Annotated in this window: 41 protein-coding genes and 1 tRNA gene (2 of these 42 only partly in view); 9 read left to right on the top strand and 33 right to left on the bottom strand. The window is 56.8% G+C overall.

The features are described from left to right. The 6 genes from wecC to trxA all read right to left on the bottom strand — a co-directional run. On the bottom strand, nt 1-228 hold the beginning of the coding sequence (gene wecC, locus ACMGGP_RS18600; RefSeq protein WP_010257361.1) for a UDP-N-acetyl-D-mannosamine dehydrogenase. It extends 1,032 nt beyond the left edge of the window; only the first 228 of its 1,260 coding nucleotides appear in the window; the start codon lies at nt 226-228; the stop codon falls past the left edge of the window. Next, entirely contained in the window at nt 225-1,373 is a 1,149-nt protein-coding gene (gene wecB / locus ACMGGP_RS18595) for a non-hydrolyzing UDP-N-acetylglucosamine 2-epimerase (RefSeq protein ID WP_022624854.1), read from the bottom strand. Before wecB ends, wecC begins: the two co-directional genes overlap by 4 nt. After that, nucleotides 1,366-2,415 (bottom strand): ECA polysaccharide chain length modulation protein, encoded by a 1,050-nt coding sequence (gene wzzE, locus ACMGGP_RS18590; RefSeq protein WP_010257365.1) that lies wholly within the window; start codon nt 2,413-2,415, stop codon nt 1,366-1,368. The genes wecB and wzzE overlap by 8 nt, the downstream gene beginning before the upstream one ends. Nucleotides 2,416-2,442: 27 nt before the next feature. After that, complete coding sequence (wecA, locus tag ACMGGP_RS18585; protein WP_022624853.1) at nt 2,443-3,528, bottom strand: UDP-N-acetylglucosamine--undecaprenyl-phosphate N-acetylglucosaminephosphotransferase; 1,086 nt, start codon at nt 3,526-3,528, stop codon at nt 2,443-2,445. A 280-nt stretch (nt 3,529-3,808) separates the two neighbouring features. Continuing rightward, complete coding sequence (gene rho, locus ACMGGP_RS18580; protein WP_010257369.1) at nt 3,809-5,068, bottom strand: transcription termination factor Rho; 1,260 nt, start codon at nt 5,066-5,068, stop codon at nt 3,809-3,811. A gap of 352 nt (nt 5,069-5,420) precedes the next feature. After that, nucleotides 5,421-5,753 carry a thioredoxin TrxA gene (gene trxA, locus ACMGGP_RS18575; RefSeq protein ID WP_003851963.1) on the bottom strand — a complete coding sequence of 111 codons (333 nt, stop codon included), beginning with the start codon at nt 5,751-5,753 and terminating at the stop codon, nt 5,421-5,423. Nucleotides 5,754-5,870: 117 nt separating this feature from the next. Between trxA and rhlB the strand changes: the two genes are divergently transcribed. Together rhlB and gppA are read left to right on the top strand one after the other, a co-directional pair. Continuing rightward, nucleotides 5,871-7,163, top strand: a complete 1,293-nt coding sequence (rhlB, locus tag ACMGGP_RS18570) for an ATP-dependent RNA helicase RhlB (protein ID WP_010257379.1) — start codon at nt 5,871-5,873, stop codon at nt 7,161-7,163. Between the two features lie 7 nt (nt 7,164-7,170). Next, nucleotides 7,171-8,655: a guanosine-5'-triphosphate,3'-diphosphate diphosphatase gene (gene gppA / locus ACMGGP_RS18565; protein WP_010671664.1), complete on the top strand. Its 1,485-nt coding sequence runs from the start codon at nt 7,171-7,173 to the stop codon at nt 8,653-8,655. Between the two features lie 43 nt (nt 8,656-8,698). Here gppA and rep read toward each other — a convergent pair whose 3' ends face one another. Beyond that, nucleotides 8,699-10,720: a DNA helicase Rep gene (gene rep, locus ACMGGP_RS18560; RefSeq protein ID WP_010257384.1), complete on the bottom strand. Its 2,022-nt coding sequence runs from the start codon at nt 10,718-10,720 to the stop codon at nt 8,699-8,701. 75 nt (nt 10,721-10,795) lie between these two features. On the opposite strand from rep, the gene ppiC reads away from it, so the two are divergent. Continuing rightward, nucleotides 10,796-11,077, top strand: coding sequence for a peptidylprolyl isomerase PpiC (ppiC, locus tag ACMGGP_RS18555; protein ID WP_010257386.1), 282 nt, complete (start codon nt 10,796-10,798; stop codon nt 11,075-11,077). On the opposite strand, the gene ACMGGP_RS18550 is transcribed toward ppiC, so the two are convergent. Further along, nucleotides 11,078-13,138 (bottom strand): AsmA family protein, encoded by a 2,061-nt coding sequence (locus ACMGGP_RS18550; protein ID WP_498798698.1) that lies wholly within the window; start codon nt 13,136-13,138, stop codon nt 11,078-11,080. It abuts the gene before it with no gap. A 284-nt stretch (nt 13,139-13,422) separates the two neighbouring features. Here ACMGGP_RS18550 and kdgK point away from each other — a divergent pair, with 284 nt between their 5' ends. After that, nucleotides 13,423-14,355, top strand: a complete 933-nt coding sequence (gene kdgK / locus ACMGGP_RS18545; RefSeq protein WP_111534717.1) for a 2-dehydro-3-deoxygluconokinase — start codon at nt 13,423-13,425, stop codon at nt 14,353-14,355. A gap of 523 nt (nt 14,356-14,878) precedes the next feature. Next, entirely contained in the window at nt 14,879-15,751 is an 873-nt protein-coding gene (locus ACMGGP_RS18540; RefSeq protein WP_064690468.1) for an alpha/beta hydrolase, read from the top strand. A 2-nt stretch (nt 15,752-15,753) separates the two neighbouring features. On the opposite strand, the gene ACMGGP_RS18535 is transcribed toward ACMGGP_RS18540, so the two are convergent. From ACMGGP_RS18535 to bcsR, 8 genes are all read right to left on the bottom strand, one after another. Continuing rightward, complete coding sequence (locus tag ACMGGP_RS18535) at nt 15,754-17,244, bottom strand: M16 family metallopeptidase (RefSeq protein WP_010257399.1); 1,491 nt, start codon at nt 17,242-17,244, stop codon at nt 15,754-15,756. A 246-nt stretch (nt 17,245-17,490) separates the two neighbouring features. Beyond that, a complete protein-coding gene (locus ACMGGP_RS18530) occupies nt 17,491-18,780 on the bottom strand; it encodes a dicarboxylate/amino acid:cation symporter (RefSeq protein ID WP_010257403.1) in 1,290 nt (429 codons plus the stop codon). Nucleotides 18,781-19,005: 225 nt separating this feature from the next. Then, nucleotides 19,006-21,012 (bottom strand): biofilm formation regulator HmsP, encoded by a 2,007-nt coding sequence (gene hmsP / locus ACMGGP_RS18525; RefSeq protein ID WP_074399317.1) that lies wholly within the window; start codon nt 21,010-21,012, stop codon nt 19,006-19,008. A 116-nt stretch (nt 21,013-21,128) separates the two neighbouring features. Next, nucleotides 21,129-24,596, bottom strand: coding sequence for a cellulose synthase complex outer membrane protein BcsC (gene bcsC, locus ACMGGP_RS18520; protein WP_498798697.1), 3,468 nt, complete (start codon nt 24,594-24,596; stop codon nt 21,129-21,131). After that, a complete protein-coding gene (bcsB, locus tag ACMGGP_RS18515) occupies nt 24,589-26,877 on the bottom strand; it encodes a cellulose biosynthesis cyclic di-GMP-binding regulatory protein BcsB (RefSeq protein ID WP_425013909.1) in 2,289 nt (762 codons plus the stop codon). Before bcsB (ACMGGP_RS18515) ends, bcsC begins: the two co-directional genes overlap by 8 nt. 4 nt (nt 26,878-26,881) lie before the next feature. Continuing rightward, complete coding sequence (gene bcsA, locus ACMGGP_RS18510; protein WP_320504221.1) at nt 26,882-29,485, bottom strand: UDP-forming cellulose synthase catalytic subunit; 2,604 nt, start codon at nt 29,483-29,485, stop codon at nt 26,882-26,884. After that, nucleotides 29,482-30,213, bottom strand: coding sequence for a cellulose biosynthesis protein BcsQ (gene bcsQ / locus ACMGGP_RS18505; protein WP_010257415.1), 732 nt, complete (start codon nt 30,211-30,213; stop codon nt 29,482-29,484). The genes bcsA (ACMGGP_RS18510) and bcsQ (ACMGGP_RS18505) overlap by 4 nt, the downstream gene beginning before the upstream one ends. Beyond that, nucleotides 30,213-30,410: a cellulose biosynthesis protein BcsR gene (gene bcsR / locus ACMGGP_RS18500; protein ID WP_010257416.1), complete on the bottom strand. Its 198-nt coding sequence runs from the start codon at nt 30,408-30,410 to the stop codon at nt 30,213-30,215. Before bcsR ends, bcsQ (ACMGGP_RS18505) begins: the two co-directional genes overlap by 1 nt. Before the next feature lie 206 nt (nt 30,411-30,616). Here bcsR and bcsE point away from each other — a divergent pair, with 206 nt between their 5' ends. Genes bcsE through bcsG form a run of 3 tightly spaced genes read left to right on the top strand, consistent with a single transcriptional unit; the run spans nt 30,617 to nt 34,001 of the window. Beyond that, nucleotides 30,617-32,152, top strand: a complete 1,536-nt coding sequence (gene bcsE / locus ACMGGP_RS18495; RefSeq protein WP_031590330.1) for a cellulose biosynthesis protein BcsE — start codon at nt 30,617-30,619, stop codon at nt 32,150-32,152. Then, nucleotides 32,152-32,340 (top strand): cellulose biosynthesis protein BcsF, encoded by a 189-nt coding sequence (bcsF, locus tag ACMGGP_RS18490; protein ID WP_010671654.1) that lies wholly within the window; start codon nt 32,152-32,154, stop codon nt 32,338-32,340. Before bcsE ends, bcsF begins: the two co-directional genes overlap by 1 nt. Then, nucleotides 32,340-34,001: a cellulose biosynthesis protein BcsG gene (gene bcsG, locus ACMGGP_RS18485; protein WP_498798696.1), complete on the top strand. Its 1,662-nt coding sequence runs from the start codon at nt 32,340-32,342 to the stop codon at nt 33,999-34,001. The genes bcsF and bcsG overlap by 1 nt, the downstream gene beginning before the upstream one ends. 133 nt (nt 34,002-34,134) lie before the next feature. Here bcsG and ACMGGP_RS18480 read toward each other — a convergent pair whose 3' ends face one another. The 16 genes from ACMGGP_RS18480 to ACMGGP_RS18405 all read right to left on the bottom strand — a co-directional run bounded on the left by ACMGGP_RS18480 (nt 34,135) and on the right by ACMGGP_RS18405 (nt 56,853). Continuing rightward, the gene (locus tag ACMGGP_RS18480; protein WP_031590334.1) at nt 34,135-35,142 is read right to left on the bottom strand and encodes a family 8 glycosyl hydrolase; all 1,008 of its coding nucleotides are present in this window, start codon (nt 35,140-35,142) and stop codon (nt 34,135-34,137) included. An 8-nt stretch (nt 35,143-35,150) separates the two neighbouring features. After that, nucleotides 35,151-35,594 carry a cellulose biosynthesis protein BcsD gene (gene bcsD, locus ACMGGP_RS18475; RefSeq protein WP_022624841.1) on the bottom strand — a complete coding sequence of 148 codons (444 nt, stop codon included), beginning with the start codon at nt 35,592-35,594 and terminating at the stop codon, nt 35,151-35,153. After that, nucleotides 35,594-39,409 carry a cellulose biosynthesis protein BcsC gene (locus tag ACMGGP_RS18470; RefSeq protein WP_498798695.1) on the bottom strand — a complete coding sequence of 1,272 codons (3,816 nt, stop codon included), beginning with the start codon at nt 39,407-39,409 and terminating at the stop codon, nt 35,594-35,596. The genes bcsD and ACMGGP_RS18470 overlap by 1 nt, the downstream gene beginning before the upstream one ends. 11 nt (nt 39,410-39,420) lie before the next feature. Then, complete coding sequence (gene bcsB, locus ACMGGP_RS18465; protein WP_498798694.1) at nt 39,421-42,435, bottom strand: cellulose biosynthesis cyclic di-GMP-binding regulatory protein BcsB; 3,015 nt, start codon at nt 42,433-42,435, stop codon at nt 39,421-39,423. Then, complete coding sequence (bcsA, locus tag ACMGGP_RS18460) at nt 42,432-44,543, bottom strand: UDP-forming cellulose synthase catalytic subunit (RefSeq protein ID WP_010671648.1); 2,112 nt, start codon at nt 44,541-44,543, stop codon at nt 42,432-42,434. Before bcsA (ACMGGP_RS18460) ends, bcsB (ACMGGP_RS18465) begins: the two co-directional genes overlap by 4 nt. Before the next feature lie 49 nt (nt 44,544-44,592). Further along, nucleotides 44,593-45,396 (bottom strand): cellulose biosynthesis protein BcsQ, encoded by an 804-nt coding sequence (gene bcsQ, locus ACMGGP_RS18455; protein ID WP_033780835.1) that lies wholly within the window; start codon nt 45,394-45,396, stop codon nt 44,593-44,595. Further along, a complete protein-coding gene (bcsO, locus tag ACMGGP_RS18450) occupies nt 45,387-45,977 on the bottom strand; it encodes a cellulose biosynthesis protein BcsO (RefSeq protein WP_045140905.1) in 591 nt (196 codons plus the stop codon). The genes bcsQ (ACMGGP_RS18455) and bcsO overlap by 10 nt, the downstream gene beginning before the upstream one ends. Nucleotides 45,978-46,737: 760 nt before the next feature. Continuing rightward, nucleotides 46,738-47,760, bottom strand: coding sequence for a dipeptide ABC transporter ATP-binding subunit DppF (gene dppF, locus ACMGGP_RS18445; RefSeq protein ID WP_010671644.1), 1,023 nt, complete (start codon nt 47,758-47,760; stop codon nt 46,738-46,740). Further along, complete coding sequence (dppD, locus tag ACMGGP_RS18440; RefSeq protein WP_010257423.1) at nt 47,750-48,736, bottom strand: dipeptide ABC transporter ATP-binding protein; 987 nt, start codon at nt 48,734-48,736, stop codon at nt 47,750-47,752. Before dppD ends, dppF begins: the two co-directional genes overlap by 11 nt. 12 nt (nt 48,737-48,748) lie before the next feature. Continuing rightward, entirely contained in the window at nt 48,749-49,651 is a 903-nt protein-coding gene (gene dppC, locus ACMGGP_RS18435) for a dipeptide ABC transporter permease DppC (RefSeq protein ID WP_010671643.1), read from the bottom strand. 9 nt (nt 49,652-49,660) lie between these two features. Continuing rightward, entirely contained in the window at nt 49,661-50,680 is a 1,020-nt protein-coding gene (dppB, locus tag ACMGGP_RS18430; RefSeq protein ID WP_022624833.1) for a dipeptide ABC transporter permease DppB, read from the bottom strand. A 171-nt stretch (nt 50,681-50,851) separates the two neighbouring features. After that, nucleotides 50,852-52,462: a dipeptide ABC transporter periplasmic-binding protein DppA gene (gene dppA / locus ACMGGP_RS18425; protein ID WP_031590340.1), complete on the bottom strand. Its 1,611-nt coding sequence runs from the start codon at nt 52,460-52,462 to the stop codon at nt 50,852-50,854. Nucleotides 52,463-53,685: 1,223 nt separating this feature from the next. Then, nucleotides 53,686-53,762, bottom strand: a tRNA-Pro gene (locus tag ACMGGP_RS18420). 125 nt (nt 53,763-53,887) lie between these two features. After that, nucleotides 53,888-55,579 (bottom strand): kdo(2)-lipid A phosphoethanolamine 7''-transferase, encoded by a 1,692-nt coding sequence (gene eptB, locus ACMGGP_RS18415; RefSeq protein WP_010257429.1) that lies wholly within the window; start codon nt 55,577-55,579, stop codon nt 53,888-53,890. A gap of 321 nt (nt 55,580-55,900) precedes the next feature. Continuing rightward, the gene (locus ACMGGP_RS18410) at nt 55,901-56,329 is read right to left on the bottom strand and encodes an organic hydroperoxide resistance protein (protein WP_010257431.1); all 429 of its coding nucleotides are present in this window, start codon (nt 56,327-56,329) and stop codon (nt 55,901-55,903) included. 95 nt (nt 56,330-56,424) lie between these two features. Continuing rightward, a complete protein-coding gene (locus ACMGGP_RS18405; RefSeq protein WP_250489460.1) occupies nt 56,425-56,853 on the bottom strand; it encodes a MarR family winged helix-turn-helix transcriptional regulator in 429 nt (142 codons plus the stop codon). A gap of 98 nt (nt 56,854-56,951) precedes the next feature. Between ACMGGP_RS18405 and ACMGGP_RS18400 the strand changes: the two genes are divergently transcribed. Beyond that, the gene (locus tag ACMGGP_RS18400) at nt 56,952-57,545 is read left to right on the top strand and encodes an HD domain-containing protein (protein WP_498798693.1); all 594 of its coding nucleotides are present in this window, start codon (nt 56,952-56,954) and stop codon (nt 57,543-57,545) included. Between the two features lie 41 nt (nt 57,546-57,586). Here ACMGGP_RS18400 and ACMGGP_RS18395 read toward each other — a convergent pair whose 3' ends face one another. Next, nucleotides 57,587-57,671, bottom strand: the final stretch of a protein-coding gene (locus tag ACMGGP_RS18395; RefSeq protein ID WP_010257438.1) for an HTH-type transcriptional regulator. The gene runs 212 nt beyond the window's last position; the window shows 85 of its 297 coding nt (coding positions 213-297); its start codon lies off the right edge, out of view; the stop codon is at nt 57,587-57,589.

Raw genomic sequence — 57,671 nt, 5'->3', positions numbered from 1 at the left:
GGCGGCTTCCGGCTGCGTGGTGGCGCGCAGATCGCCACGCGTAACGGCCGCATGCACCACCTGATCTAAATCGGGCTCCACAATATGGATCGCGCCACGATTGATGGTTTCAACGGCACGCGCGTTGATATCCACGCCCACCACTTTTTTTCCCTTTGAGGCAAAAACGGCTGCCGTCGGCAGCCCAATGTATCCCAGTCCAATCACGGAGATGGTTTCAAAACTCATAATTCGGCTCGGTTATCTTTTAAGGCTTGTAAAATACGACCACAGGCTTTGCCATCGCCATACGGATTATGGGCGTGGCTCATCGCCTGCCAGGCAGCGTCGTCAGTCAGCAAGCTGCTGACCTCCGCCACGATTCGGGCGATATCGGTCCCCACCAGTTTGACGGTGCCGGCGTCGACCGCTTCAGGCCGCTCGGTGGTGTCACGCATCACCAGCACCGGTTTACCCAGCGAAGGCGCTTCCTCCTGAATGCCACCGGAGTCAGTGAGGATGAGCCAGGCGCGGTTCATCAGCCAGACAAAAGGCAGATACTCCTGCGGTTCAATCAGAATGATATTCTCAATGCCGCTGAGAATCCGGTTTACCGGCTCGCTGACATTGGGATTAAGGTGCACCGGATAGACAATCTGCGCCTCGGGATGCTGGCGGGCAATCTGCGCCAGCGCGCTGCAGATACGTTCAAAGCCGCCACCAAAGCTTTCGCGACGATGTCCGGTGACCAGCACCAGTTTCTTATCCGGGTCGAGAAACGGATAGCGCGCCGCCAGTTGTGCATTCAGATTGCTGTCATCCAGCACCCTGTCGCGAACCCACAGCAGCGCATCAATGACCGTATTGCCGGTCACGATAATGCGCGCATCGGGCAGATTTTCCTGCAACAGATTCTGACGCGATCGGGAGGTGGGGGTGAAATGCAGATGGGCAAGATGACCGGTAAGTTTACGGTTACCCTCTTCCGGCCATGGCGAGGCGAGATCGCCGGTACGCAGACCGGCCTCCACATGCCCGACCGGAATCTGATGATAAAATGCCGCCAGGCTCGCCGCCAGTGTGGTGGTGGTGTCACCATGCACCAGCACGATGTCCGGTTTGAAGTCGAGCAGGACAGTTTTCATGCCCTCTAAAATGCGGCAGGTGATCTCGGTCAGCCCCTGCTCGGGACGCATAATATTGAGATCATAGTCCGGCTGCAGCTTGAACAGGCGCAGCACCTGATCGAGCATTTCGCGATGCTGTGCGGTGACGCACAGTCGCGATTCGAAAGCGGGATCCTGCGCCAGCGCCTGAACCAGCGGTGCCATTTTGATCGCTTCGGGACGAGTACCAAATACCGTCAGAACTTTCACACTGTTTCTCTCACTCATGCGTGTCTGACATCAGACGCGGACGACGTGCCAGCGCCACTCCCGCGCCTGTTAATGCCCCAATGGCACCCCACATAATCATCATGAACAGACGTCGCGGACTGTCACGTGATACCGGCTCTTCCGGCGTACGCAGATAACGGTAGGTCTGGAACTGGCTGTTCAGTTTTGGCCCGGTCTGCAGCGTGGTCAGCATTGCTCTGTTCTGATCATAGCTGATATCAAACTCCGGACCGGTAGCGCGCAGCGTATCCAGCTGTCCCTGTAAAACCGGCTGGCCCAGCAGAAACAGGTCGCTGTCTGCCAGATTTTCACCCGCTTCACGCGTCTGTTTCTCATTGATGCCCTGCTGGCTGGCGATCTTCAGCGCCTGCTCCAGCCGATGCTGCTGGCGCTGAAACACCGCATTAGCCACATCTTCCTGACGTTTCACCTGCGCCTGCAACTGGTCGGTACGTGCCCGCCAGGCACCTTTTAGCTCATCATTCAGATGACGCGCGGCGCGCTCACTGGCATAGGCGATGTACTGACGCAGCAGATTATTGGCGTCGCCAGCGGTTTCCGCTTTGAGTTTGACGTTATCGGGCAGGTTATGTGCCGCGTCAGCGGGCGTGAACAGGATATTGCCGATCATATCGTCGAGCAGCGCGGCATCATTATGCGCATTGCCGGTTTTACGACTCTTGTAATAATCCGTTTGCTGCCAGAACTCACGACGCGTATCCCAGGAGGCGAGTTGCATGGTGAACTCCTGATAAACCTGATCCATCACCGTAGGTGAAGGTGCGGCCAGGGTTAAGGCGTTGTTGCGCACATCCAGATTGGTCAGAAATTGCTGCTGTGCATAGTAAGAACCCAGCATGTTCACCGTCGGACGATCGGTGATCGCCGTGGTGCTCCAGACCTGTTTCAGCAGCAGCGTGGCCAGCCAGGCGACCAGAGCAAACAGCAGCGCCAGCCCGATAATCCAGCGCTTGCCACGCCATAAACGGCAGCAAAAGCTGCGAATATCCAGTTCGTTGTCCACAACGTCAGAAGGCATGGCAGAGGTATCCTTTATCAGCTCTTTTCAGGGTAATTTGTTTTTTGCTTCGCGATGATGGCTCAGACGGCGCTTAATGCGGCGGACACGTCGCGCCACGCGCCACGCATGTTTGAGGCAGTAGCCGTAAACCATAAACGCGCCCAGGAATAGCAGCAGCATCACCCACTCCGGGATAAATGCCAGATATTCGCCCAGCACACCGATACCGGCGAGAATAGCCGCCGCAACGGTAATCAGTACAAAGGCCTGACGGGAGGTAAAGCCGGCACGCATAATCAGATGGTGGATGTGCTGACGGTCAGCCGAGAACGGACTCATGCCTTTACGCAGGCGACGATACATAATCGCCACCATATCCATCAGAGGAATGGCAATAAGCCACAGTGCAGTAACGGGCGTGATGGGATGGCTCAGACCCTGCGTCGTTTCCAGCAGAATCCAGATAATGGTGAACCCGATCATGGTGCTGCCGGCATCGCCCATAAAGACTTTGAAGCGACGGCCAAGGAAGCCGAGGTTAAGCAGGATATAGGGCAGCGTGGCGGCAATCATCGCAAAACACCACATCGCGAGGCTGGTCTGGCCGTCGAAGTAGAGGATGATCCCCATGGCGGCGAAGGTGACCGAGGAGAGTCCGCCCAGCAGACCGTCGATCCCATCCACCATATTAAAGGCGTTAATCGCGGCCCAGACGGCAAACAGCGTCAGCACATAGCCGAAGGGCCCCACGATAAGCTCGAACGGGCCGACGATAAAGCCCAGGCTAAGCAGATAGAGTTTTGCGCCAAACATCATCACCAGTGCGACAATCGCCTGCACCACCGCGCGGATCTTGACGCTGATATCGAAACGGTCATCCAGTGCGCCAACCAGCACCAGAACACCGGCGCAGCCCAGATAGAGCAGCGCGTGAGGCAGATAGTAGTTGGTAATGGCAAACGTGAAGCAGATACCTGCGAACACAGAAATGCCGCCCACCAACGGAATCGCGCCATGATGGCGTTTACGTGAGTTAGGCTTATCAACTAAACCAATTTTTTTAGCTGCTTTTCGAGCAAAAAAGAGGAAAGCCAGGGAAAAGAGAAAAATTAAACCAAGCTCAGTACTCATAGTGAGTAAATTCACGTTAAACGCTCTCAGCTAACATCCCGCACAACAATACGCGAAAAAACGCGCCTATCGCTGTGTCGGATTCCGAATTCTGCATAAAGAGACAGACGAACGGTCAAAAGTTCGCCATCGCTACCACAGTCATTATAAATGCTCCTGCCAGTGTTCAATCCTATAGCTCACAAATGAAAAACGCCACGTTGAGACGTGGCGTGAGGTCGATTTTCTGCGCATCTGGACTAAAAAAGCCGAATCTGTGGTTCGGCCAGGCAGTATCGGATTAAGAACGCTTCATCATATCGAAGAATTCATCATTAGTTTTGGTCATCGCCAGCTTGTTGATGAGGAATTCCATTGCGTCGATTTCGCCCATCGGGTGAATAATCTTACGCAGGATCCACATCTTCTGCAGCTCTTCCTGAGAGGTGAGCAGCTCTTCTTTACGCGTACCAGAGCGGTTGTAATCAATCGCCGGGAAGACGCGTTTTTCAGCGATTTTACGGGCGAGATGCAGTTCCATGTTACCGGTACCTTTAAACTCTTCGTAAATCACTTCATCCATCTTCGAACCGGTATCAACCAGCGCGGTCGCGATGATGGTCAGGCTACCGCCCTCTTCCACGTTACGTGCAGCACCAAAGAAACGCTTTGGACGATGCAGGGCGTTGGCATCCACACCACCGGTCAGGACTTTACCTGAAGCAGGAACCACGGTGTTGTAAGCACGTGCCAGACGTGTAATGGAGTCGAGCAGGATGATGACATCTTTTTTGTGCTCAACCAGACGCTTGGCCTTCTCGATCACCATTTCAGCAACCTGAACGTGGCGTGAAGCTGGCTCATCGAAGGTTGAGGCGATAACTTCGCCTTTCACCAGACGCTGCATCTCGGTGACTTCTTCCGGGCGCTCATCGATCAGCAGTACCATCAGGGTACAGTCCGGATAGTTGTGCGCCAGGCTCTGCGCGATGTTCTGCAGCAGCATGGTTTTACCGGCTTTCGGTGGTGCAACAATCAGACCACGCTGGCCACGACCAATTGGCGATGCCAGATCCAGTACGCGAGCGGTTAAATCTTCCGTTGAGCCATTACCCCGCTCCATACGCAGACGTTTATTTGCGTGCAGCGGCGTGAGGTTTTCGAACAGAATCTTATTACGCGCATTTTCCGGCTTGTCGTAGTTAACTTCGTTAACTTTCAGCAGCGCAAAATAACGTTCACCCTCTTTCGGTGGACGGATTTTGCCAGAGATGGTGTCACCAGTGCGGAGGTTGAAGCGGCGGATTTGACTAGGGGAGACGTAGATATCATCAGGGCCGGCGAGGTAGGAGCTGTCTCCGGAACGGAGGAATCCAAATCCATCCTGAAGGATCTCCAGCACGCCATCACCGAAGATGTCTTCGCCGCTTTTCGCGTGCTGCTTCAGGATTGAAAAGATAATGTCCTGCTTGCGCATACGAGCCTGGTTTTCCAGTCCCATATTTTCGCCGAGAGTAACCAGCTCAGCAACCGGCGTATTCTTTAATTCGGTAAGATTCATAGTGATGGGTTCTTAAACTCGGGGTAATACTCGGAATGTTTGTCGTGAATGGTATGGCAACTAATCCATGCCGTTAATGGCTCTTTTCGGCTCTTCCTGACGATCATCGTATGGAATGGCGATCGGTATGCAGGGAGATGTCCGAATGTGATGCCAGAGTTGGAGCTAACCGTAAGATTGCTGAACCGTTCTATCTTTATAAGGTACAGGGCGACAGGGTTCAACAAGGGAAAACTTTTAGATGCTAACTACAAGGTAAGTTCGTAATGCAGTGCTGGTAAATTAGCACGCCTGAAAGCGAACGTCCAGCAGCAGGAGATAAATTCACCACTGCCGGACATTCAGCCCTGAATTACGCCAGATTGGCGTTCAGGAACTCTTTCAGCTGGCCTTTAGACAGCGCGCCCACTTTGGTCGCGGCGACTTCGCCATTTTTAAACAGCAGCAGCGTCGGGATACCACGAATGCCATACTTCGGTGCCGTGCCTGGGTTATCATCAATATTCAGCTTAGCGATGGTCAGCTTGCCATCATACTCTTCTGCAACTTCATCAAGGATTGGCGCGATCATTTTGCAAGGACCGCACCATTCAGCCCAGAAATCTACCAGTGTAACGCCGTCGGCTTTCAGCACGTCGGTGTCGAAACTGTCATCAGTCAGATGAACGATTTTATCGCTGCTCATGTTTTACTCCACAAGATTATGCCTGGCGAATTGGCGTAAAATATACCAATGTTGGTTGACTTTATTTCATCGGATACGCTTTCGTAAAGCGATAGTAAGCTGATATTCTACCACACTATGAGCAAAACACACTTAACTGAACAGAAGTTTTCCGACTTCGCCCTGCACCCAAAAGTGGTGGAAGCCCTTGATACTAAAGGCTTTCAATACTGCACGCCGATTCAGGCGTTAGCTCTGCCTTTTACGCTTTCAGGGCGTGATGTTGCAGGCCAGGCGCAAACCGGTACCGGCAAAACGATGGCGTTTCTGACGTCAACGTTTCATCATCTTCTCTCTCATCCTGCGGCGGAAGGTCGTCAGGTTAACCAGCCACGGGCATTAATTCTTGCGCCGACGCGTGAACTTGCTGTGCAGATTCATGCAGATGCAGAACCCCTTACCGCCTCAACCGGCCTGAAACTGGGTCTCGCCTATGGCGGAGACGGTTATGACAAACAGCTTAAAGTGCTGGAGCATGGCGTTGATATTCTGGTGGCTACCACCGGTCGCCTGATCGACTACGCGAAACAGAATCACGTCAACCTCGGTGCTATTCAGGTCATGGTGCTGGACGAAGCCGATCGTATGTTCGATCTGGGCTTTATTAAAGATATTCGCTGGCTGTTCCGTCGCATGCCGCCGGCGACTCAGCGTCTGAGCATGCTGTTCTCGGCGACCCTCTCTTACCGCGTCCGTGAACTGGCGTTTGAGCACATGAACAGTGCTGAATATGTGGAAGTGGAACCGGAACAGAAAACCGGCCATCGCATTCAGGAAGAGCTTTTCTATCCGTCTAACGAAGAGAAAATGCGCCTGTTGCAGACCCTGCTGGAAGAAGAGTGGCCCGATCGCGCCATTATTTTCGCCAACACCAAGCACCGCTGTGAAGATATCTGGGGCCACCTGGCTGCCGATGGACATCGTGTCGGCCTGCTGACCGGCGACGTTGCTCAGAAGAAGCGCCTGCGCATTCTGGATGACTTCACCAAAGGTGATGTGGATATTCTGGTCGCCACTGACGTGGCTGCTCGCGGTCTGCACATCCCGGCTGTTACCCACGTCTTTAACTACGATCTGCCAGACGACTGTGAAGATTACGTTCACCGTATTGGCCGTACCGGTCGTGCAGGCGCCAGCGGTCATTCAATCAGCCTGGCCTGTGAAGAGTACGCGCTGAATCTGCCTTCGATTGAAGAGTACATCGGCCACAGCATCCCGGTCAGCAAGTACAGCAGCGAAGCGTTGTTAACGGATTTACCGCCGCCTAAGCGTCTGCAACGCAGCCGTTCCGGCAATGGCCCACGTCGCGGAGGGAATAACGCCAATCGTCGCGGTGCTCCACGCAACAACAACCGTAAACGTTCAGGTTAAGGCCACCATGCTAAGCGCATCGTCACTTTATGCAGCGATTGATTTAGGGTCTAACAGCTTTCATATGTTGGTGGTGCGCGAGGTCTCTGGCAGTATCCAGACCGTTGCAAAAATTAAGCGCAAGGTTCGCCTTGCTGCCGGTCTGGATAAAAATAACCTGTTGTCAGCCGACGCGATGTCGCGGGGCTGGCAATGCCTCAGACTGTTCTCTGAACAACTGCAGGATATTCCCCCCGATCAGATTCGCGTGGTGGCGACCGCCACGCTGCGTCTGGCTGCCAATGCGCAGACCTTCCTCGACACCGCCCAACAGATCCTTGGCTGTACCATCAACGTCATCAGCGGTGAAGAAGAGGCGCGCCTGATTTATCAGGGCGTGGCCCACACCACCGGCGGTTCCGACCAGCGTTTAGTGGTCGATATCGGCGGCGGCAGCACCGAGCTGGCTACCGGCGACGGATCGCACGCGTCGGTGCTGTTCAGTCTGTCGATGGGCTGTGTGACGTGGCTGGAGCGCTTCTTCAGCGATCGTCATCTGGCAAAAGAGAACTTTGACCAGGCCGAGCTGGCGGCGCGTGAAATGATCCAGCCTATTGCAGCGCAACTGCGTGAGCAGGGCTGGCAGGCCTGCGTTGGTGCCTCTGGCACGGTTCAGGCGCTGCAGGAGATCATGGTGGCGCAGGGCATGGATGAGCGCATCACGCTGAATAAGCTGCAGCAGCTGAAGCAGCGCGCCATTCAGTGCGGCAAACTGGAAGAGCTGGAAATCGAAGGACTGACGCTGGAGCGGGCGCTGGTGTTCCCCAGCGGCCTGTCGATTCTGATCGCCATCTTCCAGGAGCTCAGTATCGATAGCATGACGCTGGCGGGCGGCGCACTGCGTGAAGGACTGGTCTACGGCATGCTGCATCTGCCCATCGACCGGGATATCCGAACCCGCACGCTGCATAACGTCCAGCGCCGTTTCAGCATTGATGTCGAGCAGGCGGATCGCGTGCGTCAGCTGGCGGAGAGCTTTTTCCGTCAGGTTTCCACGTTGTGGAAGCTTGATCAGCGCTGTCGTGAGTTGCTGCTCAGCGCCTGCGCGATCCACGAAATCGGCCTGAGCGTTGACTTCCGTCATGCGCCGCAGCATGCGGCGTATCTGGTGCGTCACCTCGATCTTCCTGGTTTCACACCGGCGCAGAAGAAGCTGCTGGCCTGTTTACTGCAAAACCAGAGCGGCAGCATCGATCTGGCTTTGCTGACTCAGCAGAACGCCCTGCCGCCGCGGCTGGCGGAACGGATGTGCCGTCTGCTGCGGCTGGCGATTATTTTCTCCACCCGCCGTCGCGATGACACCCTGCCTGCGGTGCGGCTACAGGCAGACGATGATGCCCTGCATCTGACCCTGCCCGCGGGCTGGCTGGAGGCCCATCCGTTGCGCAGTGAGCTGCTGGAGCAGGAAAGCCATTATCAGTCTTACGTCCACTGGTTATTAACCCTGTCGTAATTGCCGTCGCGTGAGGCGAATCTCCTTCGCCTCCTGCACTGGTTTAACTCTTTTTCGCCTTATCCAGCATCGCTCTCAGACCGGCCACCCGGCTCTGACCAGTTTTCATCCGCTCCTCCGCACTGACCACTTTGCGCTCGGTCTCCCATTGCAGATCGTCCTGCGGCAGTTCCAGCAGAAAACGGCTCGGCTCCGGCCGGATTAATTCACCATATTGCCGGCGTTCGCGACACAGGGTAAAGGTCAGCTCTTTCTGCGCCCGTGTGATCCCCACGTAGGCCAGGCGACGCTCCTCTTCGATATTATTCTCATCGATGCTGCTCTGATGCGGTAACAGCCCCTCCTCCATGCCCACCAGGAACACATAGGGGAACTCCAGCCCTTTGGAGGCGTGCAGCGTCATCAGTTGCACCTGATCCAGCTCTTCATCGCTTTCACCGCGCTCCATCATGTCGCGCAGGGTAAAGCGCGTCACCACCTGCGCCAGCGTCATCGGCTCATCGATATCGCTGCCCTCCAGCATTTCGGTCATCCACTGAAACAGCGTGTTGACGTTCTTCATCCGCATCTCTGCGGCTTTCGGGCTGCCGGAGGTTTCGAACAGCCAGCTTTCGTAGTCGATGCCGCGAATCAAATCACGCACCGCGTTCACCGGCTCACGTTCGGTCAGCTGGATAATCTCATTCAGCCAGTGGGTAAACCGCTGCAGATGCTCCAGACCGCGGCCACTCAGCGTCTGCCCCAGACCGACATCAAAACTGGCGTTAAACAGGCTCTTGCTGCGCAGGTTGGCCCACTCACCGAGCTTCTGCAGCGTAGCCGGGCCAATCTCACGGCGCGGCGTATTGACGATGCGCAGAAACGCGCTGTCATCCTCAGGATTGGTCAGCACGCGCAGATAGGCGAGCAGATCTTTGATCTCGGGCCGTGAGAAGAACGAAGTACCGCCAGAGATGCGATAAGGGATGCGGTTCTGCATCAGAAACTTTTCAAAGGTCCGGGACTGATGGTTACCACGATAAAGAATCGCGTAATCTTTGTACTGCGTCCGGTTGATAAAGTGATGCGCGATGAGCTCGCCAGTGACCCGCTCCGCTTCATGCTCTTCGCTGTTGGCAGTGAGCACCTTCAGCTCGCTGCCCTGCCCCAGCTCCGAAAAGAGCCGCTTCTCAAAGACGTGCGGGTTATTGGCAATCAGGATATTTGCCGCTTTCAGTATGCGCTGCGAAGAGCGGTAGTTCTGCTCCAGCTTCACCACCTCCAGCGCCGGGAAATCCTGATTCAGCAGCACCAGATTCTGCGGGCGTGCGCCGCGCCAGGAGTAGATAGACTGATCATCATCGCCCACCACCGTGAAGCGCGCCCGCGCCCCCACCAGCAGCTTAACCAGTTCATACTGGCTGGTGTTGGTATCCTGATACTCATCCACCAGCAGATAGCGGATACGCTGCTGCCAGCGTTCACGCACCTCCTGATTACGCTGCAGCAGCAGCGTCGGCAGCAGAATCAAATCGTCGAAATCGAGCACGTTGCACGACTTAAGATGCTGGCTGTAGAGGGCGTAGCAGTGAGCAAAAATATTATCCTGCTGCGATCGCGCCAGCGCGGCGGCGCCCTGCGGATCGATCAGATCATTTTTCCAGTTCGAGATGGTGGAGATGAGCTGCTGTAGCAGCGTCTTATCCTCTTCCAGCCACTCTTTTGTCAGCTCTTTCAGCAGGGCGAGCTGATCCTGATCGTCGAACAGCGAGAAGTTTGACTTCATGCCCAGCGCCGCGGTTTCGCGTTTGATGATCTCCAGCCCCAGCGTATGGAAGGTGGAGATCAGCAGACCGCGCGCCTCTTTGCGGCCCAGCGTCTGCGCCACACGCTCTTTCATTTCGCGCGAAGCTTTATTGGTAAAGGTCACTGCGGCGATGTGGCGCGCCTGATAGCCGCATTCACGGATCAGATGGGCGATTTTATTGGTAATCACGCGGGTTTTGCCCGATCCCGCGCCCGCCAGCACCAGACAGGGACCGGTAACAAATTCGACGGCACGTTGTTGGCTGGGGTTTAAACGCATAGGAGAAATCGCCTGATTGAATCAAAAGAAAGGGGTTTATACTGGGCGGCAATTATACACAACCGAGATACCAACATGGCGAAAACCGCGGCGGCTTTACACATCCTGGTCAAAGAGGAAGCGCTGGCAAAAGAGATACTGGCAAAACTGGCGAAGGGTGGCAATTTCCAGCAGCTGGCAAAGAAGCACTCAACCTGTCCTTCCGGCCGGAATGGCGGCGATCTGGGCGAGTTCCGGCAGGGACAGATGGTGCCGGCCTTTGATAAAGCGGTCTTTACCTGCCCGCTGCTGACGCCTTACGGGCCGGTAAAGACCGGCTTTGGTTATCACATTATCAAAGTACTCTATCGCAACTAGTTACTTCTTCTGCTTCATCTGCTGCAGGACGGTGCTGCACTGGTTGTCTTCGTTATCACTTGGAGAGATCAGTGCCAGCAGCGCCGCCGCCGGGCCAACTACTGCGCCCAGAGCCACTGCAGCAGCACCACGTGCCAGCAGTGGCCCCGTTTTCACGCCCGCATCAGGATTTTTAAAGGTGCCACGCACGTAGAGCGGGGAGCGCAGCGTTACGATGCGGACGCCCTTACTCTCCGGATTCACCGACAGATCCAGCCGCTCACTGGCGAAGTTCGCGTTGCCTGACACGTTGATAATCGCGTTCTCGGTATCAAAAACAAACAGGTTAGGCGTCGCCACACCGTTCTGCAGTTTGAGATCGGTGGCGGCGCAGTTGATGCGCACCTGGTCATCGCCAAACAGTTTGCCCACCACGTAGTTACCGACGTTGAGTCCGGCAATTTCCATCAGGCTGCGGCTGATCAGACCATCATTCATCAGCAGCTTAAGTTGCCCGTTGCTGGTCGCCAGCAGATCGGCTACGGAGTTACCGGTGCCGGTAAAGCTGGCATCGCCATTGAGCTGGCCACGGCTGTTCTTCATCGCCTCCACATTCGGGAAGAGCTGACGCAGCTGCAGCTTACGGACATGAAGATCAACCCGACCACGCATCGGCGAGTGATCGCCCTCCAGCCGGATAGTGCTGTTGAGATTGCCGCCCGCCACACCAAAGCGCAGCGGGTCCAGCAGCAGATCACCGTTTTTCAGCTGTAAATGGGTATAGAGATCGCTTAACGGCAGTGAATTGCTGTGTTCGATCCGTTTGCCGCTGAACTTCACGTCGGCATCCATCACGTCCCAGTTTTTGGTGTCGAATTTATCGTGTGGCAGCACGCGGTCTGCGGGCTGATTCGATTTCTCACCGCGCCGGGCTTTGGCCTGCGCCGTTTTTTCACTGCCTTTGCCAGAGTCGACGCCAATCAGCGGCCCCAGATCGGCCATGCGCAGTTGCTCAGAGGTCAGTTCGCCGCTGAGTGTCGGGCGGGGTTTGACCTGACTGTAGATCAGCGAGCCATGAATATCGCTGTCGCCAATATGTCCGTTGAATTTCTCATAGCGGTAGACCGCGCCCTTTTCGCCGCTGAATTTAGCAATCAGATGGCCGTCGGTTTCATAAGGTGGCGTGTCAGGCAGCAGAACGCCGGTCAGGCCATAGAGATTGGCCAGCGTATCGCCCGAGAAGCGCAGTCGCACGTTAAGCCCGCCGAGGTTCATTGGATCCTGCAGACCGCCGGTCACCTGAACCCGCGTGCTGCCGTTGCGCAGATCGGCCTCAATCGGGAACGGTGTGTTCTGACTGCGCAGTGACAGCATGCCGCCAATCTTACCGTCGCCGCTGAGTGACTCATTGTTATAAGTGCCCTTCGCCTGCCAGCCAAAGACGAAGTCGCCTGCGCCCTTCTGCTGGTCATTGCCTCCGGCAATCTGCGTATACGGCACCGGCTTACCCAGCGGATTAACCTGCACCGTGACATCTGCGCGGTTAATGGCGTCGCGATAACGAATCTGGCCCTGATCGAACAGAATATTATCCAGACGGAATGACCAGGCCGATGGCGCAGCACTCTTCTCATCCTTGCCGCTCTCGGCAAGGGTAAAGGTCCAGTTGTTCTTTTTATCCGCGGTCTGGATCAGACGCGCATCCGGCCGCTGCAATTTAATCCACGGGATGAACAGTTCTTTGTGCAGCAGCGACAGCGGTGACAATGTGGCATCGACCCGCTGCAGATGTACCATGGTGACGTCGGCAATGTCAGGCGGATTCCCCAGCATGATATCTTCCGCATGGATCTGCGGCCATGGCACCCAGCGCCGCCAGCCTGCCTCGTCGCGATTTCGTGCCCAGTCGATACCCAGATCCCCGCGTATCGCAAAGGAACGGTTTAACTCGGTTGAAACTTTTTGATTGATGGTGGGCTTCAGGCGATTCCAGTCAAAGGTCGCGATGACGACGATAATCACCACGATCAACAACACCAGAATTCCTGCTACCCAGCTGACTATTTTCCCGGTACGCGACATTACGCTTTCTCCTTGCACATTCACGGTCTGCGTTAAAGATAGTCGAGACCGCGGGCAACAGCATCAGGGAAGCGGGATAGTAAGATGATTCAATTCAGAAAAAGGGGTTTCTCAGCCATTTCGTTAGCATAAGCGGTAAAAAAAGCCGACATTCCCGGCGTTTATCCCCGAGACCAAAGCTAATGGCCGCCTTTAAAGGTAAATTAAAACACCGTTTTAAAACCATTGACGTCTGCCATACCAGACGCGAGACTAAGGCGATATTTCACTACAGGTCTGAAACCATGACGCAGAAAAAAATCGCCATCATCGGCGAATGCATGATTGAGCTGTCCGAAAAGGGTGAGAACATTAAACGTGGCTTTGGCGGCGATACGCTCAATACGGCCGTTTATCTCGCCCGCCAGGTTGATGAGCAGCAGTTACGGGTCGATTATGTCACTGCGCTGGGTACGGATTCGTTCAGCGATCAAATGATCGCGGCCTGGCAGCAGGAGAAGGTCAATACCGACCTGATTCAGCGGCTCGATAATAAAATGCCGGGCCTGTATTTCATTGAAACCGATGCCGACGGTGAGCGCACCTTCTGGTACTGGCGCAGTGATGCCGCCGCGCGTTACTGGCTCGACAGCCCGCAATCAGCAGAGATAGCTGAACAGCTGTCGCACTACGATTATCTCTATCTTAGCGGCATCAGCCTGGCGATTCTGCCGCCTGCCAGTCGTGAAAAGCTGATGGTGCTGCTGGCGCGCTGCCGGGCTAATGGCGGCAAGGTGATTTTCGATAACAACTACCGCCCGCGTTTATGGGCCGATCGGGCCAGCACGCAGGCCGCTTATCGCGCCATGCTCAACTGCACCGATATCGCCTTCCTGACACTGGATGATGAACATCTGCTCTGGGGCGAAGAGCCGCTGGATGACGTTATCACGCGTACCCGTCAGGCGGGTGCCAGCGAAATCGTGATTAAGCGCGGTGCAGACTCCTGCCTGGTGGTCACCGGCGACGCACCGCTGATTGATGTGCCTGCGGTACGTCTGGCGAAAGAGAAAGTGATCGATACCACCGCAGCCGGTGATTCGTTCAGTGCCGGTTATCTGGCTCGCCGTCTGACCGGCGCCTCTGCAGAGGTCGCCGCGCAGCGCGGACACCTGACTGCCAGCACCGTGATTCAGCATCGCGGCGCGATTATTCCGGCAGAGGCGATGCCTGACTGACAGAGCGGCAGCCAGTGTCGTTGATACAGGCACTGATCGTGCCGATGCCAGAAAATGCGCCCGAGGGCGCATTTTTTTAGGCTGCTGGTAACGTCTGGCTGCGTGACTGTAACCGATGCTATCCGTTCCCAGATGAGACTGGCACGTTAGCCCCTGCAGCGTGGCGGTGTGATCCTGACGCTAAAATCATTATGTCGCCTTAAGAACGCACAGCGTGATATCCGGTAAATTGCGGCTAATAAAGCGGGCCGTGCCAGCTATTTACCTTAAGCGGAAAAATTGTGGTTAATAACAGATCCCCTGCGGTCGCCCCCTTCAATCTCTCTTATAATTTATTGATTAAAATTAATAAGTTAAACAAACAGATCCACCACCAGGCATAGTCCGAATCTGGTCAGATCCCCCCTTTTCGGATGGACGACTGCCTGAAAAAAGACCATCTTTTAATCAAAAGACAGCAGGACGCTGTTCTCTCCGGCCGCGAACAAAACAATTAAAATATTCCCCGCATCAGGATCTATTTATGCACACAGAAATTATTAATATCTGGCCACACGGTGATGCGCCAGGCGCCAGCGATTCGCGCGCACAGCCGCAGATTGTCGACATGGCAAAAGAGTATGAGCCTTACGATCGGGCCGCTACCGGCGTGCGTTGCCCGGAGATGGCGATCTGGCATCCGGTCGAATCAAACGGGATTACCCTGCTGGTCGCACCGGGCGGTGGCTATCAGCGCGTGATGATCGATCGTGAAGGCAGCGCCCTGGCGACATTCTTTACCTCAATGGGTTACACCCTGGCGGTGATGACCTATCGTCTGCCCTATGATGCACATCACGAAGGCCCCGACGCGCCGCTGGCCGATGCTCAGCGCGCGGTACGCGTCCTGCGTGAACGGGCGCAGCGCGGCCTGAATGGTAAATATATCGTCATGATGGGCTTTTCGGCGGGTGGTCACGTGGCTGCCAGTCTGGGTACGCGTTTCGCAGAGAAACTCTATCCGGTGCAGGATGGCGCAGAAAACTTCTCGCCGCGCCCGGATGCGATGGTACTGGTCTATCCGATAATCAGCATGCGGGACGGCATCGCCCATGAAGGTGCCAGAACCCGCCTGCTGGGTGCCTGGCCCGATCAGAAAACCATTGACGCTTATTCAATGGAAACCCGGGTTCATCCGCTGGTGCCGCCAACGCTGCTGATCCACGCAGCCGACGATGATGATGTATCAGTGAATCACAGCATGGCGTTTTTTGGCGCGCTGCGTGAGCATAAGGTCCCGGCAGAGGTGCATTTCTATCAGAAAGGCGGGCACGGATTTGGTATCCGCGGCGTGGCAGATTTGCCCCTCGCCAGCTGGCCGATGTTAGTGACCGAGTGGCTCAGGGCAAAAACCTGACTTTATGCGGCTGGCGGAACGTCTTTGACGTTGCTATCCGGCGGACTGGCTTCATTGCTGGTCGCCGGTGCCGCTGGTGGTGCCATCACTTTGTCCCAGTTGTTTTGCAGGCTCTTCACGTTGGTTTCCGCTTCGCCTTCCGGCTGAATCAGTACCATCATCAGTTCCTGCGTCAGCTGCTGACGCAGCTCCTGGTTTAACTGTTCGCGGGTCAGGCCGGCCAGGAAAGTCTGACGCAGCTTCTGATACTGCTCAGGTGCGATATCAACTACGGCGTTCTGCTGGGAGCGCAGGCGCTGGCTCATCAGCACATCCGTATCGGTGCGGGCATAGGTGGTAAACAGCTTGTTCAGTTCCAGCAGCTTCTGCGCCATCAGCGCATCAAACTCCTCCTGCGGCAAGCCTTTGTCACGCACGTTTGCCAGCTCACGCGCCACCAGATTCATATTCTGCGCCAGATTTTCGTTGCGTCCATCCAGGTTGATGGAGCACTGCGCACGCTGATAGAGCACACGGCAATCAAATCCCACCTGGATGCCCTGTGCCTTGCTGTCACTGAGTGCACGCTGGACATGCCAGAACAGCGCTTCACGCGCCAGATCGCCCTGCCAGTAACGCTGCAGATTCTGGGAGTCACGAATCGGTTGCCACGGCGTATCCCATACCAGCGAGAGACGATCCTGCGTCATGTTGCTGCTGACCAGATTTACCGGCTCGTGCGGCAGCGGCGACAGGGTGGGCAGTGGCGCAGGCGTTTCTCGTTTACCGGTTAACGCCGAGAAGGTTTTATTGATCTGCTCAGAGAGGTTGCGGCTGTCAACATTCCCTACCACGTAGAGCGTCATCGCATCCGGGGTGTACCACTGATGATAAAAATCATTGAGCTGGGTTAAATCAACCGGCGCGCGTGGTTGCGCTGCGGGGTCATGCGCCAGCAGCGCGGAGCCTTTCAGGCGGTAGCGCCACCAGACATCCTGGGTATCTTTCGGCCAGGTCGCCACCGGATCCGATGCCGCCAGCGCGGTATTGACCACCTGTTCGGTGATGGCCATATTGCCCGCCGTGGCCGCCAGCCAGTTCAGCGCTTCTTTCAGCAACTCGGGGCGGTTATTCGGCAGGCTCAGATTATATTGGGTGGAATCATAGGAGGTGATCACAGGTGGCAGCGGATGCTGAGGATCCATCGCCTGTTGCCATAGCGCGCGCTGCTGATGGTTATCAAGCGCGGTGTTGTGCACCATCGCCAGACGCGGCAGCAGATGGCTGAAGCCGGCCTGTTGCGCACTCTCTACCAGCGAGCCGGTATTCACCACCAGCCGCAGTTCAATACGGTCACTGGGGCGTTGCGGTGTGGCCAGTAACTGCCAGTTAAATCCATTATCCAGCTTGCCTTCCTGCCAGGCCGGATCCGGTTGCAGCGTTTCTGCCTGGAGACCAAAGCTGCTTGCCAGCACTAATCCACCAACCAAAAGCCGAATTCTGGTGCCCTGCATGTGAACCCCTACTCAAATAATTCAAATATCGTTATCACTGGCGCATATTGCCGCTGTTATTAACGAATCGGCTGGCGCCGAATCGCGCTGTTATCCAACAACAAAGTGTTTGACCACAGGAAGCTCAGGATGTCGCGTAACGAAGTGAAAAACGTCAAAAAAAACAAGTGGGGTTTATTATGCAAATGCCCGCTGTCAGGGCAAGCGACAGCGGGCATTTGTGGGGATTTAAGTGAAATTCAATGATTAAATTGAAGATTCAGACGCTTTATTCTCCTTATTCCGGCCTGCCAGCGTGTCGGTCAGCTGTTTATGATCCAGCTGATCGACCCACTTCGCCACCACCACGGTCGCCACACCGTTACCGATCAGGTTGGTCAGCGCACGGGCTTCGGACATAAAGCGGTCGATACCGAGAATGAGCGCCAGACCCGCCACCGGCAGATGTCCCACCGCAGAGAGCGTCGCCGCCAGCACGATAAATCCGCTCCCGGTTACTCCCGCCGCGCCTTTGGAGGAGAGCAGCAGCACCACCAGCAGCGTAATCTGATGGAAAATGTCCATGTGCGCATTGGTCGCCTGAGCGATAAATACTGCCGCCATGGTCAGGTAAATCGAGGTGCCGTCCAGGTTAAAGGAGTAACCGGTGGGGATCACCAGCCCTACCACCGATTTCTTGCAGCCCAGCTTCTCCATCTTATCCAGCATACGCGGCAGCGCAGACTCGGAAGAGGAAGTGCCCAGCACAATCAGCAGCTCTTCTTTGATATAGGCGATGAACTTAAAGATGCTGAATCCGGCAAACAGGCGTGCAATCAGCCCCAGCACGATCACCACAAACAGAATACAGGTGATGTAGAAGCAGATAATCAGCTGGCCGAGCTGCACCAGTGAGCCCACGCCATACTTGCCGATAGTGAACGCCATCGCGCCAAATGCCCCTATCGGTGCCAGACGCATGATCATGTTGATGATGCCGAAAATCACTTTTGAGAAGCTTTCAATCACGTTGAAAATCAGCGTGCCAGTGTTACCCAGACGATGCAGGGCAAAACCAAACAGAATGGCAAACAGCAGCACCTGCAGAATATTGCCGCTGGCAAAGGCGCCAATCACGCTGTTGGGGATAACATCCAGCAGGAAAGCGACGATGCCCTGCTGTTCTGCCTGTTGCGCATAAATCGCCACGGCTTTGGCATCCAGCGTGGCAGGATCAACGTTCATCCCGGCACCTGGCTGCACCACGTTAACCACGATCAGGCCGATAATCAGCGCGATGGTGCTGACAATTTCAAAATAGAGCAGTGCAACCGCGCCGGTCCGTCCTACCGCTTTCATGCTTTCCATGCCAGCGATGCCGGTCACCACGGTACAGAAAATCACCGGGGCGATAATCATCTTGATTAACTTAACAAAGCCATCTCCCAGCGGCTTCATCTGGGTCCCTAACTCCGGGTAAAAATGGCCTAACAAAACGCCGATGCCAATCGCCATCAGCACCTGGAAATAAAGGCTTTTAAAAAGTGAGGTTTTCATAAACAGGTGTCCACTAACGCCGTGAGGTGATGTTGTCGGATTCGTTATTGTGACTGGCGGGCAACAGAGGTGGCGCCTGACAGTAACCCGAAAATAACACTCTGTTTACGTGATTAATACAGGGTGACAAACGCCCAGGAAACCCGGGGATCGTAATTCTGAACTGAAACGCTTCAGCAGGGGGTTTTGTAACTAAAATTCTCGCAAAATCAATGAATCAGGCAATTATTGCGGTAGTGAGGAGTTTTCGATCCATGCCTGATTGAATCGGGTCAGAGGCAGCGCTTCAGCATACAGATAGCCCTGTCCGATAGAGATGCCGCGCGCCAGCAGCCAGTCACGTTGTTCCGCTGTCTCCACGCCTTCGGCAATCACCTCCAGATGGATAATCTCGGCGATGGCCGCCACGATGCAGACCATGGTGTCGTCATGCGGCAGCGCCGCCACGAAGCTGCGATCCATCTTCAGCTTGTTAACCGGCAACGCTTTCAGCTGATGGAGGTAGTTAAGGTTGGAGTAGCCCATGCCGAAATCGTCCAGAGCCACGGCTACGCCGGTCTGCTGCAGCATCCGCAGCATCGATATCGCCTGTTCAGCATCATCAAGCTGAGCCGTTTCTGTCACTTCCAGCACGAAGGTGCCAGGTGCGATGCGGTGGCGCGTCAGCAGGGATTGCAGATGAGAGACCACGCCCGAGTCACGCAGTTGCACAGCGGAAATATTCACACTCAGCGGCAACATAATGCCCTGTCGCTGCCAGCCTGCCAGAATGCGGCACGCCTCTTCAAACACCCAGCGGCCAATCGCGCTAATCACGCCAATCTCTTCGGCACTGGCAATAAACTCTTCGGTCAGACCGTAGCTGCCGTCTGGCTGGCGCATACGCAGCAGCGCTTCCGCGCCGACTAACGTGCCGGTGCGCATATCGACCTGAGGTTGCAGATAGAGGGCGAACTGCTCATTGTGCAGCCCCTGCAGAATGTCATGCTCCTGGGTCAGACGTTTTTGCGCGCGCTCGGTTAACGCGGCGTCAAAGAACAGGATCTGATTTTTGCCCTGATGACGGGCCGACATCATCGCTGAGGTCGCGCGGCCAAGCAGATCACTGGCGCTCAGCGGCTGATCATCGCGCAGCGCCAGACCAATGCTGACGTTAGGACGCAGCTGCAGCTGATAAAGGTTGACCGGCTGATTAAGGCGAATCATCAGGTTACGGGCCAGACGCAGGGCGCGGAACGGATTGCTGGCACGCTTCATTAACAGAACAAAGTCGCTGGTCCCGGTCTGCGCCAGCAGAGTATGGTCATCCAGCGTATTACGGATCTTCTCCACCAGCGTCAGCATCAGCGTATCGCGCTGCTCATCGCTCAATACGCCGTTGGCTTCCTGCAGGGTTTCAATGCGGATCACCATCAGCCCCAGCGGCTGTTCCGGGCTGCTCATGAACTGCTCGACCAGCGCCAGAAACAGGGTACGGTTGGGCAGATCGGTCACGGGAAAATGGGTGGTCAGCCGGCTCATCTCATCATGTATCGACTCCAGCACCTGCTGATTGCGGTTGTAGCTGCGGATCAGCATGCCGATTTCATCATCGCGGTGGCTCTGCGGCAGTGACAGCTTATGCGTCAGAATCGACTGCGGCGGCAGCTCCTGCAGCTCCCGCGAGAGATTGCGCAGCGGATGCACCACCAGCCGGTTGATACACCAGCTGATCGCCACTGACAGGATCAGTGCCAGCAGCAGATAGGTGATAATCATGGTCGAGAGCGTGCTGAGAATAAACTGGTAGACGCGTGTCGAGTTAGCCTGCAGCACCAGATAGGCCAGCGGTTTCGGCATCCCGGTATTTTCCACTGAATAGAGCGGCAGGGTAATCTGCACCGGCAGCTCAAACAGTCGCGCCACCAGACGCGGCACCGGTTTCTCCGTTTCGAAGTCGGCATGCAGAGCCTGAAACGCATTCGGCAGCACCACATCGGCGCGCGATAAAATACCGGCAGGTTTCAGTGAATGGAGAATGCGTTCGGCCTGAGAAATATCGGCGCGCAGTACCGCTTCCGACAGCGGCTGGCGGACGGTGTGTGCGATATTCTCCATCTGCTGGGCGTAGTCAATCCTGCGCTGCTGCACAAAATGAAACAGTTGGATGACGATAAAGATGCTGATGGTGATAACCGCAACCAGCGAAACTGTCGCCATCTGCTTTATCGTAAGTGACCGGCTTACGCGCAAAAATATTCTCCTGACGATGAAAAAAGCCCAGATAGCAGACAGTACAATGCCCGCCAGTATATCCCATAAACTGACTTTTTTACCGTCTGAAAAGTCCGGCTTTTTCCCGGTCGGGATTATTTAAAATCCGCGTAAGGGGTCAGCGGCTGTGGCGGCATATCCAGATCCCCTTCCCAGCCTGCGGCAGAGTAACGCACGTAGATAAGCCCGTGGCTTGGGGTATAGTCTTTTGCCTGTTGAATATCGACGCCCACCCCGATAAACCAGTCGGGTGTGATACGACGTTCAACCACGCCCTGCAGCGTATACCCCGTGCCGCTGCCGGTGCTGCTGGCGGAAACGGGATTGCTGGCCAGGGTAAAGCCGGGATTGACCGGATAGCGCTGCTGCGCATCGGTTTTCGAATGTGACCAGGAAACCGAGCCGCCCAGGTCGAACGACCAGTTTTCTGTCCGCTGTCGCCAGGTGACCGGCACGGAAAAGGAGAGATACTGCTGCGGACTGTAGTAGCCGCCCTGACCGAAGGTGTAATCGCTGAGATCCTTCTGATAGTGCCAGAGCATACTGTTAAGCCCGACGGTGGCCCGGCGATTATCGCTATTAATGAGCTTGTAGTAGTAGCCGGCCATTAAGCGCTCGCGACTGTTATCCGCAACGTTTTTACCGGTGATCTGATGCGCGCTGATGTCGCCCCAGACACCGTGTGCGCCGCCCTGATCGTAACTCAGCCCGATGCTGCCACCCGTTGCCACTACGCCGCCCCAGCTTTTTCCACCGTTGGCTGATGGATCGCGCGCGCCCGCATAGGAAAGCAGCGAACTGGCGATCGGCCGTCGCGAGGCGGTCAGCGTCACGCCAAGATCCCTGACGTCAGTTTTCCAGCTCAGACCGCCGGTCCAGTTGGTCACCTCAAAGCCCAGCGGCGTGGTACCCAGATCCGCTGACCAGCGGTCATTATACCAGCCGACGCCCAGCGCAGTGCCCTCGGCGCGCTGACTGGCATCGCGGCTGCATCCGCCGGAACTGGCGTCGTCGCAGCTACCAAACTGCTCGTCGAAGCTGCCGTTACGGGTGGTAAAACTCCCTGCCGAGACGTCCACCCGGTCGAGACGGAAAAAGCCGCGTCCGTCGGCAAACGGACTTTCCGCCTGCAGCATGGTGGTATGGGCAGTAAAGTCGGAGACCCCAGCCGTACCCTTATTGCGCGAATAGTCCTGCTGCACCGTCAGCGTGGTCTCACGCTGACGATAGAGATCTGCGGTGTCGCTGCGAATACTGCGCTTCAGCCAGTCATCCTGTTCCTGAGAGCGTGTCGCGCGGCTGATACTTTCGCCGCTGCCGATACCGCTGGCCGTCATCGCCTGACGATAATCCGCCAGCGCGATCTCTGGCTGCTGCTGTGCGCGCTCCAGCCGTGCCGCATCACGAAACACCAGTGCCTTATCCTGCGAAGGCGCCAGTGACGCAGCGCGCTGCTTCAGGCTGGCAAAGCGCACGGCAGCCTGCGTGGTTTCGCCCACCGCCTGCCATGCCAGCGCGGCGCGGCGATCGGCATTAAGAGTGTTGGGCTGGGCTGGCTGCTGCTCAAGTGCCTGCCGTGCTTCGCTGTTGCGCTGGAGGGCAACCAGCGCTTCGATTCGTCCCAGCGCTGCGTCGCTGTTGTCAGCTTCACCTGACAGCACCTGCTGATAGATCTCCAGTGCCTGCTGCGCATCCCCGCGAGCCAGCGCCCAGTCGGCCAGCGTCAGGTCGCGTCGGCTGGAAACCGGCTGCTGGTAAAGCAGCGTCACCGCTGCCCGCTCCTGCCCTGCCGCACGAAGCGCTTCGGCGCTGGCAAAAATTTTATCCTGCCCGAGCCGGTCAGCCAGCTCATGCATATTGCTGTTCCACTGCGTTTCAGGCAGGCGATGCAGCGTTGCCAGTGCGGCGTCATCATTATCCCGGCTGGAAAGGTAGAGCGCGGCGGCGTAGAGCGCGGTCGCATCTCCGGGATGCTGCTGTTGCAGCGTCGCGATCTGCGCATCCGCCTGTTGGGTGGCCCCACCGTCGCGTAGCGCGCTCGCCAGCCGATAACTGAGCCAGACGTCATCCGGCTGCAGCGCCAGCGCCGCCCGATACTTCTCTGCCGCCTGCGGCCATTTATTCTGCCGGGCGAGCGCATCGGCCTCGGCGCGCAGGCTGTCACTGCGCAACGCGCGCAACGTTCCCGCCATCTCGCGCTGCTGACCGGCGGGTAGCGTACTGATAAACTGCATGACGCGGGCAGGCGACTCGGCCTGATAAAGCCCGGCCAGGCGACGCACGGTGGTGGTGTTGGTCGCGTCCAGCCTTAGCGCATGCTGCCAGAATAGTTCGGCACCTGCCGCATCTTTGCGCGCCATCGCCACATCGCCCAAGCCAATCAGGGCATAGCTGTCGGTGCTATCAATTTTCTGTGCGGCGCGATAAGCGCGTTCGGCCCCCTCAACGTCATGCTGCGCCAGCGCCTTATCGCCCTGTTCGACCGCCAGCCAGTAACGGTTAGTCTGCAGCAGTGACTGCCATTTGCCGATCAGCGTACTCTGCTTGCCCGCCTCAACGGCGCGTTCCAGCCAGAGCACCGCCGTGTCACGATGGCCGGCGCGTGCCTGAGTCTGCCCCATTGCACCCATCAGTTCGGCGTCGTTGGGGTTATCCTTCAGTGCCCGGCTAAGCGCTGCCATCGCATTATTCACATCGCCCGCCTCGACCAGCGCCAGGCCACGCATCCGCTCGCGATAGGCGGGATCGGCGAGCTGCGCCTGCTGCTTCGCCAGCACTTCCGCGCCCTGCTGGTGCGCGTCGCCGTCGGTAAAAACAGCCAGATAATCCTTTAACTGCGCCACGCTGCTGTCGCTGACCGGCTGATCGTTGATCTGCTGCAGCCAGAGATCGGCGGCGGCGGCGCGTCCGCCGTTGCTGTTTGCCAGCTTTTTCAACTGCGCTATCGCCTGCTCCGGCTGCTGTTGATCAAATGCCATGCGTGCAATTTGCAGCTCAACCCCGATATTGCCCGGGTAGCGCTGCTCCAGCGCCTGCAGCTGCTGGTAAGCGACGCTCTCCTGACCGGGAGTGCGTGCCAGCAGCCGCCAGTATTCCAGCGCCGTATTCGCATCCGGAAAAACCCCTCCGAACAACGCATCGTAAGCACTTTTCGCCTCCGCCAGGCGCCCCGAGGTGGCGAGCAGGCGCGCCTGCTGCAGCTGCTGCCGCCCATCCGACGACATCAGCGTCAGGCCGACGGCGGATTCACGCGTCGCGGCGGAGTCGGGCGCAACCTTTTTCAGCTGCTCCAGCAGCATCTGCGCTTTAGGGATATCGCCCTGACGCAGCGCCAGCCGCAGGCGAGCCGCCAGCACCTGCGGATTATCGGGATCGATCTTCTCAAGCCGGTAGAGCGATTGCTGCACCAGATCGTATTTGTTGGTCGACTCACCGGTGCGTACCTGTGACAGCAACCATTCGACCGGCGACACCTCCGGTCCGTCGACCGGTGCAGCCAGCCCCGGCAGCGCACTCAGTGCGCCGAGCAGCATGCCTGCCCGCAGCACCTGTGCGTTATTCATCTTCATCCAGTAAACGACGACGGGTAATAATTCGCATCAGACGCCAGGTCATCAGCGCAAACAGCACCACTACAAAGAGTGCGCAGAGTGCCAGCCAGAAGGGATGGACGGAGAGTAGCGACCAGAGACGCTCCCACCACGGCAGATGACCAACGTAGTAGCTCTCTCCCACGCGCAGGCTGTTAACCCCTGACTCACGGATCACCACGGTGGAGCCAGACATCGTGCCACGCTTGCCGCTGTCACCCATCGCCTCGTTGAGCAACTGCCAGCTGCGCGGCGTGCCATCGGCGAGCAACGCGACAACGCTGCGCTGATCGTAAAAAGGTGACTGGAAGCCAATCACCGTTGCCAGCGGGCCGCGGGAGCTGATAGTCGTCGTGCTTTCTGCCGCCTGCTCGCGCTGACTTTGCGGGTTCACCTCCGGAGTGATTTGTCGCACAGGCTCTTTCAGCCAGCTGGCGGTGGCGTCGACCAGCGCCGGGATCCGCTGGTCATCCTGAAGATCTTTGGGGATGACGCCGATCATCAGCAGATCCACATCCTGCTTCTTCGCCGTGGCCCAGTCATCGGTCAACTGAACGCGCAGCGCCGGATAGCCGGTTTGCGCACCCATATTGCCCAACGTATTCAGCAGCGTGCTGACCTGCTCTGCATCGGGTTTTGGCGGCATCAGTACCAGGGTTTGCGCCAGATCGGCGTAGCGGCTGAACGGAAAGCCCGCATTCGCCCAGGCGCGTAGCGACGGCATTTCGATGTAGTGGCGATAGCCGGAAAAATCGATGCTGGAATTGTCGTCCACCACCACATGATGCGTAATCGGCGTTACAGTTTCGCAGCGTCCATCCGCGTTGCCGCTGATGGTGATGTTGGCGTAATCAAAATCGAAGCGCAGCTGATTCACCACCCCGAGGCGCAGCGCCGGAATCAGCAGCTCATGGCTCTTGTCCAGCATTCCCTGAATCAGCGGAATATGCAGCAGCTGCTGACCCGTCGTATTTTTCGGCGGCAGCGGATAATCCTGAATGAACTGATTATTCAGGTTGACCGCCAGCCGTGAGCCATCCGACTGGAAAGGCGCGGTATAGCGATAGCTCAGATCCATGTCGATACCGCGCGCGCGAACCAGGAAGAGATCGGGCGGCAGATTGAGGGTCAGGCTGACGGGATTAGGCTGCACCCCATCAGACTGCAACTGATTCTCATATTGCGTCAGTTCGGCGAAAGTGGTGCGGCGATCGGTCCGCACCCAGTTAGGGGCGTCATAAGCCTGGCGCGGGGAGAGCAGCTTAACGCTGTCGATGGTTGAGGTATCGCCGCGCAGCAGCAGCTCACCCTGGGCGAGACCCTGAACCGCCGTCAGCAGGTCCTCATCGTTGCGTCCCAGAATCAGCAGCATTTTTTCATACGGATTATCGGGCTGGCTGACAATCTCTACTGTGGGTTTCGTCACCGGCGGTAGATCTTTCAGGAAATCCGGGCGCGCTTCGTTGGTGGCAAACACCACCGCATGCTGCTGTTGCGGTAGCTGGTTATACAGCACCGGGAAACGCTGCCCGCGCCAGCCCGTTTTGCTGCCAAACCAGGAAGCAAGAATGGCGGCAGCCCGCTGCTGCGTGACATCCGGCTGGGCGCTGAACACCATCGGCAGAGTCAGCGGTCGCGTATCCCGCGAATCAAAAAAGGGTTCCGGGAAGTGGGAGAGGTCATTTTTCAGCGGCAGTTTTTGCAGCGTCAGATCGATGCCGCTCTGTTTGCCGATATCCAGCCAGATTGCGCTATTGGCAGGATTTTCACAGACGTTGGCGTAGTGGCCCACCAGCTCGAAACGCACGCGGTTAAAGTCGGCAATGTAGCGCGGATCGATCGACAGCTGCGTCTGGATCTCTTTACCCAGCTGTTCCGGCGTCAGGGTAATCAGACCGACCAGCTCATCATTGAGATAAACCTTCAGCTGCGACAGCGTCGGCAGCAGTGCGGGCGAAGGCCGAAAGCTAAGGTTCAGCAACGCGCGCGTCACCACCTCATCGCTGCGCACACCGAACTCAATCTGTCCGGTAGTGCGGGTGCCACGCAGCGTCATGCTGCCAGGCGGCGGTGCCAGCTGGGCAAAGCTCAGCTGGCTGTTCCGCAGCGGCGCGCCGTTATCCTGCGGTAAAGATTGCACAGGCGTTACACCAGCGATGTTTGCGGGCGCGTCCTCCTGCGCGGCGGCACAGCTTAACGTTGCACTGCCCAGCAGCAGAGCGGCAAACCACCTGTTTACTCTCGGTATCGTCATATCATCAACTCAATGCGTTTTTTGAAGCTGGCACACGTCCGATGCCTTGCGGCAACAGCGAAGCCAGCCAGCTCACCCCAACGGTAAGCAGGTTAAACAGCCGACGTAACTGCGGCGGGCCATATTCCGCCAGGCGCAGGTAACCTTTGAAACCGAGGATCATGATATCGGCGAGGCTCTGGACCGGTTTATCTTCCGGAAAACCGTCCTGCCACAGCGCCCAGGTATCGGCGCGGGCGAAGGTACACTGGATAAATTCAATATGCTGCTGAGTGGTCAGTTGATGGAGACGCACGCCAGCCCGGTGGCCAAAGACACGCTGCACCTGGCACGGGAAGCTGAACTCCTGCTGTCCACGACGCAGCAGCAGCCACACTTTTTCATTCTCCCGCAGCGCATCCGGCTCGCGCATCTCCAGCCCGACGCCGCCGTCAGAGTAGTCACGCAGCGTACAGGGCAGCATATGACCATCTTCGCGTGCAATGGCGGCCGGCATGGCGATCTCCACCCGGTGCGCCTCACGGATCTGCCGTGCTTCAACCGAAACCGCTACCGCACCGCCAAGAATAATCATGTTGTAGAGCACCCAAATCAGGCTCACCCATACCGTCAGTACCTCATTGGCCGGACCGTGCTGCATGCGCCAGAACGCCATCAAAACCCCTGCGAGGTTGAGCAGCACCAGCAGCATATAGGGCTTGGTTATCACCCAGTCCAGATGCTCCTCCTCTACCAGCCCGCCTTTTGCGGTGACGTTAAACTTCCCTTTATGAGGATTGAACAGCGCCACGGTGGTAGGCCGGGCGATATACCAGGCCAGCACCGTCTCGTAGACCTCGCTCCAGAAAGAGTGTCGCCAGCGTCCCTGAATACGCGAGTTGGTGAGGCTGGTATGCAGCATATGGGGCAAAACATAAATGGCGATCGCCAGCGCAGGTGCGTAGATGATGTAGGCATGACAGAGCAGAAACGCCAGCGGCGCCAGCAGGAAGACCAGCCGCGGAATGCCAGAGAGAAAGTGCAGCATGGCGTTGGCATAACAGAGCCGCTGTACCCACTTCAGCCCCTTACCAAACAGCGGGTTATCAAGGCGGAAGATCTGCACCATACCGCGTGCCCAGCGGATACGCTGTCCGATATGCGCTGACAGACTTTCGGTCGCCAGTCCGGCCGCCTGAGGAATGCGGATGTAGGCCGAAGTGTAGCCGCGCCGGTGCAGCCGCAGCGAGGTATGGGCATCTTCGGTAACGGTTTCCACCGCAATACCGCCAATTTCATCCAGCGCGCTGCGGCGCAGCACGGCGCAGGAGCCGCAGAAAAAGGTGGCATCCCAGGTATCATTACCGTCCTGCACCAGCCCATAAAAGAGCGAACCCTCATTGGGCGTACGACGAAACCGCCCGAGATTGCGCTCAAACGGATCAGGCGAGAAGAAGTGATGCGGCGTCTGCATCATCGCCAGCCGGGGATCTTTAATAAACCAGCCCATGGTCATCTGCAAAAAGGCGCGCGTCGGCACATGGTCACAGTCGAAAATCACCACAAATTCGCTGCGGCAGTACTTTTTCAGCGCGTGATTAATATTGCCGGCCTTGGCGTGCTCATGGGTGGGACGGACGACATAGTTGATACCCACGCTGGCGGCAAAGTCGCGGAATTCCGGCCGGTCGCCGTCGTCGAGCAGATAGATATTCAGGCGGTCTTTCGGCCAGTCGATGCCCATGGCAGCGTAGATGGTGGGTCTGACCACGCTGAGCGGTTCGTTGTAGGTTGGCACCAGCAGATCGATGCCTGGCCACTGATCCCGATCGACAGGCATCGACACTGGCTGACGATTAAGCGGCCAGAGCGTCTGAAAATAGCCCAGCACCAGCACCACCCAGGCGTAGGTCTCTGCCGCAATAAGCAGCAGACCAAACACCAGACTCAGCGGATCGTCCCAGTTCAGCGTCGAGGTATAGCGCCACCAGAGGTAGCGGCACGATACGGTCAGCGACAGCACAATCAGCATCATGGTCGGGAAACGCCCCGGGACGCGTCGTACCAGCATCGCCAGACTCCAGAGCAGTACCACAAAGATAAACTGCGTCATCAGGCCAAACGGCTGGCTGATACAGAGCAGCGCCAGCAACGTGGCAAACAGGGCGGTGACGGCGAAGAGGCTGCGTCGCACCAGCGGCGACAGCCGCTTCAGCCATTGTTCGATGCGCACATCGATTCCCTGGGTCTGTGAGTGGGCAACGGCCTTGTCCAGCCAGCGGTAGCCATGGTGGCGCCAGCCAGAAAGCGCACCGAGGCCACGGAAACCGCCACGAGCGCGATCGCTCTGCGGCAGGATCACCAAAAGCCACAGCGTCTGGATCAGATAACGCAGAATATCCAGCGGTCGCGGCCGCTCCGGCGAAATGTGCGGATAGAGCCGGCGGCGCTGCTGAATAATCCGCTGCCAGCCTGGCGTTTCGAAGCGAAGCAGCATCAGGCCCAGCACCGACCAGAACAGATGAAGCGCACTGGCGAAGCGGGACGCGCCATTGCCTCGCGCTGTGGTATAGCCCCTGTGCAGCGATTGCCAGGCGGGCGCCGTTAACAGCCAGCACAACGGATTCAAGAGCTCACTCCATTCAGATTGAGCAGCAGCCAGCTTGCCAGCGTGATGATCTCTTCACTGACCAACGCATGTGGCCGGTATTCACCGACCGGCTGCTTCATCATCAGCGCTTCTGCCAGCGCCTCATCCCGGTGGATCAGCAGCGGTATCAGCGGATTCAGCGAGGCCATCCAGAGCTGATGCAGATCCTGCTGCAGACGACTGTTGGCATTAAACTGATTGATAATAAACCGGGTGCGCGCCGGAAACTGGCGCTGGCTAAGCCGTAAATGGCAATTCGCGTCTGGCTGAGTGACGCACAACAGGCTGTCCAGCGTGGGATAGAGCGTTTCATGCCAGGGCAGGGTATCGGCAGGCAGATCGAAAATAATCCACTGATAGCGCGCCCGCAGGTCCGGTAATGCCTGGAGCAGCGGCGCGGCGATCGCCTCATTCTGTCTGGCAATAGTCAAAGCATGCTGATGGGAAAGCACCCCGTGAGGCAGCAAATCAGGACCATCGGGATAGCGAAGCCCGCTGTGCTGCCAGTCACCGCCCTCACACAGTGCTTTCATCCAGCCATTATCCTGCTGAGCGGGCAGATTAAAATGCACGCCGAGCTGGCTGACCGGGGAGCCATCGATCAACAATACTCGTTCGCCGAGTGCCGCCAGCGCCCAGCCCAATCCGGCGCAAAGAGAAGTCGTGCCGACGCCGCCCCGTACGCCCTGAAGCGCGATCTGCGGCATCAGCGATCGGTCTCAGACTGGCTGGCAAGGGTTTCCGCTAACAGCGGCCAGCGCGACACGATCGCTTTCAGACGCTCTTCCCGCGCAATGTCGACATAGCGGAAAGAGTGCAAAGAAAACGCATCACGTAACGCACTAATATCATCCTGACGATCGCCATCAGCGGCAACAGGGTTATAGAGATTGTGGTTTTTCATTACTGTTCGCCAAAAATAAAACAACGTCACACTCAGGATGACCGACTGCGCGTACGCGTAAAGGAAAGTTGAAAAATATTTCCAGAAACGCGGCAATTGCAGAACAATGTGAGCCGGCCTGTGATTAGCAATGTTTAAATTTCTCAGGTTACATCCCGGCCTGTCTATAATAAGCTAGCCTGGACTGGAAAAATAACGAATTCAATATGAAAAATTCTTTTTCGCTGGGGCTGTTGCATGTTCAGCCTGAATTAACGGCATTGCAAACGCCTGGCTGTTATTGGGTGACCTGTGCGCGGCAGGATGACGCCCGCACTTTTATTCGACAGGTAATTTCACATCAGCAGGCCGTAACGCTGATCAGCGCTGACCAGCCGCCGCGTGATTTGCTGACGCCCGACCCACCTGGCGGACCCGATCGTATTCCGCTGTTTTCTCTTTCCAAAAGCAAAGGCAGTTTGTTGCAGCTGGAAAGTGATTTTCTGCGCACGCTCGGCAGTAAAAATGGGTTAGTGATATTTAATAGCAACGCAGCGCAATGGGATAAGCTTGATGACGCAGAATTATCCCGCTGGATAAAGGGCATGCGTCAGACGCTGCATAAAAGAAAGCTCACCCTTTTAATCGTGACCTCCGGCACCACAATAATAAATCTGAGTAATCATCTTCAGCGTTATTTTCGTCAGCTGGATGGCGTTGCGCATTTGAGCTTTCAGCAGGATAGCTGGCAGTATCGAATTAACTGGTGGTATGCCGCGGAACGCCTGCTTGCCGATCGGGCAATACGTCTGGGCTGTGAAAATGAACGCTTTTTTACCTTAAATGAAAAGCAGGAACCACTGAGCCTCAACGACGAGCAGCATTATCTTGCGGACAACATCGTGCTCGAGGGCGCGCCGCCGCTTTCACGCCAGTGGCAACTGTTCGAGGATAATGAGCAGGTCTGGTTGCGGGCGCAGCAGGCCAATGCCGCAACGGTGATTTTCAGCCTGACCCGCAGCGAATATATCAACGAACTGGCGAAGATGGTGCACAGCCTGCGTCGTACACGCGGCAACGGACTGAAAATTGTGGTGCGCGAGATGGGTGCAAGCCTGCGTTATAGCGACGAACGTCTGCTGCTGGCCTGCGGTGTAAACGCCATCGTCCCGACCAACGCCACAATGTCGCGCTTTCTGACCACGCTGGAGGGCCTTCAGGGACAGGTGTTTAACCGTCGCGTTCCCGCCAGTCTTGAGGCGTTAACCGCTTCGTTGCAGCCTCTGCATGAGAAAGGCTACCTGCGTCTCGATGCCTTCTGTCAGTCAGTCGGCCAGTTGATCAGCAATACCCTGCTGCCGGAAAATGATAAGGGCCTGCTGGTCGCGTTGCGGCCTGTGCCACAGCTTAAGCCTCAGCAAATCCTGACGCTCTGTAAACCGCGCCGCTTTGGCGACCTGGTCACGGTGCTGGAAGATCGTGTCATCCTTTTCCTCTCTTCCTGCCGCTATAACGACCTTGATAAGGCATTGAAATATATCTTTTCTCTGCCTCACGACGAGCTGTTTGCTAACCGGATGGTCTGGTTTGAGGATAATCAGATCCTCGCGGAAGTCAGCAATATTAAGAAACTGACGCCGATGGCAATTCAGGATCTGGCTCCGGTATCAGAGACGGCCCGCGCCGCCGTTGAGAGCCGGCCTGAAACACATGAACGCGCTGCACCGCAGCCCATCACTTTACTGCCGGAGAACAAAGCCTGATGAATCTGATGGACTGGGTACAAATTGCGCTACTTATTCTGTTTATCCTGTTGTTTTTAAAGCCATTATATCAAAAATGGCTACCCCGTCGCTGGAACGGCATCATGAATCGTTTGTTGCCAGCGCGCGCGCTTAAATCGGAAGGTCACTGGCAGCGTCAATCCTCTGAAACGGATAGAAAAAATTAATGAATACTGATCAACCCTCGGCGGCCTCCTCTTCCCGCTTCTGGTCCTCCTGGCGCGGACTGGGCGGCTGGAATTTCTACTTTTTACTGAAGTTCGGCCTGCTGTGGTATGGCTATCTCAATTTTCACGCCCTGAGCAATCTGGTGTTTCTCGCCTGGCTGCTTTTTCCGTTACCCTCGGCGCGCCTGCATCGCATCCGCCAGTTGATCTCGATTCCGGTTGGCATCGCGCTGTTCTGGCACGACACCTGGCTGCCAGGACTCAGCAGCATACTCAGCCAGGGCGATCAGCTGGCGGGCTTCTCTGCGGCCTATCTGCTCGACCTGGCCGATCGCTTTATTAACTGGCAAATGGTGGGAGCCGCCTTTGTGCTGCTGGTTCTCTATCTGTTTGTTTCACAATGGGTTCGCATCACTGTGCTGGTTTCGCTGATGCTGATCTGGCTTAACGTGCTGACGATTGCTGGCCCGGCGATGTCGCTGCTGCCGACCCGGACGGCTACGCCACAGGTCGTATTGAATCAGACACCCAGCGGCGGCCAGCCAGCCGCCACGCCGGATGGACTGGAGCAGTCTGCGCCGCCGACCAGCGCAAATCTCACCGCCTGGCTGAACCGCTTTCATGAAAGTGAACGCCAGCGCGTGACGCATTTTCCCGACAATCTGCCTGCCGATTCGCAGCCTTTCGACATCCTGGTGATCAATATCTGTTCGCTCGCCTGGTCTGATATGGATGCTTCTCAGCTGCGTAACCATCCGCTGTGGCAGCATTTCGACATCATGCTGAGCAATTACAACGCCGCAACCAGCTACAGCGGACCGGCGGGTATCCGACTGCTGCGTGCCAGTTGTGGCCAGACCTCGCATAGCGATCTCTATAAACCTGCCGATCCGCGTTGCTATCTGTTCGACAATCTGGCGAAGCTGGGCTTTAAAGAGCAGTTGATGATGGATCACACCGGCGTATTCGGTAACTATCTGAAGGAGGTGCGCGAGGGCGGCGATATTCAGGCACCGCTGATGTCACAGGCGGGTATCGCACCAGAACTGACATCATTCGACGGCTCGCCGGTATTCAACGATGCGCAACTGATGCAGCGCTGGCTGGACGACCGCAGCAAAAGCAGCGATGCACGCAGCGCCACCTTCTACAATCTGATCCCGCTGCACGACGGCACCCGTGAACTCGGCAGCACCAAAACGGCACCGTGGAAACCGCGCGCGCAACTACTATTCGATCAGCTTGATGCCTTTATGACGCAGCTGGAGAAGTCGGGCCGCCGCGTCATGGTACTGGTAGTGCCCGAGCACGGTGCCGCGCTGCAGGGAGACAAAATGCAGATGTCCGGCTTGCGCGATATTCCCAGCCCGGATATTACTCACGTACCGGTAGGCATTAAGTTCGTCGGAATGAAGGCGCCGCATCAGGCTCAGCCATTGAACATTGATGCGCCGACCAGCCTGCTGGCCTTGTCAGAGATTGTGTCGCGCGTCGTAGATGGGCAGGTATTTAATGCCCCGAATGTGAATATGTCGGTGCTGACTGACAAGCTGCCGCAGACGCCGGTGGTGTCGGAAAATGACGGTGCAGTGGTGATAATGTATCAGGGCAAACCCTGGATCAGGCTGAACGGCGGCGACTGGGTCGCCTATCCGCAGTAACGCGTGACCGCCGGGTTGCAGAGCCGTGACCCGGCAGTTAAAGGCGGGTCAGGCGCGGCTGAGCGCCTGCTCCCTGTTGAGCGCGTGGCTGTCGATGGCAGAATAGCGGCCAGTGCCGCCATTCTGCCGGTTATCAGCGCTTCTCCTGAAACGCCTGCCAGGTCAGCAGCTGCAGACTGGCAGAAAAGTAGTTCTGATCCGCAGCCAGTTTATCGCTCAGATAGCCGGTTTCGTTCAGCGTCAGGTCACGTACCGCCAGCAGTCCGCCCTCAAGATGGTAAGGTGCAGGGGCATTCGCCAGCACGTCGAACCAGGCGGGTGTCAGCATGCGGCTGTAACCCTGCCAGACGCGCTGAAACGGCACCAGTGCCAGACTGTGCGGGTCATACCACCAGATGTTCAGCGGCACGCGAATCGCATCGTAACTGAAGCGGTTCGAGTAGCCGACGGCCGGGGCAACCGAACCGTCGGCATTCAGTGCGACCCAGTCCATTGGCAGCCCGGTTTTACCAAAGCTCAGCTTACCCAGCAGATCAAAGCCATCGTTAATCAGCTTATCCCAGACCTGAAGATGGCTGTGTTCACCAAACTCGCGCCACGCCTGAAACAGGAAGTAAGAGGGATTGAGCACCACATAACTGACTTTGTTAAAGCCCTGCGCACCCGGCAGCATCACGGTGTGGCCGCCAAAGCTCGTGACATCCAGCCTGATAATGGCGCGCTGAATACGGTCAGATTCCTGCTGGTAGCTCTCCACCTGCCATTTCTGTGCAGCACGCTGTAGTGCCCAGGCCAGCAACACATCGCCATCCGCGGCGTTATTCTTGTCGGCGACCGGGTTGTCACTGCCCGGCACGTAGCGCCAGTAAAAAAGCTCGGTCTGCGGATTACGCAGCTGGCTGCGCGTCCACTGCCACAACCGATCAAAGGTGGCGCGATCGTCGTTGGCCACCGCCAGCAACATGCCATAACCCTGGCCTTCGGTATGACTGACGTTGTTATTGGCGGTGTCAGTGATCCGCCCTTCTGAGGTCACAAAGCGACTTTTAAAAGTCTCCCAGCCGCTGGCACTCGCCTGCGCGCTGCAGGCCAGCAGTAAAACAGAGCAGAGCCAGACCCGCCAGAGTGGATTACGTTTCATTTCCGATCCTATTGATATCGATAGTGCAGCGTGCTGCCATCGTTGAGTTCAAGCGTAACCGGCACAATGCTGCTGCCGCCCTGGCCCTGCAACCAGCCCGAAAAAAGTCCGGCCATCACCGCACCAAACGCCGCCTGCCAGTCAGCCGGAGAGTGGATGTTGTCGCCTGCCGGTAAGGCGTGATACGCAATCAGCAGCGCCTTCTCTTCCGGCTGAAGCTGCACAAAGCCCCAGTTAAAACGCGCCAGTTGCAGATTGCACTCGCGCTCCAGATCCTGCACGGTACGCGACTCTGGCAAAGGATAGCGGGTCGCCAGTGATTCCCCCATCTTATAGAGAAAGGCTTCCGCCTCCTGATGACCGGCGTTGGCGATCATCCCGTCAATCAGCACGCTGACCAGGTCAAACCAGCCCGGCTGATACGGATGCGATACCCCCGAATGCTCACTCATTACTTCTCTCCGAACAGGTAACGGACATAGAGCTGCGCGCTGCTTTCGTTGTAGTCACCAAAGGTGTCATAACCCAGCTGGCCGCCAATCGTCACATCTTTATTGAGTTTGTAGTCCGCCCCGGCGTGCAGGTTGTAGCCGATGCCGTTTTTACTGCCGCCGGAGTAGTAAGCGTCTTTCACGCTGCCGCTGGCGGCAAGGGATTCCAGTTCTGACTGCAGGCTGGCATCCGCCGGGAAGTACGCGCTCTTATCCTGACTGTAGGTCTGATAACCGGCTGCACCGCCAATATTCACTTTCAGATCGTCAAACTTGCGTGAGAACTCTATCGGGAACGAGACCGACGCATAGTTCTGCGGGCTGAAGTAGCCGCCCTGACCGTAGCTGAAGTAGCTGAGGTTCTTTGAGAAGTCCATCCACGACAGGCTCATGCCCACTTTCAGCTCGCGATCCTCAGTGTGGAACGGACGGACGTAGGCGCCGGCTGTTGCCTGCAGGTTGTTGTTGCTGGCGACATTCTCGCCGAGATAGCTGTACGCGCCCGCACCAGCATAGAAGCCGGCATCGCCATTGTCGTAGCTTAACAGGGCGTTAGCGCCGTTTTTGGTGACGCGTCCCCAGCGTTTGCCACTGGTTTTATCTTCTGCGCCGACGTAAGAGAGCAGGCTGTCGGTAATCGCGCGGCGCTCACCGGTCAGGATCAGCGTCAGGAAGTCGGTGAGTTTCGGTGACCACTGTACGCCCCCGACCAGAGTACTGAGATCCTGGCCCAGCGGCGTACTGCCGATATCCACTTTATAGCTGTCGCCCTTCAGCGCCAGATTCAGCTCCACGCCCGAAGCGGTTTGCGAATCGGTGGTGGCGTTCGGCAGGTCATTCACCGTTGCACCGCCCGCAGCCACCACCCTGCCCTGACTCAGCGCATTGGTGCCGAAACGGCGCCAGGCATCGGCTGCGCCACTGCCCGCCGTAAGTGAGACCGGCGTGGCGGTAAAGTCGAGGCGCGCCGTTTCAAACGGCACGGTAGAGAAGGTCAGCGGCGCTTTGGCTTCCGTCAGCTTGCTCAGGCCCGACTCGCCATCACGCCCGCGCACCTGCACCATGCCCTGACTCCAGCTGCCGGTTTTTTCCTGCAGCGAATCCATCATGGTGTCGACGTCGTGCAGAATCTGTGACTGTTGAGCAACGGTTTCGCTGCCCGCGGCCGGTTCACTCTGCGTTGTCACGCCAGCGGCAACGCCCGCCGGTGCCGCCTGCCACGGCAGCTCGGTGCCGTAGCTGGATGGTGAACGTCCCACCGGCGAAGTATCACGGTTGATAAACGGATTATCCGCCAGCGCCAGTCCGCCCACGGTCGGCACGCTGCCAGGCTGCGCGCCCTGCAGGCCAATCAGCTGACCGCGCGCTGAACGCAGATAAGTCATCGCCTGAGAATGCTCGCCATTGGCTTCCGCCACCCGCGCCAGCAGCAGCAGACGATCTGGTGTCTGAGTCGTACTGTTAAGGCCGCGACTCAGCTCATTAGCGCGCTGCACATTGTTCTGCGCCAGCGCGACGTTGATGGCCCCGACGCGCGCATCCTGCGTCGGCGTATCCTGGGTCATCAGGTAGTCATAGACCACGCCCGCATCCCGGTTCATCTTGCCGTCCTGGTAGAGACGGGCCATCGCGAACATCAGATCGCGGTTCTGCGGATCCTGCTGCAGTGCACCAATCAGCTTGTCATACGCCACCGCGTACTGACGCTGCTGCCGCAGACGATCCACTTCGTTAATCAGATAGCCATTGCGAATACCAGCCAGCTGCGTCGGCGTACTGCGCGCCTGCAGTTCCGGGTTGCTGAGGAAGCGCTGCGCCTCACTGCCGAGGCCCGCCTGATTCAGTACCGTCATCTGCGCGGCATAATCGCCCGCATTGCCCTGCACGCCACGCTGCAGGTTAGTCCGCACCACCGAAACGGCGCTGGTGAGATCGCCCGCCTGCGCCAGCTTCTGCGCCAGGTTTCCGGCATCAACCGGGTTGGTGGGTGGATTAACCGTGAGCGCCTTCAGGGTATTGGCGGCAGCAGCCGTCGCGCCCTGCGCCAGATACTGGTCGGCCGTGCTCATCTGCAGATTGAAATTAACCCGCTGCGCCAGTTCACGCATCGCCGCCGTCCTCGCGTTAGCGGGAATGCGCGACAGCAACGTGCTGGCCTGCTGCCAGCCGCCGCTTTCGCTGGCGTTAAGTGCCCCTGCATAAAGCTCGCTGGTGCTGGCCCCGTTGCGCATCACCGGCTGCATCACGTTGGCCGCCAGCAGCGTGTCGCCCTGCTGACGGTAGAGCCGGGCTAAATCGAGCCGCAGCCAGCCATCCGTGGGATAGCGCTGAATACCCTGCTGCAGCGTCGCGATGGCAGCGGCGTTGTTACCAGCCGCCAGCTGACGCTTCGCCTGCTGACGCAGCGCATCGGCTTCATTGGCCCGTGGCGTGACGCTCTGGCGAACGCTGTCCGGCAGTGCCCCCAGCAGCGTGTTAGCTTCGGTGCCCCGATTCTGCTGACGCAGAACGTAGAACAGTCCCTCTTTGGCGCTGCGGTTATCCGCATCGCTTTGCAGAATAGTGCGATAGAGTTGCTCCGCCTGCTGCGGCTGATTGGTGCGGCGCAGCACGTCGGCGCGAAACAGTCTGGCAGCCAGCCCTTTTTCGCCGTCAGCCTGCACCAGCGGTTCGCTTAATGTCAGCGCCTGCGCCGTGTCTCCGCTTTTCAATGCCTGCTGGGCGCTGGCCAGCTGTGCATAAAAACGCGCATCGTCAGCCTGCTGCTGACGCGATGAACCCTGATCGCCGCCGAGCTGAGCAGACCGCTGCAGATAATCCGCCGCTTCCTGATAACGTCCGGCTCGCTGGGCCACATAGCCCATGCCCGCTAACGCATCGGCATCCTGCGGATTCGCGCCCAGTACTTTTTCAAAACTGGACTGCGCACCGCCGACGTCACCGCTGTTGAGCGCGCTGAATCCGGCCCCTTTTTCTGCGCCGCCGACGTTTTTACGGTAGTAGTCGATCACCGCCGAATCCTGCGGATGACGCTGCTGCCAGGTCTGATAGAGCGCCGCATCTGACGGCTGCGGACCGAGCCACAGCAGCGCCTGACGCAGTGAGCGGTCGGCATCCTGATTACCGCTCGCCAGCGAACTCAGCACCTCAATGCCTTCGCGACGGGTCGGTTCCTGATAGGTCAGCGCTTTACCCAGCGCCAGCCGCGCGCCGGTGTCCTGCGGATGCTGAGCCGCAAACTGGCGCAGTGCCTCAACCGCCTGCGGCAGCAGCGTACGGTCGCCCGCCATGGTGAGATAATATTCTGCCGCGACGCTGGGTGGTGGCGCATTGCCGCTAAAGGTGTTGCGCCAGGTCTGTAACGCCGCCGGAATATTGCCGCTGCGCGCCTGCTGACGCGCCAGCGCAAGCTGCGCCTGCGGAATGGTCTGCATCTGGCGCGCGTTATCCAGCTCGCCAAGATGCGGATCGTTGGGGGAGACCTGACTCAGACGGGCGCGATACTGCGCCGCCGCCGCAGTGTCGCCACCCTGCTGTGAATAGAGCGCCAGCAGGTAGAGCGCCTGAGTGTTGTTGGGTTCAACCATCAGCACCTTTTGCAGTGAGGCTGTCGCCAGGTCGTCATGCGCTTTCTGATGCCAGTAAGAGGCCTGATCGAACAGCGCCTGCAACGCCGGATTGGCGCTTTCCGCCGCCAGCAGCGGCTGTGACAGGGCCAGCGCACTGCCCAGCAGCAACGCCTTACGGATACCGGCACTTAACAGATTTTTTTTCATTATTATTATCCTTACTTCCTGCCGGAATCACGGTCCTGCTTTGGGTTCAGACGTCGCCAGGCGTGACGCTTCAGCATCACCCAGGCCGCACTGCCCACCAGCGCAGAGAGCAGCATCGCCGCCACTGCCAGCAGCACCGAGTGCTGGTTGGCATACCACACCACCATCATGTACCAGGGCAACTCACCGCTGGGGAACTGCGCGCCGACGCGGAAACTGCGGATACCGTTTTCATCGGTAATAATCGCGGTATCGCCACGAATGCCGGCGTTAATCTGCGCTGAACTCAAATCGTTATGCAGTCGCAACAGCTGATCGTCGCTGGTTGCCACCGTCATCACCACCAGCCGATCGCGGTTCCATGGCGATCGGTAGCTGAGGAAGCCTCGCCACGCTTCGTTGGAGGAGAAGTAACGATCGGCATCCAGCTGCTGACGGCTCCAGTCACCGGTCAGCCAGCCGCGTAATTTTTCCAGCGTGTCAGGCTCTTTCACCCCAAAAGTGCTGCTGGTGGCGTCATAAGGGGAAGCCGCCAGCATCGCCTGATTAAAGGCGCTGTTGCCGGTGGTGCTCACCGCCAGCAGATCGCTCTGCTGTATGCGCGCCAGATGGGTTCCGCCAGTCGGCAGGCCAAACAGTACCTGATTCTGTGTCAGCGCCAGACCGGTGGCTTTGCCAGCCCGCGCCGCCAGATCCAGCAGCGTTGACAGTTCAGCATCGCTGGGCGTTTCCGGCAGCAGCAGTGTGGTCTGGCTGAAATCGGCCAGACGTGAGAACGGGAAAGAGGCACCCACAAAGTAAGAGAGGTTCGGCAGCATGCTGAAGTGACGGGTATGGCTCAGATCGATCCATGAATCCTCTTCAATCCGGCTTTTGATGTTGTTGTTGAGTAACACACCGCAGGGCGCATCAGCCCGCGGTTTGATATTGAAGTAGAGCGCCAGCTGGTTATCGCCATAGATCAGGTAGGGTTCGAGATTAAGCTGATACTGCTCCTGACGCGCATCACCGCCCAGACGGTGCCAGGCGTTCTCCAGCAGGCCGACTTTGTTCACCGTCAGATTGCGCAGGAAAGTGCCGTTGAGCATGACGTTAAGGAAGGAATTATCCTCATCGATCCAGCTTTCAGACGGGAAGCGATAGTGCAGATTGACCGGCACTGTGTTGCCATCCCACAGGAACAAATCAGGCGCGGCGCGGAAGTTAACACGCAGCGCATCATGCCAGATGCCGCTGCTGGTCAGACTCTGATCTTTACGCAGCAGTTCGCTCAGCCGTACCGGGCGGTCAGTGTTAATCCAGCGTGGTGCATCGTAAGGTTTGCGGTTTGCAATAGTCTGTGCGGGGACCTGCAGATGACTCTCATCCGTCGTCAGTGGCTGCGTCGTCAGACGGTTCGCCGCCTGACGCAACTGCTCCTCATTGTTGCCACTGACCAGCAGCAATTTGTAAACCGGATTATTGGGATTATCCACCACCTGCAACATCGGACCGTTACTGGCCGGGAAAGTCAGGGTGCCGATCCGGTCACCAGGATGACCAAACAGGATGCCGTTGTGTTCCGGCAGTTCGCCGCGCACCACCGGGAAACGGATGCCGCGATAATCACTCTGAATGCCGAGCCAGGATGTCACCAGTGCCGCCGCGCTGACAGCATCGGCTGAAACATGACTGGCAAAGCCCACCGTCACGGTGGACGCCGTCATCCGCTGAGGATCCAGGAAGGGACGCGGGAAATTACGCAGGCTGGTGCCGATATTGAGCTTCTGACCCTCAAGGTGCAGCGAGGTGTTCGGCAGAATGGTGACCTGATACTGCTGTGCGCTCTCTCTTTCACACAGCAACTTGTCCGCATCATTGATTTTAAAACTCAGATTGTTCGCCGACACCACCATCGCCGCCGGAATATCCAGCTCATAGTCGCTGACATCGCTGTCCGTCGCACCCAGCGGCAGCGTGCCGAGCGGCTGACCATTCAGCATCAGCTGCAGCGATGTATTGCGTGCCGCCAGCGCAGCTGAGACACGCAGCGTCAGATTAAGTCGCGCATTGGTGATGACTTCATCGCCGGGCAGGGTAAAGGTGATGCCCGACTGAAGCTGGCCGCCGGTCAGCGTGATGCCGCGCGACTGGCCCATCTGGGCCACTGAAATAACACTACTGATCGGCTGATTGATGGCAGCCGCGATCGGCGGCTGCGCTTCTGCAACCGGTGCAGCTACCTGACCTGGCGCGTAGGGCAGCGCACTGGCGGCCGCTTCCAGCGCGGGATCGGCACTGCTCAGGCCCTGCGGCAGGGGTACTGCTGACAGCGCGCTGCTGTCCTGGGTCACCGCGCCGGTGGCGGCCATCGGCGCGGTGGTCTGGGCAGAAGCCGCCGCCTCACCGGTCGATGACGCGGTCTGAGGCGTTGAGGCCGCGTCACCGGTCACTGAAGATGGCTGAGTTTGTGATGTCGCCTCGCTACCTGGGGCGTAAGAGGCGTTCACCGGGGGTGCCATGGCATTCGGTGATGCACTCTGAAGCGCCGATGCCGGTGCAGATTCTGCGGACGGTGTCGCAGATGGCGCATTTGCCGCAGGTGACACTGACGGCATTGCAGACTCTCCACCGCTGACCGGGGCGGCTACCTGGTCTGAACCTGCCGTCTGGGTGGAACCATTATTTATGGGTGCCACAGATGCCGCATCGCTGGCCGGAGCCTGATTTGTCGCGGGTGCACTGACGGTGGCATCGGCAGGCTGCGTGGCGGAAACGGCATCAGACGGCATCGGAGCCGGACTGTTTACCGGCGCACTGGCAGGCTGCGTGCTGGAAGCAGCATCAGGCGGCGTCGGAGCCGGACTGTTTACCGGCGCACTGGCAGGCTGCGCGGTGGAAGCAGCATCAGACGGCGTCGGAGCTGAACTGTTTACCGGCGCAGCACTGCTGTTATCAGTAACAACCGGCGTTTCCGCGCCAGCGGGCGTCAGCCATAACGCTGCGGTCAGTGAACTGACCAGCAAAGTTTGCGTCAGGATCTTCATGCCGCCCCATCCTCTTTCGCCGCCGCAGCAACCGGGTCGACATTTTTACGTTTATCGTGGCGGCCTTTCCAGGTCAGCCAGAACAGCTCAAAGACGGTACGGATAATAGTGCCTAGCGAAATCAGCGGGTTGTCCTGCTTATACTCCGGCTGAATCCAGGCATCAGCACGAGCCAGCACCACACGGACCAGTTCGCGACGACGCGCCAGCGGCATCGCCTCAAAGCGCAGACGGATGCTCTCATCATCGCCGGAAATCTGACTGACCGGGATAGTGATCGCGCCGGATTTCAGCAGCAGATCAATCTCTTCAATCTCATCAGTTTCATGACGTCCATCGGGTGCATCAAGCTGCGCGCCGCCCATCGAAAGGTTGCTGGTCTGGGTGCGCGATGAAATGCCGCTGGCGTAATGAATAATCGCCGGGATTTGCACTTCAACACGGATGGTTTTACGCACCTGCTTGGTTTCGCGCGCCACGGCAATCGCCGCCATCAGAATGATCAGGCTGAAGATCGCCCAGCCGACGTTGAGCGCGATAACGTAAGGATCGACGCCAAAATAGTCATGCATCACGGCGCGCACCACGCCGGCTACAATGCCAATGCCCAGCAGCAGCGCCACAATCACATGCGGACGCACAATGTGGAAATCGAAGAAGCCCTGATCCAGCACGCCGCCTTTATCGGTCACGTTAAACTTGCCATGTTTTGGCGACAGCAGGGTCAGAATGGTCGGGATCACCAGATGGAAGCACATCACCGTCTCATAAATTTCACCCCAGAAGGTGTAACGGAAACGGCCATTCATCCGTGAGTTAACGTAGAGCGACATCACCAGATGGGGCAGCACATAGGCAAAGATCAGCGAGGCCGATGAGTGAATAATATTCAGGTTAAACAGCAGGTAAGCCAGCGGTGCGGTCAGGAAGGCAACGCGTGGCAGGCCAAACTGGAAATGCAGCATGGCGTTGAGATAGCAAAGACGCTGCTGCCACTTCAGGCCACGGCCAAACAGCGGGTTATCGACGCGGAAAATCTGTGTCATGCCACGCGCCCAGCGGGTACGCTGAATGATATGCAGGCCCAGACGTTCTGTTGCCAGACCGGCAGCCAGCGGGATCGACAAAAAGGCTGAGCCCCAGCCCAGTCGCTGCATTTTCAGGGCGGTGTGTGCATCTTCGGTCACGGTTTCAACGGCAAAACCGCCAATCTCTTCCAGCGCTGAACGACGGATAACCGCACAGGAGCCACAGAAGAAAGTGGCATTCCAGTTATCGTTACCCTGCTGCACCGGGCCATAAAACAGCGAGCCTTCGTTTGGAATGCTGCGTGCGGCGCGCAGGTTACGCTCAAAGGGATCGGGAGAATAGAAGTAGTGCGGCGTCTGTAGCAGCGCCAGCTTTGGATCTTTCAGGAACGGTCCGACCGTCGCCTGCAGGAAGGTGCGCGTCGCCACGTGGTCGCAGTCGAAGATGCAAATCAGCTCACCTTTGGTGATTTTCATCGCATGGTTGAGGTTCCCGGCTTTGGCATGTTTGTTGTCGTCACGGGTGATATAACCCACGCCGACATCCGCCGCAAAGCGGGCAAACTCGCTGCGCTTGCCATCATCCAGCAGATAGACCCTGATTTTGTCACGCGGGTAGTCGATACACTGCGCCGCGAGTACGGTGTCGCGCACCACATCAAGACTTTCATTGTAGGAAGGCACATAAATATCGACCGTCGGCCACAGGCTGGTGTCGTCCGGTAAGGGTTCAATCGTGCGTTTTAATGGCCAGGTGGTTTGCAGGAAGCCAAGAATTAAGATCAGCCAGACGTACAGCTCCGCCAGATATAAGCCAATGCCTAAGATAGCTTCAACTTCGGAATTAAAGTGCAGCGTCTCGGTGGTCCGCCACCAGATATAGCGGCTGGACATCAGCGCAGAGAGAACCACCATCACCACCGTTATTTTGCGGCTCTTGCTGAAACCCAATAAAAACATCATGCCGATGCTGATCAGACCAAAAATATACTGTTTCTGGCTGTCCATTGGCGTAATGATGATCACCGCCGCAACGGGTGCAAGCACCAGCAGCAGCAGGTAAAACCCGATTTTACTCATGATTCACCCTGAGAAGAGCTGTGTAAGTCAGTCGCCTGGCGGAAGCCGACTAAAAGTGGTTTGTGCGGATGGGAGCCTGAACTTCGCCATTACCCACGGTGATATTCAGAATGCTGCTGACCCTTTTCGCGATCAGTTCAATATCAAATGCCGCTGCGGAGGCGGGACTGAAATCGTAAACAGACTGCTGCGAAGCATTGGCTTCACCCACACTTTCATCGCGGTGAACCACGCCCAGTAAATTATCGCCCAGGCGCTGCTGCATAAACGCGGTGACATCGCGATTGATATTCCGGCGGTTGTCACACTGGTTAAGGATGAAATAGTGACCTTGCTTGTTATTGAGCGGCTTACCGATCATCCGGTTCTCTTCAATCTGCGGTAATAACGATACTGATGCGGTATCGGCTAACATCACCACTAAATGCATATCGGCCAGCGCCGTCATTGCTTTAAGGGCGGGGCCTGGGCCAGGCGGGAAATCAGCCACGATCACCAGACCGGGATAATTGAGCACCGTATCCAGACCGCGCTTAATAAAGTGGGGATCTTTCATCAGGTTCTCTTCGAACCGTTCGCGCTGCGGCTCCGTGACGTCGCCATAGGGCAGCACAAAGATATTGCCGCCGGTGGTAAGAATCGACTGGCTCCAGTCCGCCTGCTCTTCTGAGCGCGCCACAAATCCGCGGCCATCATGAAGCGGCACGCCAAAGTGAAGACGCATTGCATTCTGCACATCAAAATCAATCGCCAGAACTTTGCTACCGGAACGCGCCAGACTCCAGGCCAGATTCGCCGCCAGCGTGGTTTTCCCCACGCCCCCCTTCGGCGAGCACACACAAACTAATGGCATAGCGCAATCTTCTCCAGTAACGGTTTGAGTAAGGTTTCTTTCGGCAGATTAATCTCGCGCGAGCGGAACAGCGCACCAAATCGCCCTGGCTCAGAATGGGTGGCGGTGGGTGCGACGACGGGCTGAAGCTCCGCCACGGTGGCAGGCCGGACCGGCTCAGCACGCAGCATGGTCGCAGGCTCAGCCACGGCCACTTTTTGCAGTGGCGGCGGTGGCGGAAAGAGTGATGAAGGACCGCGTGCAGTCGTGCTGGTTGCTGGCAGGTTACTGCCTGACAGGCTATCGAGAATCGAGGTGCGAGCTGCCATTGCCGGTTGCGCAGTGAGTGCGGCATGTCGTGCCGGTGCCCCAGGCGGTGGAGCCGTAAACTCATCACCACGCAGCGGCTGAGGTTGCGGCAGGTCAATACGCTCGCCGCCGCCAAACGGTGTCTGATGTTCTTCTTTCGCCAGCTGGCGAATCAATGCCCATTTACTGTGTTCCGCCGCTTCCTGCGTCTGGCCAGACATATCTTTAAAGTCGATGTCGAGCGTTTGCGTTTTCTCTTTAAAACGCTGCAAATCATCGTAATTATTCTTCATTGGCCATGGCCTGCAACAAGGTGGGAATTTTCCTGGAATATAACACATCCCTTTAATATCAGTCAGAAAAGCCTGATTACAAAAAAAGCAATTTCAATCAAATTGTTTAATCATAAAGATTCAATAGTGGCGGAAGAAAGCCTTTTCTGAGTCATTACTGCTGATAATTAATAAGTAATACTTAAGTTAAATTCATTAGCACTGTTTTAATAATTTTTCAGAAAATACCGCTCTTACAACCTCTGGCACTGCCAGGCTGACTCCTGTAAACAGCGTTTCAAAGAGTGTTCAGGCTGCCGCAGGCGCAAAACAATCGCATTTCTGCCATAAGTGATTGAGGCTATTTATCTTTTTTCACTGCAAATATCGCCAGAAGGAAAACAGGTTAAGACTGATAACGGAAAAAGAGGAGGGATAACCAGGAAGTGCTCGCTGACCTGCGAGCAGTGCGGCTTGCAGCTGAGTTGAGATAAAAAAAGGCTTCAGAAAGGAGCCTTCGGCTGGGGAGTTAAGATCGCGAACAGGCTCAGAGGGCATACGCCTTACGCAAAGACGCAAAAGACGCCATCCCTGGCAGGCTCAGCGCGGGCGATTACGCCCCTCATCCCTGAGGGGCGCCCGTAGCCGGGCCAACGCGTTGCGTTGTTCAAAAACGCTCCCGGCGTTTTTGTCCGGGGGGCGCAATGTTTTGCTACAGGCCTGTGCTCCCATCGCTTTCAATTTTGTGCGGTCTGTAAACACCAGAATGCGCTGCCAATCCTCAGCTGACCTTTTCTGCCACGCCGACCGGTTGATTCTCATCCTGATCAACCGCGAAGCAGGCAATCTCCTGTCCGCCATAGTTTTTCAGCTTCGGCTGCAGCTGCACGCAGGTGCCAAAACGTCGGTGGCAGCGCGCATTAAAGGCGCAGCCCGGCGGCGGATTAAGCGGGCTGGGCAGCTCGCCGGTCAGCTTAATGCGCTCACGACGGTCGTCAGGATTAAGCCGCGGCGTCGCTGACAGCAAAGCCTGAGTATAAGGATGGCGCGGGTTGGCAAAAATCGCCTCTTTGCTGCCCTTCTCAACGCACCGGCCGAGATACATCACCATCACCTCATCGGCAATGTGTTCCACCACCGACAAATCGTGCGAGATAAAGACATACGAAAGCCCCATATCCTGCTGCAGATCCATCATCAGGTTAAGCACCTGGGCACGCACCGACACGTCGAGCGCCGAAACCGGCTCATCGGCAATCAGGACGTCCGGATCGAGCATCAGCCCACGTGCGATGGCGATACGCTGACGCTGCCCGCCTGAGAACATGTGCGGGTAGCGGTCGTAGTGCTCGGTTTTCAGGCCGACTTTTGCCATCATCTCCAGCGTCTTCTCGCGGCGTTCCGCGCGGGTCAGCTGGGTATTAATCACCAGCGGCTCTTCCAGAATCTGGCTTACTTTTTTACGTGGATTGAGTGAGCCGTACGGGTTCTGGAACACGATCTGGATTTTCTGGCGACGCAGCTTCTGCGCCTGGGGATCATGTTTCAGCAGATCCTGACCGTGCCAGTAAAGCTGCCCTTCGGTCGGGGTTTCAATCATCGTCAGCAGGCGGCCCAGCGTGGATTTACCACAGCCTGACTCGCCTACCACCGCCAGCGTTTTGCCGCGTTCCAGATTAAAAGAGACGCCATCCAGCGCTTTGACCAGACGCTCCTGACCAAACAGCCCCTTCTTCACCGGGTAGTGCTTCTTCAGATCAATCGCCTGCAGCAGGAACTGATCTTTAGTGGTTTCATGACTCATAAGTTGGTCTCCCGGCATCGTCCAGCGGATAGTGACACTTGGACTGGCGTCCTGGAATGGTGCGCAGTTCAGGTTCTTCCTGACGACAAAGGTCAGTCGCATAGGGACAGCGTGGATTAAGCAGACAGCCAATCGGGCGGTCATACTTGCCCGGTACCACGCCAGGCAGCGAGGCCAGGCGTGCTTTATCGGCCGCGAACTCCGGCAGCGCACGCAGCAGCGCCTGCGTATAAGGATGGCGCGGCGCCTTAAAGATATCGGTCGCTTTCCCGCTCTCCACCACCTGACCGGCATACATCACGATAATGTGGTGCGCCGCTTCTGCCACTAACGCCAGATCGTGAGTAATCAGGATCAGCGCCATGTTCTCCTGCCGCTGCAACTCCAGCAGCAGTTCGATGATCTGCGCCTGAATAGTCACGTCGAGCGCCGTGGTCGGCTCATCGGCGATTAACAGCTTAGGCCGACAGGCGATCGCCATGGCAATCATCACACGCTGGCTCATGCCGCCCGACAGCTGGTGCGGATAGACATCGAGCCGTGACGCGGGATCGGGAATACCAACCTGATTCAGCAGGTCGATCGCCCGCTGACGCCGGGTGCGTTTATTGCCGCCCTGATGCACCTTGATCGCTTCCATGATCTGGAAACCTACGGTGTAGCAGGGATTCAGGCTGGTCATCGGGTCCTGAAAAATCATCGCCACTTCGGCGCCCACCAGCTGGCGGCGCTCACGTTCGGAGATGTTCTGCAGGTCGCGCTGGTTGAACTCCAGCTTCTCAGCCATCACCTTGCCGGGGAAATCGATCAGCCCCATGATCGCCAGGGAACTCACCGATTTACCAGAGCCGGACTCGCCCACGATACCCACGACCTGGCCCTGCTCAACCTGATAACTGATGCGGTCAACCGCGCGGAACGGTGCTTTATCGTCGCCGAAATGCACCGATAGTTTGTCTACATTTAATAACGCCATCTCGGTGCCTCTTTACTGCTTGAGTTTCGGGTCGAGTGCATCACGCAAACCATCGCCCATCAGGTTAAATGCCAGCACGGTAAGCAGAATGACCAATCCAGGGAAGGTCACTACCCACCAGGCACTTTGCGCATACTGCAGGACGTCGGAGAGCATCGTACCCCACTCCGGCGTTGGCGGTTGCGCACCCATACCGAGAAAGCCCAGCGCCGCCATATCGAGAATGGCGTTGGAGAAACCTAATGAAGCCTGCACGATCAATGGTGCAAGGCAGTTAGGCAGAATATTCACAAACATCTGGCGCAGCATACCGGCACCGGCCACGCCGGAGGCGGTCACATAGTCGCGGTTCACTTCCACCAGCACCGCCGCGCGGGTCAGACGGATATAGTGCGGCAGCGCCACAAAGGTCAGCGCGATAGAGGCGTTAACGATCGAGGGGCCAAAGATGGCGACCAGTACCAGCGCCAGCAGCAGGCTGGGCAGCGCCAGCATGATATCGACGACACGCATGATGATGGCATCGACCACGCCGCCGAGATAACCGGCCAGCAGGCCAAATATCACGCCGAAAATCAGTGACAGCACCACCACCAGGCAGCCAACCAGCAGCGACAGCCGCGCGCCGTACATCAGACGCGACAGCACATCGCGGCCTACATCGTCGGTGCCCAGAATGTAGCTCCAGCTGCCGCCTTCCTGCCAGACCGGCGGATGCAGCAGCGCATCGCGGAACTGCTCAGCAGGGGCATGCGGGGCCAGCACATCGGCAAAAATGGCACACAGCAACACAATGATGATGTAGACCAGGCCCACAACGGCGCCCTTGTTACGTTTAAAGTAGTGCCAGAATTCCTGAAACGGGGTCATCGGCTTGGGTGCAACGGTAACGCTGCCGGGATCAACAACAGACATGATGCCCCCTTATTTCTTATGACGTATGCGCGGGTTAACCACGCCATACAGCAGGTCAACCAGCAGGTTGACCACAATAATCAGTACTGCCGTCAGCAGCACACCGCCCTGCACCACCGGATAGTCACGGCGCTGCAGCGCTTCAATCAGCCAGCGACCCAGGCCCGGCCACGAGAAGATGGTTTCGGTCAGAATCGCTCCAGCCAGCAAGGTGCCGACCTGCAGGCCGATCACCGTAACCACCGGCAGCATGGCGTTTCGCAGCGCATGCACCACGATGACGCGCATGCGCGTCAGGCCTTTGGCACGCGCAGTACGGATGTAATCTTCACCCAGCACTTCGAGCATCGCCGATCGCGTCATTCGCACAATCACCGCCAGCGGAATGGTGCCGAGCACGATGGCAGGCAGAATCATGTGCATCACCGCATCGTGGAAGTCGCCCGGCTCACCCCAGAAGAAGGTATCGATCAGCATAAAGCCGGTCAGCGGCATGGTGTCATCCAGGAAGACGGTGTCGCCGACCCGCCCGGAAACCGGTGTCAGGTTGAGCTGTACCGAGACCAGCATGATCAGCATGATGCCCCACCAGAAGATCGGCATGGAGTAGCCGGTCAGTGAGATCCCCACGGCGGTGTGATCGAAAATCGACCCCCGCTTCACGGCGGCCATGACCCCAACCGGGATACCAATGGCCACGGCAAATATCATGGCGCAGAAGCCGAGTTCCAGCGTCGCTTTGAAGCGCGGAACAAACTCATCCCAGACCGGGATGCGGCTCTTGAGTGAAATGCCCAGGTCGCCATGTAATACGCCGTTAATGTAGTTCAGGTACTGTTTCCACAGCGGCTGATCCAGACCTAACAGCGCCATTAACTGTGCATGGCGTTCAGGAGAAATACCGCGTTCGCCCGCCATGATCAGTACCGGATCGCCGGGGATCATGTGAACAAATGCGAAGGTGAGTAATGTAATACCGATAAACGTTGGGATGACAAGGCCCAGACGTCGGAGTATGAACTGCAGCATAATCCGGGTTCTCTCTTGTCCGCGCGACCGTCGCCGCGAGGGTAGTTATTGCTTACATCTGACGATCGGGTAGGCCCGACCGCGACGCAGACAGGCTGCGCCTCTACCGTTTCCAGTAAAACAGGGAGATAAAGCCGGGGCGACGCGCAGCCGCCCCGGAAAAGGCGACAATTATTCTTTAATGTCTACCTGAGCAAAGTAGTGTCCGCCCAGCGGATCGACTTTGTACCCGGAGACTTTCTTGCTGACCGGTTCGTATACCGTTGAGTGCGCGATCATCAGCGCCGGTGCCTGGTCATGCATCACAACCTGTGCCTGCTTGTAGTACTCGATGCGCTTCGCCTGATCGGCGGTGGCGCGAGCTGGCTGAATCTGATCCTCAAAGGATTTATCACACCAGCGCGAGTAGTTAGAGCCATCTTTTGCCGCTGAACAGCTGAACAGGGTGGCCAGGAAGTTATCCGGATCCCCATTGTCGCCGGTCCAGCCCATCATGACGGTCTGGTGCTCGCCTGCTTTGGCGCGCTTCAGATATTCGCCCCACTCGTAGGTGACGATTTTGGCTTTGACGCCAATCTTCGCCCAGTCGCTCTGAATCATCTCAGCCATGCGGCGCGCATTCGGGTTGTAAGGACGCTGAACCGGCATCGCCCACAGGTCGATTGAGAAGCCGTCTGCCATACCCGCTTCTTTCAGCAGCGCTTTGGCTTTCTCAGGATCGTAGGCGTAGTCTTTCACGTCGTCGTTATAGCCCCACATCGTTGGTGGGATCAGGTTTTTAGCAGGCTGACCTGCACCCTGATAAACGGCTTCGATAATCGCCTTTTTGTTGACCGCCATGGTCAGTGCCTGACGCACTTTCAGGTTATCCAGCGGTTTTTTCTCAACGTTGTACGACAGATAGCCGACGTTCAGGCCAGCCTGCTCATACAGGTTGATGTTTTTGTCCTGCTTCATACGCGCGATGTCAGCCGGGTTTGGATAGGGCATGACCTGACATTCGCCCTTCTGCAGCTTGGCGTAACGCACTGAAGCATCCGGGGTAATGGAGAAGACTAAGCGATCGATTTTCGGCTTGGTGCCCCAGTAATCCGGGTTAGCTTTGTAAAGGATGCGCGAATCTTTCTGGTACTGCAGCAGCTGGAACGGACCGGTACCGACCGGGTTCAGGTCGACGTTTTGCGGGGTGCCCGCTTTCAGCATGTTGTCAGCGTACTCTTTCGACAGAATCGAGGCGAAGTCCATGCCGAGGTCTGCAAGGAACGGCGATTCAGGACGCGTCAGCACAAAGCGCACGGTGTTCTCGTCCACTTTTTCAATTTTGCTGATCAGCTTCGGCATGTCCATGCCTTCGAAATATTCGTAGCTGCCGCCGGAGACGCCGTGATAGGCGTTGTTTTTATCCAGCTGGCGCTCAAAGGTGAACACCACATCATCCGCATTGAAGTCGCGCGTCGGTTTGAAATCTTTGGTGGTCTGCCACTTCACGCCTTTGCGCAGGTGGAAGGTGTAAGTTTTACCGTCTTCACTGACATCCCACTTCTCTGCCAGCGCAGCGTGCAGTTCGGTGGTGCCGATAGTGAACTCAACCAGTCGGTTGTAGATCTGACGTGAGCTGGCATCGTAGGTGGTGCCCGAGGTGAACAACTGCGGGTTAAAGCCTTCCGGAGAACCTTCAGAACAGTAGACCAGGGTTTTTGCCTGAACACCGGCGGCGACAGTCATAGCAATCAGGCTCAGACCGACCTTCAGCATCCCGGATTTAGCCAGGGAGTTGATCATGCTTTTGCTCCATTGTGATGTGATGTTGTGTGTATTGCCCGACCTCTGATTTTTTTATGCGGTTCAGGCGTACCACCGAACAGGTGGTTAAAGCACGCTACGTTTTTTTTGTTTTTTCTTATGCAGATGGTGCATTCAGAAAATTCCGTAACTGTGCGTTTATTGACGCATCAATTTGTCAACAGTTGCAAAGAACGTCAATACAACGGTTACTTATTTACACAGAGTGTGAGGGATAGCATGCAACGGTAATAAAAACCCTTTCGGCCTAAAAGCCATACAATGCACAGCGCTGCTGGTCTGATTTCCGTGCATTGTGCTGGATGGTTGTTCTATCGCTAGTGATTCTCACCGCTAAAAAACTTAAAACTTTTACCGGCAAATGTTGAATAACTGAACGATTCACCGTGCGTTATGACGTTCATCCAGCGGAATATGCTGGTAAAGAAGCATAAGAAATCAGCATGTTGCCGCTTTCGGTCATAAGAAGAATGTGTCGCGAATTATGATCGCATCTCTTATATGGCAAGGCCTGCCAGCGGGTAAGTGATGATAACAACGGCTGGTAAACGGAATGCGCGGTGGATGGGGTTTACTGGAACTTTCTGGAAGGTGACAGCTGAGGTTTGGATCTGTCAGCCGTCTGAGGCTCCCAAATAAGTACCTGATGCGTCTGCCAGACGTGAAGCGAAGGGAGCATACGCCTGTAGCAAAGCATCGCGCCGCCCGGATAAAAACGCCGGGAGCGTTTTTGAACAACGCAAAGCGTTGGCCCGGCTACGGGCTCACCTCAGGGATGAGGTGCGTAATCGCCTGCGTTGAGCCTGCCAGGGATGGCGTTTTTGCGTCTTTGCGGAAGGCGTATGCTCCCTGAAGCCCACTCAGCGGTAATAATGTGAATGCTTAGCGGTCAGATCGAGACTGCTTCGGGAACACGGTCAGATCGGAAAGGCGCTTAAACCATCCATGGACGCTCGGCCCACGCCGTCCATGGCGTGGGACGCTTTCCTCCTCTGCCCCTGTTCCCTTCGCCTTAAGATTGTTGATTGCTGTCAGCGTCACTCTGGTTTGGATCTGTCAGCTGTCTGAGATGCTTCTGTAAGTACCTGATGCGTCTGCCAGACGTATGCTCCCTGAAGCCCGCTCAACGGTAAATCCGTACCTTTCATCCACTTTTCTTCAGACGAAAAAAAACCTGTCTTTTCAGACAGGTTTCTTAAATATGGTCGGCGAGAGAGGATTCGAACCTCCGACCCACTGGTCCCAAACCAGTTGCGCTACCAAGCTGCGCTACTCGCCGATGGGGGCGCATGTTACTGCTACCCCCGATCAGCGTCAACCGCTTTTTATGCTTTTGCCGCCAATCGCCTGGAAAGCACGCGGTTACCGGGAATCAGCCGCCTGCTTTACACTTTTCGACCACTATTACAGCGGTTTAGCCTGACCATTACCCGGTGCCTGACACCAGTTGTTGGCCGGGTTAATGCCGCCATCTGGCGAGGTGTAACCCAGACAGCCCAGGATGGTATCGAACAACTCAACGTGGCGATGGGTCCGGCCCACACGCTGCTGCGCCTGCAGACGCTCAAAGTTGCTGCGGTTCTGACTGTCTTCCAGATACTTATCTGACGCCCAGACCATCATCGGCACCCGGAACTGCTCAGGCGGAGCCATCTCACGCGGCGTGCCGTGCAGATGCATATTCTCGCTAATCGACTCACCATGGTCGGCGGCATAGAAGACAATCGCCTTCTTATCACGCAGCTGATCCAGCACGCTATCCAGCATGCTATCGACATACAGCACCGAGTTGTCATAAGCGTTGATCAACTGCGCTTTGCTGCAGGTCTCATCCACGCCCATACACTCCGGCTGATATTTCGCGAAGCTGCGCGGATAACGCTGTGAATAGAGGTAGTGCGAACCTTTGGTGTGCAACACAATCAGATGCTTACCTTTCGGGAAACGATCCAGTGACGCTTTCATCTCCGGCACCAGCAGCATGTCATCCACCGCTTTGCCCTGATTACGCTTCTCTGAACCGATCTGCTCACGGAAGGCAAAATTGTTGGCATTGATGTTGTCGTAGAACCAGACTTCGCTCTGCATCGCAAATAGCTCAGAGGTGAAGCCCAGCTCTTTCATCACCGCAAACACATTCTGCTCTTTCAGCGTACGCCCCGGATTATCCATAGTGCCGCCTTCGCGCACGAACATGCAGCGCAGTGACAACTTAGTCGCGGTATCACAGGACTCGCCCCGGAACGCCACCAGGTTCTTCTCTTTCGACAGCTTTGGCGTCGTGTCACGCTCATAACCCAGCATCCCCATGTGATCCCAGCGCGTGGTTTCGCCAATCACAAACACCACATAGGTGTCGTCCAGCCCGGCAGGCGCGACGTAGGTAAACTTCTTCGCCGGATCCAGCAGTTCCTGGCTGTTCAGCGACTCATCCACACGGGTCCAGGCAAACAGGCCCACAGCCGCCAGCCAGTTCGAAGGAAGATAAGAGTGCGCCACCACACCGCCGTAACTCGGCAGATCGATGTTGGTGATCTCTTCGTTATGCTTCTGCAGCTTGTCGAAAAAACGAATCGGCAGCCAGACCAGTGCCACGCAGAGCAGCATGATCAGGGTGGGTTTCAGGCGCTGTCCCGGCGTACGCAGCTGTTCATTCAGCGTCATGCTCAGCTTATTGCGCCAGATCATCAGCAGTGGCAGCGCGCTGACCAGCACCATCCACAGGATGAAATGGTAACCAATCACCTCTTTAGAGAGATCGGTGTCAGTCGTCATCACCGAAGCCACAATGCCGTAGCCGATCACCACGTTAAAAAACGCCATGTAATAGGCGGCGGCAACCGAAATCAGCACAATCAGCGTGGCCAGCACGCGATAAAACCACTTTCCTCCCAGCGACAGCAGACGCATCAGGAAGAAAGTCAGCACCACAATGGCCACTACCTCGGTGACGGCAGTCAGCCAGTTCGTAACCGTAGAGTGCCTGAGAAAACCGTCAAAACGACGATAGAAAATCGGCAAATTCAATAAGATACCGAGATAGAGCGCCAGCAAGAGCGATAACTTCTGCTGAGTCAGGGTTTTAATGTAATTCATGAAAAAAGGTGTTTCTCCGGTGTGAAGCGCTTGACCAAATCTTTTATGTGACTGCCGAAACGCGGCAGAGTTCGCTGAATAAGCGGACCGGACAAGATGAAGGAAAATTCTGAACGGATTTACAGGCTATAACGCGAGGTGGCTCAGTAAAACATGGTCGCGTTTGATAGACCAGAAAATAATCGTTGTCGACCTGATTAGCACATTTTTTGTACACATCGAACAGGAACGGCCGGGTGGGCTGTTGCAGACAGCAGCAGGAGAGTGAAAATGACAGAGGAAAAAAAGTGCGGGCCTGATAATTTCAGGCCCGCAGCACGCTTAGCGAATAATGTTCAGCGTGACATCGATGTTGTTGCGGGTGGCGTTTGAGTAAGGACAAACGATGTGTGCCGCATCAACCAGCTTCTGCGCTTCTGCTTCATCCATCTCTGGCAGATGAATGTTCAGGGTCGCTTCAATACCAAAACCATCAGGGATAGGGCCGATACCCACTTCACCTTCGATCCAGGCGTCTTTTGGCATGGTGATTTTGTCACGGCCTGCCACAAACTTCATCGCGCCCAGGAAGCAGGCAGAATAGCCCGCAGCAAACAGCTGCTCCGGGTTAGTCACTTCGCCGCCTGCACCGCCCATCTCTTTTGGCACGCCCAGTTTCACGTCCAGTACACCGTCAGAAGAGGTTGCACGACCATCACGACCACCGGTTGCTTTGGCTTTGGCGCGGTAAACCACTTGTTCTAAAGACATGACATTTCTCCATTACGCTATTTAATCGCCCACTACTTATACAGCCGTAATCAGGCGGTGAGGTTTAACGGGTGCCGCGCACCCGTCAGCAATATTTATCGTGACTTATTCAGGTTATCTCGCAACCCATCCAGCTGTAATTTCAGCGCCAGCAAAGCGTCATCATCACAGGCTGTGGCACACTTGACCGCTTCAGGAATGGCTTCAGCCCTGGCCCGTAACGCCTGCCCGGCTTCGGTCAGCGTCACCGCAACCTGGCGTTCATCCTGACGGGTTCGCTGCCGGTTAATCAGGCCTGCACTTTCCAGTCGCTTCAGAAGTGGCGTTAATGTTGCCGAGTCTAAAAAAAGCTGCTCGCCAATCTCTGACACCGTGACATCATCTTTCTGCCACAACACCAGCATGACCAGATATTGAGGATAGGTGATGTCGAGCTGGCTCAGCAACTGACGATAGACTTTATTCATCGCCAGGTTGGCAGAATAAAGCGCAAAGCAGAGGTGCTGATCGACCAACAGTGGCATCGTTTTCACTTTTTTGTCATCTTGATCACAGTTCATGGTTAATAATATAGATAGCGCGCTAGATAATTGCAAGCAAACTTTTTGTCAGGGGGAAAGGCATGCAGGATTTACTGGAAGAACAGGCGCGTCGCTTCGCCACCGAGGCACATGCCAGTGCCGGTCAGCGCCGCAAATATACCGATGAGCCTTATATTGTTCATCCGGCAGCGGTGGTGGAACTGGTGCGCAGCGTCAGCCATGACGACGCGTTGTTAGCGGCAGCCTGGCTGCACGATACCGTGGAAGATACCGCAACCACACAGAGCGATATCGAAACCCACTTTGGTACGCGCGTGGCAAGCCTGGTAGAGATGCTGACCAACAGCGCACCCGCTGGGGCAAAAAATCGCACGGCCCGTAAACTGGCGCACTTCCGCCATACAGCCAGCGCCAGTCCTGAGGCACAAACCATCAAACTGGCTGACATCATCGATAACACACGCGCGATTGTGCGTTTCGATCCCGACTTTGCGCGGGTCTACCTGGTTGAAAAGCAGATACAGATTGAGTTGCTGAAGCAGGGAGATGCGCAGTTATGGCAGCAGGCTTCAATGATTATTGAAAGCGGACTCGCACAGTTGCGGGAGCCGCCCTATAGCGTGCCGGAGAGCTGGTTTGCCAGACAGGCGGCTAAATACAGCGAATTATGCTAATAAAAAACCCGCCAGCGGCGGGTTCTTTTCGTGATATCAGTTTATTCAAGCAACTGCCGTCCCAGATAGGGATTGGCATGTAATAACTTCATCAATTTCTGCGCCGTCGCGGAAGGACGGGTACGC

It is taken from the genome of Curtobacterium sp. BNK-1 (genome assembly GCF_048685235.1).
In the GTDB taxonomy this organism is placed as follows: Bacteria; Pseudomonadota; Gammaproteobacteria; order Enterobacterales; family Enterobacteriaceae; genus Pantoea; species Pantoea agglomerans.
The sequence above is the reverse complement of the archived record's forward strand: the minus strand, read 5'-3'. Positions and strand labels throughout refer to the sequence as shown.

Excerpts from the sequence above, each read along its gene's own strand:
- wecB (WP_022624854.1), bottom strand. The coding sequence starts at position 1,373 with ATGAGTGAGAGAAACAGTGTGAAAGTTCTGACGGTATTTGGTACTCGT.
- wzzE (WP_010257365.1), bottom strand. The coding sequence starts at position 2,415 with ATGCCTTCTGACGTTGTGGACAACGAACTGGATATTCGCAGCTTTTGC.
- wecA (WP_022624853.1), bottom strand. The coding sequence starts at position 3,528 with ATGAGTACTGAGCTTGGTTTAATTTTTCTCTTTTCCCTGGCTTTCCTC.
- rho (WP_010257369.1), bottom strand. The coding sequence starts at position 5,068 with ATGAATCTTACCGAATTAAAGAATACGCCGGTTGCTGAGCTGGTTACT.
- trxA (WP_003851963.1), bottom strand. The coding sequence starts at position 5,753 with ATGAGCAGCGATAAAATCGTTCATCTGACTGATGACAGTTTCGACACC.
- rhlB (WP_010257379.1), top strand. The coding sequence starts at position 5,871 with ATGAGCAAAACACACTTAACTGAACAGAAGTTTTCCGACTTCGCCCTG.
- gppA (WP_010671664.1), top strand. The coding sequence starts at position 7,171 with ATGCTAAGCGCATCGTCACTTTATGCAGCGATTGATTTAGGGTCTAAC.
- rep (WP_010257384.1), bottom strand. The coding sequence starts at position 10,720 with ATGCGTTTAAACCCCAGCCAACAACGTGCCGTCGAATTTGTTACCGGT.
- ppiC (WP_010257386.1), top strand. The coding sequence starts at position 10,796 with ATGGCGAAAACCGCGGCGGCTTTACACATCCTGGTCAAAGAGGAAGCG.
- ACMGGP_RS18550 (WP_498798698.1), bottom strand. The coding sequence starts at position 13,138 with ATGTCGCGTACCGGGAAAATAGTCAGCTGGGTAGCAGGAATTCTGGTG.
- kdgK (WP_111534717.1), top strand. The coding sequence starts at position 13,423 with ATGACGCAGAAAAAAATCGCCATCATCGGCGAATGCATGATTGAGCTG.
- ACMGGP_RS18540 (WP_064690468.1), top strand. The coding sequence starts at position 14,879 with ATGCACACAGAAATTATTAATATCTGGCCACACGGTGATGCGCCAGGC.
- ACMGGP_RS18535 (WP_010257399.1), bottom strand. The coding sequence starts at position 17,244 with ATGCAGGGCACCAGAATTCGGCTTTTGGTTGGTGGATTAGTGCTGGCA.
- ACMGGP_RS18530 (WP_010257403.1), bottom strand. The coding sequence starts at position 18,780 with ATGAAAACCTCACTTTTTAAAAGCCTTTATTTCCAGGTGCTGATGGCG.
- bcsC (WP_498798697.1), bottom strand. The coding sequence starts at position 24,596 with ATGAATAACGCACAGGTGCTGCGGGCAGGCATGCTGCTCGGCGCACTG.
- bcsB (WP_425013909.1), bottom strand. The coding sequence starts at position 26,877 with ATGACGATACCGAGAGTAAACAGGTGGTTTGCCGCTCTGCTGCTGGGC.
- bcsQ (WP_010257415.1), bottom strand. The coding sequence starts at position 30,213 with ATGCCGCAGATCGCGCTTCAGGGCGTACGGGGCGGCGTCGGCACGACT.
- bcsR (WP_010257416.1), bottom strand. The coding sequence starts at position 30,410 with ATGAAAAACCACAATCTCTATAACCCTGTTGCCGCTGATGGCGATCGT.
- bcsE (WP_031590330.1), top strand. The coding sequence starts at position 30,617 with ATGAAAAATTCTTTTTCGCTGGGGCTGTTGCATGTTCAGCCTGAATTA.
- bcsF (WP_010671654.1), top strand. The coding sequence starts at position 32,152 with ATGAATCTGATGGACTGGGTACAAATTGCGCTACTTATTCTGTTTATC.
- bcsG (WP_498798696.1), top strand. The coding sequence starts at position 32,340 with ATGAATACTGATCAACCCTCGGCGGCCTCCTCTTCCCGCTTCTGGTCC.
- ACMGGP_RS18480 (WP_031590334.1), bottom strand. The coding sequence starts at position 35,142 with ATGAAACGTAATCCACTCTGGCGGGTCTGGCTCTGCTCTGTTTTACTG.
- bcsD (WP_022624841.1), bottom strand. The coding sequence starts at position 35,594 with ATGAGTGAGCATTCGGGGGTATCGCATCCGTATCAGCCGGGCTGGTTT.
- ACMGGP_RS18470 (WP_498798695.1), bottom strand. The coding sequence starts at position 39,409 with ATGAAAAAAAATCTGTTAAGTGCCGGTATCCGTAAGGCGTTGCTGCTG.
- bcsB (WP_498798694.1), bottom strand. The coding sequence starts at position 42,435 with ATGAAGATCCTGACGCAAACTTTGCTGGTCAGTTCACTGACCGCAGCG.
- bcsA (WP_010671648.1), bottom strand. The coding sequence starts at position 44,543 with ATGAGTAAAATCGGGTTTTACCTGCTGCTGCTGGTGCTTGCACCCGTT.
- bcsQ (WP_033780835.1), bottom strand. The coding sequence starts at position 45,396 with ATGCCATTAGTTTGTGTGTGCTCGCCGAAGGGGGGCGTGGGGAAAACC.
- bcsO (WP_045140905.1), bottom strand. The coding sequence starts at position 45,977 with ATGAAGAATAATTACGATGATTTGCAGCGTTTTAAAGAGAAAACGCAA.
- dppF (WP_010671644.1), bottom strand. The coding sequence starts at position 47,760 with ATGAGTCATGAAACCACTAAAGATCAGTTCCTGCTGCAGGCGATTGAT.
- dppD (WP_010257423.1), bottom strand. The coding sequence starts at position 48,736 with ATGGCGTTATTAAATGTAGACAAACTATCGGTGCATTTCGGCGACGAT.
- dppC (WP_010671643.1), bottom strand. The coding sequence starts at position 49,651 with ATGTCTGTTGTTGATCCCGGCAGCGTTACCGTTGCACCCAAGCCGATG.
- dppB (WP_022624833.1), bottom strand. The coding sequence starts at position 50,680 with ATGCTGCAGTTCATACTCCGACGTCTGGGCCTTGTCATCCCAACGTTT.
- dppA (WP_031590340.1), bottom strand. The coding sequence starts at position 52,462 with ATGATCAACTCCCTGGCTAAATCCGGGATGCTGAAGGTCGGTCTGAGC.
- eptB (WP_010257429.1), bottom strand. The coding sequence starts at position 55,579 with ATGAATTACATTAAAACCCTGACTCAGCAGAAGTTATCGCTCTTGCTG.
- ACMGGP_RS18410 (WP_010257431.1), bottom strand. The coding sequence starts at position 56,329 with ATGTCTTTAGAACAAGTGGTTTACCGCGCCAAAGCCAAAGCAACCGGT.
- ACMGGP_RS18405 (WP_250489460.1), bottom strand. The coding sequence starts at position 56,853 with ATGCCACTGTTGGTCGATCAGCACCTCTGCTTTGCGCTTTATTCTGCC.
- ACMGGP_RS18400 (WP_498798693.1), top strand. The coding sequence starts at position 56,952 with ATGCAGGATTTACTGGAAGAACAGGCGCGTCGCTTCGCCACCGAGGCA.